This window comes from Streptomyces sp. NPDC058157, assembly GCF_042884105.1.
Taxonomy (GTDB): domain Bacteria; phylum Actinomycetota; class Actinomycetes; order Streptomycetales; family Streptomycetaceae; genus Streptomyces.
Genome location: NZ_JBHVUQ010000004.1, coordinates 1 through 54,451, shown reverse-complemented (window position 1 = coordinate 54,451; position 54,451 = coordinate 1). Strand labels below are relative to the sequence as shown.

Genomic DNA, 54,451 nt, shown 5'->3' with positions numbered 1-54,451 from the left:
GGGAGTTCCCCGCCCATCGGATCCCCGAACAGGCCCGCTGGCACCTCGCGAACGGCATCGCGTGGCCCGGAAACGACACCGCATGGTGCCGACTCGACCACGCCGAAGTCTGTCCAGCCGGACCCGAACCCGAACACCGAGCGCTGCGCGAGCTGCACCGGCGCCTCGCTCTGCGGGCCCGGATTGCTCAGGACCGGAGGAGCCGATGAACCGGCAGTCCTGCCACAACGACGCGTGCGCCGAGGCGGACCCGCTCTCGCCGTGCGTCTGCCGCTGTGGGGGGTGGGGTCACGCGGCGAAGACCCAGCCGGGTCTCTTCCGGGCCGAGGAAATGCCGAGGCCCCCGCCGGAATCTCGACGGGGGCCTAGATGACGCGGTCAGGCAGTGGCCGGCGGTTCGTCGCCGGGCTTTCCGATGGCGGCCACGGCGCGCTCGTACCAGTCGATCGGGACCATCGCGGCCACCGGGGTCTTGTACTTCCGGATGCGCACGCCGCGCGGTCGCCACTTCATCGACTCGATCAGCTCGCCCCAGCCCTTGCGGGCGGCCTCCACGGTCATCTCCTCGTCCATGCCGCGAATCGTACGGACTCACGAGGTCTTCAGGAACCCGAGACCCTATGAATCTCAAGACTCTTGAGACCTCCAGACTTCTTCGCTACGGTCTGAACTCGCACCGACAACCCCGGCTCCAATAGCCGGAGTTGATGAATCCGCTTGATCTGCACAACGAACCAAAACAGGAGCCCGGCGGTGGACCGGGGGAGGCAGCCGGCGCCTTTGCAGTCCGGGAGAAGGCCGCGCGACGGCCTCTAAAGCGCCGGGCAAGGTCTCGGCGCATCGCGGCGGGCGGGCCCCAGCGGGACCTCCTCGGACGCCGGAGCAACACCGGCCCCGCCCACGCAAAACAAAACAGCCCCGGACCAGCGTCGGAAGCGCCAGCCGGGGCCTACCCGATCACCTGCCACACAGGAGAACGAGATGCCCAAGAACGTACCCGACAGCAGTTGGACCCCCGAGCAGCGGGCCGGTCAGCAGCGGCTCCAGGAGCGCCTCGCCGAAGCGCGCCGGGCCCCGATCGAGCCGAAGCGCAGCACCAAGGACGTGGGGGGCCGTCGATGACCGCCGTCGAACACGAGCAGGCCGCCGCCGAGGAGCGCGAGGAGCTGGCCCGGCTGAGCTTCGCCGAGACCGAGCGGACGTTGACCGAGTACGGCGTCGACCCCGCCGAGATCGAGCTGATCATCGGGAGCGCCGAGTGAACGCCTCCGTCTTCGTCCAGCTCCAGCTCGACATCCCCCTCGGCACCGGCCGCCGCACCCTCACCCCCGCCGAGCGCCTGCGAGCCGCTGAACTCCGCGCCCGCCAGGCCAACCGTCGGATGGTGCGCCAGCACGACCGCCACGCGGTCGCCTTCTTCGCCGGGGAGGAGCTGTGAAGCCCCGGCGTCGCCAGGCCGGATGCGGTACCGCGTTGTTGAACCTGGCCGCCGTCCTGTTCGTCGTCTGGCTGGCCCTCCACCTCGGGACCGGCTCATGACCCCCCGCCCGCCGCTGCACCAGCGGTACCGCTCTCTGGGCGCCTTCTTCCTCGGCGCCCGGCACGCACGTGCACAGATCAGAAAGGGGGGCGGCCGATGAAGCCTCCGCTCCAGCTCACCCGCACGCACAAGATCCTCATCGGCACCGTCACCCTCGGCGCCGTGGTGGTCGCGGGGATCGGTTTCGCCGGCTCGTACGCCGCCGTCCAAAAACTCGCGCTCAGGAAGGGCTTCGGCTCCTTCGCGTACGTCTTCCCCGTCGGCATCGACGCGGGGATCGGCGTCCTTCTAGCGCTAGATCTGCTGCTGTGCTGGATCCGGATCCCCTTCCCGATCCTGCGGCACATCGCATGGTTGCTAACGGCCGCCACCATCGCCTTCAACGGGGCCGCAGCCTGGCCGGACCCTCTCGGGGTCGGGATGCACGCGGTGATCCCCGTCCTGTTCGTCATCACCGTCGAAGCCGCCCGGCACGCCGTGGGCCGGATCGCCGACATCACCGCCGACAAGGACATGGACGGCGTCCGCATCACTCGCTGGCTGCTGTCCCCGGCCCCCACCTTCAAGCTTTGGCGCCGGATGAAGCTGTGGGAGCTGCGCAGCTACGAGCAGGCCGTAGGCCAGGAACAGGACCGACTCGTGTACCGCGCCTACCTTCAGGCCGAGTACGGACGCGCGTGGCGCTGGAAGGCACCTGTCGATGCGGTGATACCACTCCGGCTTGCCAAGCTCGGCGTCCCTCTCTCGCAGACCGCCCCCGCTGGCCTGGCCGCCGCCGGAATCGAGTTCGAGTGGCGACCCACCGAGCCGACGGCTCCCGCGTTCGAGGTGCACGCGGAGACCGCGCTGGATCTGGCGGCCACGCCTGCACTGCCCCCGATTCGGACGGTGATCCCCTCCCCGGCCACTGCCTTCGCGGCGGACCAGCCGAAGCGGCCACGCGAGGAGGTCAGCGCCCGCATCCCGCTGGACGAGGCGGACGGACTCGACGACTGCGAGGCGGACACGCAGGAGAGGGACACGCAGGAACCCGAGCCGGAGAACCTGCATGACGACCCAGCGGACACGCAGGACACCCAACCGGGCAACCCTGCCGACGAGTCGACAAACCCGCAGGCCGCTCCCGCTTGTCCGCCGCCCGACAACAGCCTGGCCGCCCGCAACGCCCGCGCGGCCCAGGAAGCGGCCGAGCGCCGCTTGTCCTACGCGCAGGGCTGGCAGCAGGCCCAGCAGGACACCCCGGGCATCACCCAGGCCCAGTTCGCGGAACGGATCGGGATCTCCCCCCGGACGCTCCGCCGCGCCCTCACCGAGAACACCCCTGCACTGACCGGCTGACGCATGGTCGCCCTCGGAGCCACCCGCCCCGAGGACGGCCACGGGTCATCCGTCCCGCACACACGAAAACGGCGCCCTGGCCCACTTCTCACGGCCGGCCAGGGCGCCACCTCCCAGAGAGAGGAAGTTCAAGAATGCCGCACATAGCACCCGACCCGGACCACATCCCGATCCTCGCGCCCAACGCGCACCACGCCGTCGACTGGGATCGCGTTCGTTCCACGATCCGCCGCCTGCGCCCCCTCCGCGCCGTCACCGTCCTCGGCGTCGGCCTCTTCCCTGCGGTCGTCTGGTGCAACCGAGTCGCCGAGCCTCTGTCCGCCGAGCGGTCCGTACACACCGCCTTCGCCGTCGCGTTCGTCACCTCCCTCGGGTGCGGCGTCGGGTTCGCGATGGGCGGCCGGATCCGACGCTGGGTCGCCTCGATCACCCTCTTCGCGGCCATCGGCGGCACGCTCCTCGCCGACCCGACCCGGCACCTGATCGCGACCTGGATCGTGGGGGCCTGACCATGGACCTGATCGAGTTCACGCACGCCGTCACCCGAGCCGGCGCCGGGTTCGGCTTTTTCCTTGTGGTCGTCACCGCCGCGGCCGTCTTCTACTCGCAGGGCCGTACCTTCAAAGCCCTCAAGAAGAAGCGGTTCGTACTGCCCTGGGTCTCGTCCTTCGCCGTGATGGTGCTTGCCTCTGCCGTGTCCGGCGGGTACCTCGGCAAGGTCTCCGCCGGGTTCACCGGCACCAGCAACCGGGTCGGCTCCGAGGTGGGGAACACCGCGATCGGCCAGTCCGGCGAGGGCGCCGTGGAGATCCACGTGACCGAGGTACTCAGCTACTCCGGATCGTGGATCGCCCTGTGCGCCATCGTCGTCTGGCTGCTGTTCCTGTGGTTCGCGAAGGGGTGGGGGGAGCGGGCCCTGGCACTGTCCGGCGCCCTGTCCGGGGCGTCTTGGGGCATCGCGACCTCCCTCGGCGGGGTGGCGGCCATGATCGGCGTCCCGCTCGTCTCGTGGCTCGGTGAGCAGGTCATCGGATGAGCGCCAGACCTGGACCCCTGATCACGCGCACCACCGCCGGAGCGGGTCATATCGCGGTCGCCCTCGCGCACTGGGCCGGTGGCCACACCGTCGGGGAGGAAGAACTACTGCGGCGGATCGTCAAGGCCCGCGCCGAGGCCCACGCCGAAGCGGTCGACGAGCACCAGCGCGAAGCCCGGCGGGCCCACAAGAAGGCCACCAAGCTACGCCGGCTCGCTGCCGAGGACGGGGGCCTGGTCCCCGCCGCCCAGTCCGACCTCACCCAGGCCGAGCACGAAGCCCGGCGCCACGAGGCCGCCTTGGAGGCCCTGGGGGACTTCGAGATCCGCGACGTCGACCCGGGCCAGATCCGGCACCGGCGGAAGAAGATCGCCGCCCTGCGCTGCACCGTGCTGACGCTCCCCGTCGCGGGGGTCGTCGCCGGGTCCTGGCTCCTCGACGGGGTGGTGCTCCTGGTCTCGACGCTCGGCGCGGTGAGCGTCTGCTGGGCGCGGGGGAACACCCCCTTCGAGCTGACCGTGCGCCCCGTCCCCGCCGAACTGCTGGCGGACTCCGCGCTCCTGGTCCTGGAGCCCGCCGAAGAGGAAGAAGAGGAATCCGCGGTGGTCGTGGACACGGGGGAGTGGAAGAAGGAGCTGCTCGTCTACGTGGAACAGGCGGTGGCCATCGCCAAGCACGAGGGAAACAGCGGTGTCCACTGCGTCGAACTCCTCCAGGGCCTCCAGAGGAAGGGCGACTTCCTCGGCCTGACCTCCGCCACGTTCCCCGCGAAACTGCGGGACGCCGGCATCCCCACGAAGGTGATTTCCGTCGGCGGGGACAAGCAGATCGGTGTCCAGTACGCCGAGCTGGAGAAGGCGCTCAAGCACATACCCCGCCTGCCCACACACCTGGTGCCGGACCTGACGGCCACCGCCCCGCTCCCCTCCCCCACTGAACCGGGACGGGCCCAGTAAACGGGTTAACGCGCAGGTCATCCGCTTACCGGTTACCAATTCACCGCACCACCCATCCCGAAGAGAAGGAGTTCGATATGCCCTACAGATACCGCTGCGACAACTGCGACATGGCCTATCCGATACGCGACACCGACGGCGAGGCCGACGACGACCAACACCGCCACTGGGACCGTCACCCGCGCTGCAAGCGGGTCGGCGAGGTGATCGAGGTCGACTCGGACGGCACCCCCGCCGACTCCTGCCTCATCGCGCTCATCCTCCCGTGCGCCCTCCTGCTCGCGTTCCTGCCCCGCGCGGTCAGGGCCTGGCGACGCTGACCCATCCCGGCACCAACACCTCGCCCCCGGCACGAGCACCACGCCGGGGGCTTCGCCGTTCCCACGAAAGGATCCTCATGTCCGAGCCCACCGCACCGGCCCACCACGCCCGTACGGCAGCCGAGTCCCTGCTGGACCTCAACGTCGCCACGCTCAACCCCGACGCCTACACCTACCCCGGGGACGTCCACACCACGGCGCAGGCCCTCAAGGCCATGTCGGAGCGTCTTCCCCAGGGACTCGATCAGCTCGGCGCCGCCCTCGACCGGCACGCCGCCAACGGGAACATCTGGATGACCGACGGTCGGGCCCTCGACCCGGCCCTGTACGCGGCCCGTGAGGCCCTGGTCATCGCCACCGTGACCGCCAGGACTCTGACGGCCGCCCTGGCCTCCCTGAGCGAGCACACCGCGAGCATGGGCGCCCCGTTCCCCTGCGAGGGCGGCGTCTAGTGGGCGGCACCTCCACCGCCAGGGCCCTCTTCGACCTGGTGGCGCAGATCGAGAAGACGCCTGGCTGGCGGGTGATCGAGCAGCGCAGGGGATCCGGCGTGATCATCCACGCCCCCGGCGGCGGCCAGACCTCCTTCAACCGGGAGGGAAACGGAGGCCGCAAGCTCCCCAACGTCCTCGCGCAACTCCGGCGGCTCGGCTGGGACCCGGACGGCGCCGACAAGGCCAAGGAGCGCGAGGCGAAGCGCCGCCTGGCCGCCGCCCAGGAGAAGAACGCCAGCGCTCTGGACAAGGCCCAGGAAGAGGGCCGGCGCCGCGCCCACGCCGAAAACCTCGCCAAGGCCCGTACCGCCCTGGCCGCCGCCGAGGTGCAGCTACGCGCCACCCGCCTCGCCCACGACCGCGCCACGCGGGATCACCGTCGCGCCCTTGATCACCTGACCCGACTCGAAAGGACCGCACCGTGAACGCGAGCGAGAAGCCGCACATCCGCTCCGAGGGCGCCGGAATCGAACCCGACGACCAGATGTGCGAGCGCTGCGGCTGGACGTACTCCATGGTGTGCCCGGAGTGCCCCGGCTGCGGCTGCTACACCGGGCAGTGCTCCGGCTGGCGCCACGGCGAGTACGGCGGCCAGGACGACGACGGCGAGCCGTACGACTGCGGTAACGACGACTGCGATGGGTGCGACGACTGCTCGCCGTACGGCCTGGCCTACGGGCAGACCGGCTGGTGAGCGACCGCGAGAACGGGGCCGCTGATTGCGTACGGGGTGCCCTGACCCCCATGAGAGGGTTCGGCCCATGACGACTGAACAGAACGGCTCGTACGACCTCCCTGCGATAAAGCAGGCGCTCGGCGAGATGGTGTATCAGGCAGCGTCCTTGGAGATGGTGATCCGTTTCGCGGGCGAGCTGACCGCCAAGAACCGCGCGGACGCCAAGGCGCTCAGCGGGATGACCGCAGGCCAACTCCTCCCGGCTGTCGCCAAGCTGGTCAAGGCGCGCACCGACAAGGTCACCTCCGAGGAGGTCGACGAGTTCGAGCAGATCGTCAACGATGCGGGACCCGAGTTGGACAGCCGGAACACTTACATCCACGGCGCGTGGGGTGAGGAGAACGGTGCGCTGCTGGCGATGAACTGGAAGAAGGGTGGGACCATCCGGACCCGACCGCTCGAAGTCGCCGCCCTGGAGAAGCTCTCCGCCGAGCTGCTCGCCCTGGTGAACCGCACCATGGAGTGGAGTTCTGCCGTGATCGACAGGAACCCGGACCTGATCCGCTCCCAGCCGTGACCCATACGCGAAGCCCCCGCCCCGGCACGCAGCCGGCCAGCGGGGGCTTCGTCGTTTCGGTCTCAGCATCCGGGTTCTGGGGCGCCCAAGAAGACGCGAGCGCCGTAGTCTCCGAGGAAGGTCCGGAACTTCCGCACGGAGAGGACGGTTTGACGATGACAGACATGCTCGCCGAACAGCAGGCCATCGGCGCCAGGATCAAAGACCGGCGCCTGGCCCTCGGCCACACGCAAGCCGACCTCGCCCGCGCCCTGGGCAAGACGCAGGGCTGGGTGTCCAAGGTCGAGAAGGGCACTATCAGCCTCGACTCCACCAGCCTGATCAACCGCATCGCCGCCGCTCTGGCCTGCCACCCCAACGAGCTGATCCGCCGCCCTTACGTCCACTCCGTGCCCGAGAACCAGTGGCAGGCGTCCGCTGACCTGATCATGCGCGAGCTGCGCCGCTACGACCTCACGCCCAGTTTCGAGGGAAGGCCCCGGCCGTCGTCGGAGCTGTGGCAGGAGACGGTACGCCTGGCCCGCCTGCGGGACGCCGCACAGAACCGGGCGATCATCACCGAGCTGCCCGACCTCCTTGCGGAGGCCCGCGCCCTGGCCGAACTCGCCGCAGGCCACGAACGCGAAGAGGGGTTCGCCCTCTACACGCTGCTGTGCAAGTTCGCCCACACCTCCGCGCATGCGCTCGGCCATCCCGAACTCGTCGCCCTGTCCTGCGACCGGGCCGCGTGGTCGGCATCCCTCTCCGCCGACGGGTACATGCCAGCGGTGGCCCTCGGGATGCGGGTGTGGGACCTGTGGGGCTCGGCGTCGTGGGAGGACTCCCTCACCCTCGCCGACAAGGCCCTGGCACAGATCCAGGACGACTACGACGCCGGGGATGCCCTCGCCATGAGGGTGTGGGGAGCCGGTCAGCTCCGCGCCGCCGTCTCCGCAGCCCGCGCCGGCCGCGAGCAGGAGACCGAGGACCGCATCGGCCATGCCCGTGAAGCCGCCGCCCGCATTGACGCGCTTCCCGAGCAGCCCTTCGACCGCTACGCGCTGAACTTCTCCGCCGGGAACACCACGATTCACGCCGTCTCGGTACAGCTCGAACTCAACAAGCACACCGAGGCCATCCGCCTGGAACGCCGTGCCGACCCCGCCCACCTCGCAACGCTGCCCAAGTCCCGGCGCGGCCACCACCACATGGACATGGCCTCGGCGTGGCTGCGTGACCACAACCGCGACAAGGCGTTCCACGAGCTGCGGAAGGCAGAGACCCTCGCCCCGCAGCTCGTCCGGAACCACCCCGTCGCCCGCGCCGCGCTCGGCGACCTGATCCGTGGCGAACGGGGCCGTGTCCACGAGCCGCTCCGCGCGATGGAGAACCGGTTCCGAGCCTCCAACTGACCTAAGAACAACCGAATTTCGGGGCGCTGGCCTGCCGATATTCCTCGTCGGAATATTGGGGCCGGTGCCCCGTCCTAGTTTCTGGACCATGAGCGAACGACGCACGGACCAGGACAAGGCGCGGCGGCGGGACCTGGCCGACGCCGCCGCCGGTTGGCCCCCCAAGCGCGGGGATCTGGCGCGCGACACGACGCGTGGTGTCATCGCGCTGGTGATCGGACTACCGGAGGACACCCGCACCGCGTTCCACGAGCTGTGCCCCGAGGGCGGCGGCGAGAGCTGGACCGCGCACCTCGACGACCTCACCCCGCCCGACGGCCACAACGAGGACAGCCGGTGACCGGCCGCGTCTCGGGGGCCCGCGCAGGGGAGGAGCGGCGCATCGTCGAGCACGAGCTGACCGGGAAGCGGGTCCGTGACGTCGCGAACGGGCAGACCGGTCGGCTGGTGGAGGTCGAGGAGTACACCGTCGGCTCCCACACGGTGACCATCGCGCACCTCACGCCCGACGGCGGCGGCATCGGCTGGACCACCGCCATCACCAACATCGGCCCCGTCACCGGCTCCTGAAGACCTCGAAGCCCTTCATCTCCTCGCAGATCCGGAGGCACGAACATGTTCTCCATCGGCATGTGCGTTGACCGGCACTACCTCGTACCGTCCCTGGCCACGCTGACCTCCGTGGCGGACCACCTGTCCTTACCGGACCGCCGGCAGGCCGCCGTACGGATCCTGACCACCGACCTGACCCGCGCGCAGGCGGACACCCTCGCCGCCCTCGCCCGTCGCTGTGGTTTCGGGTCCTTCGACCTCGCCCACCAGGCCCCGCCCGCGGCGTCGGTCATGGCGGATGCGGCCTACATCTCCATCACCACCTACCTGCGGTTCGGGTTCACCCCGGAGTTCACCGGCCGCCCGTACCTGATCTACGTGGACGCCGACGTCCACGTGCGCGGCGACATCTCCGTCCCGCTGGGTGAGCTGCCCCCGGACCGGATCGGCGCGGTGCGCGACGAGTTCAATCCCGCCGTCGGCGAGTGCCCGGCCCTCCCTGGTGTCGCCGAGCGCTGGCCGCACCTGAAGGGGCGCCCGTACGTCAACGCGGGGATGCTGTGGGTGCCCACGCCGATGCTCGCCCCCATGCGCGCCGGTGTGGAGCAGGCGCTGATCCGTGGCCGCCGGTACATCAAGCACAACGACCAGTGCGCCTTGAACCTGTGGCTTCTCGCCTCCCGCGTCAGTCACCTGGTGGAGCCGGTGTTCAACCGGTTCGACGTGGACCGCTTCTTGGAACGCGGGGAATGGGTCCGGCGGGTCCTACGCCGTCCGGTCACCCAGCGGGACGCGAAGGTGGTCCACTTCGTCGGCCGCGAGAAACCGTGGCTGCGTTCCTGTCCCGGCACGGAAGACGTGCGGGCCTACCGCTCCCACCTCCGCCGGACCATGGCGGTTGTGCGATGACCGCCGCGAGGATCCCGATGGTGGAAGCCGCCTGCACTGCCCTGGCCGGCGTCGCCGCCGAGGAAATCCGGCGCCAGAACACCGGAGCGAAGACCGCCGTCCACCGGGTGCGGCTGACCGACGGACGCCGCGTCGTGGTGAAGCTGTTCGCCGAGACCGCCTCCCACACCGCCGAGGCAGAAGGGCGCCTGCTGCGGACCATCGCCGCCACCGGGAAGATCAACGTTCCCGAGGTGATCGCCTCCGGCGCCGTCCCCGGACAGGCTGTCACGGCCCTGATCACCCGCGACGTGGGCACGTCGACCCTGGGCGACGAGATCCGCGAAGGCAGGATGTCGCGCGCGGCGGTTCTGCTGCGTCTGGCTCTGCTGACGGCCGCCTTCCACTCCATCCCCGTCCCGCCGGGTGTTCCCCTCGCACCCCGTATCGGGGAACAGGTCTCCGCCCTGGCCTCGCACTGCCCCGCGGAGGTCTTCGCCCGGCTCGGTCAGGCGCTGGAGACGATCGCTGGCTCCACGCGCCGGGACCGGATGACGTGGTGCCACGGTGACCTGCACTTCGACAACGCCGTCACCAGCCCCCGCACCACTGACGGCACCGCGTTGCCGGAGTACCTGGTGGACTTCGAGGCCGCCACCGTGGACGTGCCCGAGTACGACCTCGCCCAGACCCTCGTCACCTGCGACGCCCTCGACATGCCCTCGCGGACCTTCCTGGCCGCCGCGTACGGCCACCCCGTCGACATGAACTTGTTGGACGCCTACATCACGTTCCAGGCCGTACGCGGATGGACCTACGCCGCATGCCGCGAAGGCCGCCACCGCACCACCTGGGCGACCCGCATGCACCAGGCCCTCACCCCCAGCGAGAGGACGACCCGGCCATGACCGCTCCCGCCCTGTCGGTGATCATCCCCGCCTACAACGAGGCGGACTACCTTCCCCGCTACCTGCCCACCGTCACCGCCTCCCTCGCCCGGTGGGAGGAGACGACCGGCGAGCGCGGGGAGGTGATCGTCGTCGACAACGCCAGCACCGACGCCACCGCGAAGGTCGCCGCCGACCACGGCGCCCAGGTGGTCAGCGAGCCGGTCCGTTCCATCGGGCGCGTCCGCAATACCGGTGCCCGAGCCGCCGCTGGCCGGATGCTGTTCTTCGTCGACGCCGACGTGGCATTGCCGCTGGAAGGCATCACCGCCGCCGCAGCTTCGATGACCGCCGGAGCCGTCGGCGGAGCAATCCCCCCGCTGTACACCCCGCGCCGGCTGGGCGCCCGAATGCTGTGCGCCTACTGGGACCACCACCGCGCCCGCCACGGAGGCGCGCAGGGCGTTACCCAGTTCTGCACCACCGACGCGTTCCACGCCGTGCACGGCTACCGCCCCGACCTCTTCATGAGCGAGGACATGGAGTTCTTCGCCCGCCTCACCGAGCACGGACGGGCCACGGGCGGACCGGTGGCGGTCCTGGAAGACCTGCGTGTGAGGCCCTCCACCCGGCGCTATGACGCCTGGTCGAGCCTGCGCATGTTCTGGTGGCAGAACCCGGTCATCGTCCGCCTCGGGCTCAGCTCCCCGCGCCTGTGGCGCAACTGGTACACCACCACCGTCCGCTGATCGGAGGCCCCTTCATGCCCCGCCTGCCCCTGCCGGACGCCCACGGCATCTACACCTTCCCCACCGACCTGATCGCCGCCCACCAGCAGTGGATGAACGGCCTGACCGCCGCCAAGGAGGTCATGACGCTCACCGCTCCCCTCACCGGCGCTCCCTACTGGATCGAGCCCCGAACCCCCGCCGGTCGGCCGGTCATCGTCATCGAGCCCCACCACGACGACTTCGCCCTCTCCGCCTCCGGTACCTTCCTCGCCGACCCCCGGCCGCTCACCGTGATCACCGTCTTCACCCGGTCCCGCAGCGTCCACCCCACCCTGGAGAACACCTACCCCAGCGTGGGCGCGGTCTCGGCGCTCCGCGACAGGGAGGCGGCGGCGTCCCTCGCCCCGTTCGGCGCCGACCGCATCGGCCTCGGGCACAAGGACGCCGAAGCTCCCTACCGCCCCTACAGCGAGGAGTTGCTGGACCAGGTGACCGGCGAACTCGCCGAGATCATCGACCGCGAACCCCACGCCGAGCTGATCGCGCCCGCCGCGGTCACCCGTCACCCCGACCACCTCTTGGTCCACGAAGCCGCACGCACGCTCGGATGCCGCTGGTTCTGGGAGGACGTCGCGTTCTGGTCCACCTACGCTCTCGCCGGCTGCGACCGGCACCTCTTCCAGCAGCGCACCCGCGGCGAACTCGAACCCGAGATCCACGACATCACCGCCACCGTGCTCGACAAGGTCACCGTCCTGCACATGCACGGCTCCCAGATGCACCCCGCCCGCAAGATGTACCGGCCGATCCGCCACGCCCACACCGTCGCGGCCGACATGCTCACCGCCGGTCCCGACGACATCGCCGGCCCGTACGCGGAGCGCTTCTACAGGCTGGGAGGCACCCGGTGATCATCGCCCTCGAAGGACCCTCCTACGCGGGCAAGACGACCGCCCTGCGGCACCTGCGGACCCTGCCCTCCATGGCGGACGTCCTGATCATGGACTGCTACGTGAAGATGATCCCCCGCATCGAGGACATCCCCCGGCCCTCCACCGAATCCGCCGCCGAACAGCTCGCCGCCTTCGAGGCATTCATGGCCCTGGAGGCCCAGCGCGTACAGGCCGTGGTCGACCACGACGGCCCGGTGATCCTGGACCGCTCGGTGGACACGCTGCTGGCCCACGCCCACGCCATGGACGTCATCTACGGGTTTGGCGTGCACGACCGGGCCCGCGCCCTTCTCGGGGACCTCCCGCACCTGGCCCCTGATCACACCCTCTACCTCGACGTGCCCTTGGAGACCCTGGCGCTTCGCCGCAAGGCCGCCGGGCACACCGAAACGGAGCCCGACTACTTCCTCCACGACCCCGAATTCCTCACCCACGCACGCTCGTACTTCTGCGCCGGGGCCCACCACCCGGTCACGTCCGAGACGGTCACCGTCCCCGGAGACGGCTGCCGCCGGGACACCGCCACCGTCGTCCAGACCCTCATCACTCACTGGATGGGCCGATGAACGCTCCCACCGTCGTCTTCGCCTGGCGCCGTACCCCGCCCCCGCTGCTGATCGGTGGCGCCGAGGTCTCCCAGCAGCTCCTCGCCGAGGAGTTCGCCCGAGCCGGGTGGAACGTCGTCTACCTCGGAAGCCACGAAGCCCCTTGGGACAGCTCCCCGCGCATCGGACACCTGCGCGCCCACCTCCTCGCCCACGGGGTCGGATGGGAGGAGCAGGGGGGAGAGATCCGCTACTCGTGGAACGGAGTCGCCTGCGCCGCGCTCCCCCAGGACCGGATCGAGAAGGAATTCGCCCGGCTGCTGAGCGATCTGGCCCCCGAGCTGGTGATCACCTCCCAGGAAGGGTCATCCGACCTGGCGGCCACGGCCCGCGCCCGTACGACCGTCGCCGGGTGGCTGCACTCTGTCTCGTCCACCGGTCTGGGCGTCCTGGCCGGCTCGCCGCACCACGCTCTTGCGACTTCCAGATTCGTCGCCAGCCGAGCCCGCCCCGCCCCGCGGACGAAGGTCACCGTGTTCTACCCGCCGTACTCACCGGCAACGATGGGCGAAGAACTGCCGCGCCTGGCAAGGGACGGCCTGCTGATGGTCAACCCGATCCCGGCCAAGGGCTCCTGCCTGCTGCATCAGCTCGTCGAGCGTCTGCCCCAGCAGCAGTTCACCCTCGTCGAAGGCTGGTGGGACACCGCCCGCGAATTCACCGGCTACCCCAACGTCACGTACGTGCCCCGCACCTACACCATGGGGCCCCTGTACGCCGCACACCAGCTCCTGCTGGTGCCCTCCCAGGTGGAAGACGCCTTCCCTCGCGTCATCGCAGAGGCGGGACTGCACGGGGTGCCCGCGCTCGGCTCCGACCGGGGCGGTATCCCCGAGGCCATCGGGCCCGGCGGCATCGTGCTCCCGCCGGACGACACGGACGCCTGGGTGGCCGCCATCAACACCGACGGCCACGAACAGCTCGGCGCCGCCGCCAGGACCACGGCGCTCCCGCTGACCCGGCCGTGCCTCCCGGAACTTGCTGCCGCCGGAGTCATCCCGCCCTTGCGCTAGTGGGCCGCGTAGGCCGCCTGGACCTCCCCCAGGCGGTCCGTCCACCACCTCAGCAGCGCCTCGTCCGCCAGGAACATCTCCCCGAACGTGTCGTCGTGCCGGTCCAGGAAGAACTCCAGCTGCCAGAAGTCCGTCAGCCGCTTCCACCACAGCCGGTTCACGCCGTCCGCGAGATCGGCCGCCGACAGGGCCAGCACACTGCGGTAGCCCGACACGAATGCGGAGATCCGTTCCAGGTCGAACGAGCCCCCCACGCCGAACTGCACCTGCGCGGTCCGGGCCACCTCCTCGGCGTACGGCCGCACCCCGAGTCGGTCCCAGTCCACGATCGCGACCACATCCCCGCCGGCATCCCGCAGCAGGTTCCGGTACTGGAAATCACCATGGGTCCAGCCGAAGGGGCCCGCGGGCTCCTCCCCGGCGGGGTGCCGGTCACCGAGCCGCGCGAGCAGCTCCTGGCGCTCACTCAGGGCCTCCCCCGCGGCCCTCCCGAACGGCGTCTCGGGCAGCCGGGCCATCAGCGCCCGGGCCGCTTCGTCCGCACGCTCGGCAGGCCGCACCTTCGAGATCGGAGGGTGCTCCGGGACCGGACCGGGGGCATGATGCCGAAGCCCCTCGTGCAGCCGCCCCAGGAGGACACCAAGCTCCCCGGCCTGAGCAACGGGAAGATCCGTGCCCTCCACGTGGGAGCCGGCCACCCACGGCAGCACGCAATAGCCGTGACCGCCGGTCTCCACCACCGTCTCACCGCTTTCGGACGTCAATGCCACCGGCACAGGGATGCCCTCCGCAGCGAGATCCGGCAGCACCCCCAGGTTCCTTCGTACTCGCTCCAGGGGCACGTCGCCGATCTCCTTGACCGCGTACACACCCGCCGCAGTCTCGATCCGGTAGTTGCGGTTCATCAGGCCCTCGGCGAGGTAGCGGTACGCCCGTACCTCGCCGATGCGGAACTCGTGGGCGAGGACGGGAAGGGCAGCAGCCAAGGCTTCGTCTCGGATCACACCCGGCACGTTACGCCGCTCGCGCACCCCTCACCGCGTCTTCGCCACAGAAGACGCCGAACACACAGAGCGCCCCCTCTCCCGCACGGATGGGAGAAGGGGCGCCGTTCATCGGGCGGTCAGTGGCGCTCCCACCACCAATCCGCGTAATAGCACTCCGCCTCGGGCAGTTCCTTTTCGGAGGACACCGGCTCCGGCCGGTTCCACGGCGCCGTCAGCCCTCGCTCCTGGCGCTGCTGCACGGTCAGCAGGTTCGCCCGGTGGTTGATGGCCCCCTGCATGCGCGAAGCGATCAGCCTCTCCCGCCGGCGCTCCTGCTTCCGCGCCCACTCGTTCCCCGGGGCCTGCTCCGCGTCCGCCTCGGCCCGAAGCTCGTCCCGCAGGTCCTCCAACCGCAGCTCGTAGACGGCCTGGCCCAACTGGTGCTCGTAGTCCCGCAGCGGCCACTCGTCTACCCATTCCACCGGCGCCCCGGTCATGTCGAACACCACCACCGGCGCGTCCATCCACGACGGCGGCTGAGGGGTGTACGGCGCCCTGGGCGTCTCCGGGGGCTCTTGGGCCAGCACCGCCTCGCAGTACTCCCTCCGCGGGCTCCTCCCGGGCTCCGGCGCCCTCGTCGACTCATACCGCCCCGGGAACTCGACGGGGGCCTCACGGCGCTTACGGCGGCGTCCCACGGGTCAGTCCACGATGTCCGGCAGGCCGCCCGACCACGTCGGAGGCGGAGGCGGCGCCTTGCGTACGACGTGGAAGGCCGCGGGCCCCGGCGTCTCGAACCAGCGCGGCGGCGGCCCGGTCGGGATCTGCGGATGGGAGAAGTCGACGACCCTCGGCTGTGCCGTCTTCTCCTCCTCGCGCCGCAGCAGTTCGGCGTACGCCGCCCTCGCCTCGGGGGTCGTCATGTCCACGGAGGGCTCCGCCCTGCGAAGGAATCGGGGCAGTCTCACGATGCATCCTCCTTGAGGGCCCCACCGTTTCCAGTGGGGCCGGGAACGGGTCGCAGTGGGGTGGGTCGCAGTGCAGTGGGGGACGTACGGACACCCGCCACAGCGGGGGCCGAGCGGGTAACTTGCCGGCTCCTCCGCTCCAGGTCACGCGCCCGCTCCAGTGGGGTTCGGGGAACAATCCCAGTGGGGTCCTCATTCGTCCGCATCGTCGTCCTCCAACTCCAGGCATGCGGCCAGAGCGGCGAACGGGCCGTCCTCGATCTCCGCCGCCTGCCAGGGCCTGCGACGACCGACTCGGCCGACCTCCACCGCCGTCCACCCGGTCATGTGCTCCACGTCCTGCGTCAGGCTCACCGAGGGCAGGCCCACCTCCTCCAGCACCTGCTCCTCCTCTCCCAGGCACAGGTCGACGATCGCCGCCCGGATGAAGTGGTGGCCGTTGTGCTCGTGCCCGATCCGGCGAACCCGCAGCACGACCGGACCCGGCCGGACCGTCCACCAGCACACCTCAGACGCCCAGTAACAGCCCGGCGGGGGCGGCGGATAGGTCGCCACACCCGGCAACGCCCGGTAGGCCGCGTTCGAGGGCGGCGGGTCGAAGGTCCGCCTCACGTACGACGCCGCCCACCGCGCCGGCGGGGCCATGCGCTCCTGCATCAGCCGATGTCCGAGTACGCCGACTGCGGAGCCCCCGAGCCGTAGCCCGGAGCCTGGCCACCGCCCATCTGCTGCGCTACGTAGGCCGCAGGGTCGGTGAGACGCGCGTGGTTGCCGTACTGCTGCACCGCCCGCTCGTGGGCCCGCACCCGCATGTCGCTCAGGTTCACGTAGCCCGCAGCGGCAGACGCAGCAGTCGCCGCCTGGTTGCGCTCGAACCTCTTGGCCCGCGCGGCGATCCACGCCTCGGTCCCCGCCTGGTGCTCCGGCATCACCGGCCGCAGGCTCACCTCGTATGCCTCCCGCTGTTCCTGCGCCTGCTGCTCCGCGCGCAGCCGCTGCTCGTACGCCAACTCGCGGTCGACTTCAGCGTTGGTGCGGGCGGCCCGGTCCCAGAAGTTGGTCATTTACGTTTTCTCCAGTTCAGAAAGCACACCACTCGTACCCCACTATCGTGCGACGCCATTAATGAGAAGCGGTAACGGTGCGGGAAAATGGGGAGGAAGAAGTGACCCCTGGAGGCTGTTGTGGAATACCGAGAAAGCCGCGCACGCGTACCGCTGGAAGACGCCAGGCTCCGAGCGCAGAAGTCTGTCCGCCGCGTGGATGACGGAGTCCAGGTCAATCCGGTCTCCGTCGACTACCGCAATCTCACCGAGGAAGAAGGCGCCCGGCCCGGAGTGTTCCGCAGCGACTCCGCGATCGACCCCGATATGCAGCGGCACGAAGGATGGCGCCCTTCGGGTTCTTACTCCACGAGCGTCCACAACGAGGGCGACGGAAAGCGGACGAACGCGTGGAACCGGCGCATGGTCATGGATGACGAAACCGAATACGATCACGCCGTCCGCCATGCAACCGGCGACGCCTCGCGCTACCGCAGCGGTCGACCCCGGCTGATCCTTGCGAAGCTGGTCCCCGCCGAGTTCCGCGACGGCGCGGACGACGGATACGAGACGCACGGGAACTGAACGTGCCGGACATGGAAAGAACCCCCCGGGTGTCTGTGAGCCAGGGGGCTCTTTCGTGAGAGGCGTACGACCCTACAACAACTATAGGGCCGCATTTTTCGGGGGAGAAAATGCTTCACCCGTCTGCCACTCCCCACACGCACACCAGCAGCACCGCGGCCATGCTGAGAGACATGGACCCCCGCATCGTGATCCACCGCCCCGGCGACGACGGCGGCCGGCGCGTGCACGTGGACGGAACGATCCTGGGCATGGCCTACAGCGAGATGGACCTGAGGGAGTTCTTGAGGCGGGTCGCGCTGCCCGACTGGGACGCCGTGGACATCGAGGACCGCATGCTGTTCCGGTGGGAGGGTCCGGGGCCCGAGAGCTGGGCGTCCTAGGCGTTCACCCGTCCGGCCGACTGCCACGCGTCGCCTGAAGCGGTAGGTTGCCCACGCGGACCGGCTCCCCGCTCGACGGGGTGTTCTAGGCGAGGTAGGCGCGGGAGACAACGCGCTGAGCTTCCCGCCGTCTCCCTGGCTACCGGTGTCCCGTACTCGGAGCGGCTCCCCTGGTTCCGTGCGCCCAGAAAGGCGTACGCGAAGTGGAGTCCACCATGAGCAAGAAGAAGAACAGGACCAATCAGCACCGCAAGCCCACGGGCATGAAGAAGCCTTGGCCCCAGCCCGCGGCGGCGAAGAACCCCGGCGTTGTCTTCAAGACGGCCAGCGACGAGGCCGCCTACCTCGCGCTCACCCTGCTGCCGCTCTGGGCCGACGTCGACAGCAACAGGTTCGAGGCCCTGAAAGCCACCTGCGACGTGCACAACAAGCTGTGCATCAACCACGGCATCAACGGCGGCAAGGCCCTCCTCGACGCGTTCGGCCGGCTCGCCGGAGACATGTTCCATCTGCTCGCCCATCACCTGGGCATGACGAAGGAGGCCCTCCTCGATCGGTTCATGCTCGTCGTGCGCGAGGACGAGATCGAGGAGTAGAAGGCAACACCACCGGGCGCTCACCAGCGTCTGCGGCTGCCGCCCTCCCTATCGCGGTGAACAGGGGGGCGGCGCCGGGGTGTCCGGATGCGGGGGTCCTCGTTGATCACGGCATGACGATCAAGAAGACCATCACCCTCGCCCTCGCGGCCGGTGCCGCCGCCCTCGCCTTCGCCGGCACCGCCCACGCGGACATCGCGGACACCCGGTCGGCCTGGGGAGAAACCTCCTACGAGGAGGGCATCAACGAGTTCTCGGACTGGACCGACGAGGAGAGGTCCAGCCTCCTGACCCCCGAGGCACAGTCCCGCGGCCTGCTCGACAAGGTCCTGGGGAACAGGTTCGACTACGCCCTCGACGAGGAACTCAGGTAAGCCGAGGCCGCCCCAGCACGAATTTCGGCGGGGAAACGACAGTCGAAGACTGTCAGCAGTACGAGTAGTAGAAGCACTGCGACCCCTGCGCGCCCCATGCTTCCGCTGGAGCCCAGGCCGGAGCCTTTCCGGAAAGAGCGAACGCCCCAGGCCGGCAAGCCTGAGGCGTTCTATGTTGTCCTCACCGAGAGAGCGCTGCTCGGCGTCTAGGACTTCACCCAAGGAGACTCTAAGCTCTCTCCTCCGCCGGTACCACTTCGAGCATCCGAAATGGCTTCCCCGTTACCGTCGGGCCGTTTTTTCGGGGGGCAATATGCTCCGAGACTGCAAGCCCTATGAGCACTGCTACAGGAAACCGGGTGCTGCGCACGCTCATGCTTTCGCCCGATGCCCGTGAGCCATTCTCTGCCATCCCCAGCGCATGCACCGCACTATCCCCCGCTAGAGCCAGGAAGGGCCGGCGCGGCTCTCGATTTTTCTGGGCGCAGTGTCATTTTTGTCACACCGCAAATAGGTTGACCTGCGGTTTTATTTTCTCCAGCTAAATCGCAGCAGCAGACGGCCGGGCCCCGTCGATTTAAGCTCCAGAAAATCGTCAGCACAGCACGAAGCCCCCGCCGAGAAAATCAGCGGGGGCTTTGCGTATTTTCTCAGTCGGTCTCGGTGCGCGGGGCGGGGATGCTGGGGACGCTGGCCATGGCGTTGCCCTCCCACTCGTCACGCGGGCGGATGTAGCCGTCGGCCACCTTCGAGTTCGGCGACCAGCGGCCCTGCTTGCGGATGGCCGCGCCCGAGGCGCCGTTCTCGTCGGCGATGGTGGCACCGCTGGCCCTCAGGCCGTGCGCGGTGAGCTTGACGCCGTTGTCGTCGTAGAGGACGCCGGCCGCGTCCGCGAGAGCCTGGATGATGTCGTTGACGGACTCGGCGCTCAGCTCGTCGCCGATGTTCCCCCAGCGGTCGATGCGGCGCAGGATCTTGCCGGTGGTGATGCCGGCCGCGGCGAGGGCGTCGCGGTATTCGGTGTAGGCGGTGACGGGGTCAAGAACGTCGTCCCGGCGGGGCATGACGACCCACTCGCCCTCGGCGCCCTGGTCGGTCTTGCTGCTGGCGAAGAACAGGCGCACGCCCTTGCGCGGCACCACCACGGCGTCCGGCAGAACGCGGTCCGAGAACTCGGAGCGGCGGGTCATGGCCCAGATGGACCAGATGACGATCAGGCGGTCCCGAAGGCCTGTCAGGGTGTCGGTGTCGCACTGCTCGACCATGGCGACGAAGCCGGCGGTGTCGATGGTGGCGGACTTCTTCACGCGGCGGCCGGCGTCGGCCTGGCGCTTCTTGTGGGCCTTGATCAGCAGCCGGGCCGGACGGGGGTCGGGGTGCTGCTCGACGGGGGTACGGCTCCAGGTGTGCGCGGCGAGGATCGCGGCGACGGCCTGACCGAGGGCGGACGCTCCGTACGGTTCGCCGGTCTTCTCGCTGGGGGTGTCGATGGTGACGCGGATCCACTCGGTGAGCGTCTCGGTGGTCATCGGGACCACGGATCGGCGCCCCACGCACCAGCCGGCCGCCCGCCGGAGCCAGAAGTCATATTTCCGGTAGGTCTCGGCCGGGATTGCTGCCTTGAGTGCTTCGAGCGTTTCGGTGCTGAGTTCATAATCTGCTGCGGTGTGGACCGTAAGGCCCGGAATCCGAACTTCCCCCCGGAAGTCACTCTGAGCGACGGGAAGTAGCTCCGCGTCGATGATCTCAAGCTCGTTCATTTGTCCCCTCTGTCGATCCCGGTAAGCACGGTTACCGGGACTGAGCCATACCTTAGTGAGCGTCAGTTGATCTCGACACCCCTCGTCCGGATCTTGAACCGAGCCTTGGTCCGAGTTGTTGTACTAAAAGATGGAAAGTCTAAGCCGCACCTTTTGAACTTCGATCCCGACTCCAGCCGGCGAAGGTGAGCTACCTCTTCACCTCCATGCCGTGCTCCGCGTGGTGCCGCCGGAACCAGCGCACCAGGTTGCGCTCGTCCTCGACTGAGAACACCCGGGGGCCCGTGCGGAAGAACTCGCCGGCCGCGACCTCCGACCACGGAACCGGCATCACGGTCACGGACCCGAACCGCATCGGCACCACCAACCACTTCGCGTGTTCGTCGTCCGGCGTCGGTCGGTACAGCAGCATCCCGACCGTGGGTTCGTGCCCTGGCCGTCGCCACTCGACTGGGCGCTGGTGGCTCATCTGCTTGCGAGTCAGGGGGCGACTGGCCGGCGCGGACCGCATCGTCTGGGGTGCAGATTCTTCGACGGTGATCATCTCCATGTTCCGATGATCAAGGCGTCGATTTTCGGAGTGGGAAATCGCCCGATCCGACAACCGACCCTGATACCTGACGCCCAGAACGCGCCCAAGGCAGCGTCAGACTGGGTTGCGTCCGCGGCCGGCCGGGCTACCAGAAAAACGCGCGGCTGTGATGGGGTGGGAGCTGGCCGGGCCCTGACCTGATCGCCAAGGCCCGACCGCCCCCGCTAGCCCCTGGGCGAACCCACCTGCCCCAGCACCGCCCCGACTCCGGCCAGGACTCCCGCGACCGACGCCGCCACCGCCCAACCGCCCCGCCGTCGCACCGGAACCGGCTCCCACCGAACCGGCCCCCACCCGAGGGACTCCCGCAGCTCCCGCGCTTCCTCGCGCAGGGCCAGAACCTCCGCCGCCCGCATGTCGGCAACGACCTCCCGGACGATCCTCTCCGCCTCCTCGACGGCCAGGGCGGCGACCTCCGCGCCCCAGGTGTCGACGTCGGCCCGGATCGCTTCGAGTTCGGCGCGCAGCTCGGCGAGGACGTCCACCGGCTCCGGCTGCTCGTACGCCATCCAGGCCAAGCGCGGGTCCACGGGCGCCGGTCGCTCGTACTGCGCCCACGCAATGCGCGGGTCAACGACTCGCTTCGGAACCACCAGGGCGACCGGCTCACCGCAGATCACCAGCGCGGGCAGCTCGGGTACCACGTACGTCTCCAGCGCCTCGCACACGGGCGCCTGCGGCTCCTCCAGGGCGACGGCCCGGCGAGGTACGGAGAGCTGCACGAGCGTCCCGCACACCAGGTAGTTCTCCGCCACCAGTTCGCGCGGCTCCAGGTGCTCCAGGTGTCCCGGCTCCGCCCCGTCCATGAGGACGATGGTCGTGCCGATCTTCGCGCTGACCACACGCCCGGCTCGGCCCTGGTGAAGGACGCGCGAGCCGACCTCCCAGACACCCCTCCCCGCCGACGGCAGCACTGCCTTTCCCTCCGTGTCGGCACGGTCGGAAACCTCGACCGATTCGCCGGCGTGGGGCTGAGCGATTTCTTCACCGGCCGCGATCCGCCATGCTGCCCGCCGCTCGTCGCGGGTGAGCGGGCCCTGGTGCTGCGGCTGCTCCTCCTCGACCTCGACGAACTCGGGGTCGGCGGTCGCTTCGAGCGGCTTCCAGTCGGGTCCCACGTGCTTCTCCAGCAGGGCCTTCATGAACCCCGGCTCGCCCGCCTTGGGGGCGACAGCCGCCGGGTGCTTCTTGCGTCCGTGGTCGCGCATGGCCAGGACCGCCTCCGAGTCGCAGATCACCGACTTGAAGACCTTGCCCTTGCACGTCTCGTGCAGGCAGCGCACGGAGATCGTCCAACCGTTGTTGCCCTTGGGGCTCTCCCCGTGGTGGCGGTGCTTGTCGCCCAGGTCGTTGGACTTCGTCCGGAACCTGCCCTCCGCGATCTCCCAGTCGTACGCCATGTCCTCGAAGTTGTGCCCGTACCCGTCATCGCTGGCACCCGCGTACGTGACGCTCTCGCCCTCGGTGAGCCGGGCGCCGGGGGTGTTCCTCGCCTGCTCCATCCGCTCCCGGGCCTGCGCCTTGCTCCACGCCACCACGTCCCGCCCGCACGGCCACGCGTGAATGCAGGGCTTGGGGAAGGACCCGCATCCCGCACGCGGGTTCCGCTCGGTCTCGTACGACCACTCAGGCGCGGTTTCCTCCGTGTCGGCAGGCTCGGAAACCTGCTCCTCGACCTCGACGGATTCGCCGGCGTGGGTCTGAGGAATTTCTGCGTCCTCGGCCGCCGCCTCCAGGACCGCGCGATCGAGGATGCTCACGCCCAGCTCGGCGATCACCGCGTCCGTGGTCCCCCGGTCCTTCGTCCACTCCCAGTCATCCCCGAGCACGCCCAGGTGCTCCGGCGCGGTCCAGCACAGCATGTAGCGGTCCGAAGAGGTCCGGTCGTCGCTGCACAGCTTCATTGCGTCCGCGCGGGTCATGCCCCACAGCACCCGGCGCCGGGTGGGGTTGGACTTGGCGGAGACGATGAACACGGCCACGGGCTCCACGTCGGCGGGGTCCTCGGTCTGGCCGTGAACAGCCGGGTACAGCTCGGCCAGGTAGCGGCGCAGCATCTCCCGCCACGGCACCCCGAGGAGCTGTCCCCAGACCGCCAGGGAGACCAGCGGGGAGAAGATGTCTCCGAGCTGCTGCGTCTGCGAGGACCGCGCCCCCGTCACCGGGTAGTCGGCGGGCAGGCCGACCAGGAGGCACACCTCCTCGATCGTGAACCGGCGCCCCGTGGCCGCGTTGTACCAGCCTCGGATCTTGCTGGTGATGCCGTTGATCGGCTTCGGCTCGGGGTGGCGGCTGGTCCGCCCGTCCATGCGGAAGACGTTGCCCCCGCTGGTCTTCCTGTCTCCCCGCGTGTTGATCTCCGCGTCCGGCTCCCATCCGATCGCCTCATGGGCCAGCGTGGTGATCCCCGGCGCCACCGGCAGGCCCGGACGCCGGTACCAGTGCGCCGCCAGGATCGAGCGCTTGCGGTTGCTCGGGGACCCGAAGTCCGCCGCGTCCACGGTGTCCCACTCGGCCATCTCGCACCCGGCCGTCACCAGCTCAAGCCAGATGTCCTCCTTGAGCTGCTCCGGGAGGGCGGCGGCCTGCTCGATGACGATCCGGGTGAGCGGGGCGCCGATGTACCGCAGGCCGAGAACCCAGATCACCGGGGCCAGCATCAGCCCCGCCGTCTTCGCCGTCATGCCCTCGACCAGCGCCCACATGTCCGCCACCGTGTGATCGGTGCGCTCCCCGTACGAGGAGAAGCAACCCTCCTCCCAGGTGCACTCCTCGCCGTCCTCCTCGTGGGTGCAGTACTCCGTCCCGTCCCGCTCATAGTTTCCGAACATGTATCCGACCTGGTTGATCGCCTCGATCAGGATCTCCAGGTTCTCCGCAGCACGACCGGCGCCCGTGCCCGCGATCGTGAAATCCGGGCAGGGCATCGTGAACATGGCGTCCACGGTCCACCGCAGCGCGGGGTGTTCAGGGCTCAGCGTCTTCACGTCCGCCCGCAGCACCGTGCAGCCCGCAGCCTCCGAACTCGCCGCCGCGTTCCCGGCCAGGTCGATGCAGACCATGTCCGTGTCCGACACCAGCCGCTTCCCCTTGCAGCCGCCACCGCAGCCCGAGCACAGGTTCAGCCCCCGAGGCTTCTCCGCCGGGTACAGCCACCGCACCGGCCACGGCGCGGCCAACTCCTCCCGCTGCTCCTCCGGCAGGGACTCCAGGAGCCTCACCAGCTCCTCGCCGTCGACCGCGAACAGGTCGGCATGGGTCACCGCCTTCCGCTCCTCGGCCACCGGATCCGGCTGCTCCTCGGCGACGACCTCGCCCCGGGCCATCGCGTCCGCGAGGATGGCGCGCTTGAGCGCGGGCAGGTTCGGGAACATGTCCCCGCCGGTCCGGCATCGGTTGTTCTTGTCCTCGCCCTCGAAGACCAGCCGCGCGCCGTCCGAGTGCTCGTGCTGCGCCTCGAACAGACCGGCGAGCTTGCGCACCACGTAGCGGTGACCGAGGATCTCCGCGACGCAGGGGAAGCGGCTCTTGTCCCCGAACACGATGTCGCCGACCTTGACCTTGGCCACGACCTTCTTCGGCGCAAGGCTGCTCCGCCCCACCGTCTTCTCCTCCGCCTGATTCGTCGTCGTCTCGGTGCCCATCAGCCGGGCGAACTGCGCGGGGTCGTCCTTCAAGCCAGCCCGCAGGCGCCGGAACGCTTCACCGGCCGTCTTGCCGACCTGGAGCGCGGCGGCGTGCCACCTGATGACGTACTGGCGCGTTTCCCACTTCGCGACGAACTCGGTCCCGTCGATCTCGCGGGTGATCTTCTGGAGCTGCTCGCACGGCCCCTCCGCCATGCGCTCCGCGTCGAAGTGCGGCTGGCGCCGGTGCATGCCCGCGCGCCCCCGGGCGTCTTCCTCGCGCGTGAACACGTCGATGTCGTGCGTCCACCCGCACGAGCACGTGATGACGTGGAACCCGTCCAGCTCGGTCACCGTGGTCACGTGCTGCGGCGCCACCGGCTCCGGCACGTCGTCGAAGCTCATCTGCCCGGGACCCGGCTCGGCCGACTCCTCGACGTCCTCGACGGCGCCCCCGCAGCCGCAGGTGTACCCGCCACGGTCGTACAGGTCGGCGGTCAGCTCACGCCCTGCCCGCGTGCACGGGTACCAGGTCCCGCAGACCGCGCACGCACGGTCAAGCTGACGTTCCGCGCGGCGGACGTCCTCCCCGGCATCCTGAATCGCACCCTCGGCGCGGTCCCGGTATTCCATGGCGGACGCGTGGGCATCGCTGCTGCGCTCCGTCCAGTCATCCATCACCGCGTCCCACGGGCCGTCAGAGAAAAACATGACGCTGGATATCCGGTACGCCGCAGCGTGAGCCCAGCGGGCCCGCCGGTAGAGCCGCTCCGCCGCTTCGAATTCGGGGCGGATAAGGTCCGCGTGCCGCTTCGCTTCGGAAATCTGCTCACGGCATGCCCGCGCGGTCCGAGAGACCTCGGAGATATCCGCGTAGCAGGCCGTTTCGAGTGCGAGTCGCTCCGCCTCTTTCGCGTGCTCCTCCGCCTGCCCCGCGTACTTCTGAGCGTCACGAGACAGCCTAACGACAGACCACGCCTGCCGACCAGCCGGAGTGTTCGGGTCGGAAATGTCGTCCTCGGTCTCGACCATTTCCGGTTCGACCTGCCGACTCGGGTCCTCACCACGGATCGCCGGATTGGCCAGGATCATGTACCGGGCATTGTCGACCTTGGACCGGCCAACGCCCCGGTAGTCGGTACCGCCGAGCGTCACATCACAAAGCTTGGTCACGGCTGCATAGCTCACGTCATAGCGTCGGCCCTTTTGGTCCCACACAAGGTAGACGTAGCCCTTCCCGTTCGCCGTTTCGGCGGTAAGGGTGAGGTACAGCCGCTCCAAGGCGTGCGGCGCGACTTCCGCCGATATGGTCCACCCCTGGGCGCGCGCGGCCGAGACCAGCGGCGCAATGGTGGACGGCAGGACGTATGACGCGTCCTGAAAAAGGACAGAGCTGTCCCCTTGAACATGACCCATCTGAAGAAAACCCCTATCGCGCAGTCGCCTGGATTCGCCCGGTACGAACGGGCGGCCCCTTCGGTGAGGCAGAGCCCCATTCTATAAAGAAAGGGGGAAGGGTAGGGGATTCAGAGGAAAAAAGAAAGGCGGGTAATATCACGCCCAGAATGTGAGATTTCATTTGCGCGAGCGGTGATGTCCTGGATGCCCCAGCGAAATGCATTAAGTAATGCTAAATGGAGACACCCCCCACCATTAACGGCGATTTCCCGATAAATAGGGGCCTGACCTCTCGCACGCGCACCCACCCTGGAGTGAAACGCAGTGTCAGCGCGGGGGCAGTGGCCTGAACCCTAGTCGGGATACCGGTTCCTGAACAGGATCTCGGAACCCGCAACAACATGTGCTAGGTTCCCTTAGCGAGAACTCCAGTCGCCTGGACTCTCATGTGGTGCCGGGTACGACTTCTCCTTCGGGAGTTGCCGGCACCACTTTTGACTTCTCCGGGCATTCCGCCCTGCGGACGCACCTGACGTTCCGTCACAAGATCGGCTAGCTTCTCCTCTGCGCGACGCGCCCGAGGGAGGGGAAGCATATGAAAGCCGACACGCGTCCAAGGAAGTCCCCGGACCACACCCGGATACCCGAGGTGGAAGCCGCCGAGAAGGCCGTGCGCCGGCTGCACGAGCTGATGCACGACGTCGACAGGGGCAACTTCAGCGGCCCGACGACGCTGTTCGGGGTCCCCTTGGACGACTTCGAAGGGATGCTGCCTGGCGGGATTCCGGTCGACGAGGCCCGCCAGTACGCGCAAGCGGGTGAATGGCTCATAGGCCGGTGCAAGGAGCTGCTCACGGCAGGCATGCGGGCCTGCGAGGACGTCGAGAAGCTCTACGCCGCGGATCCCAAGTCCCTGCGGCGTGCTGCGGCCGTGGACAGCATCCACCCGAGGATCCAGGACCTCTGCCAAGAACTGGACAGGGGTCATTGGGTCGCGGGAGAGCAGATGGCGGTGTTCGAGGCGGCCGTCAACCAGCCCACGAACCGCTACTACACCGTCTCCGCGCTGCTCATCCACGACTACGAAGAGGCCGCGGGGAGGCTTGCGGCAGTGGTCGGCAACATCTCGCAGGTGCTGAGCGCCACGTGCGCGAGCATCCACAGAGACATCGAGGCCGTCATCATGCGGCGGGCAGGGCTGTACCTGCGGCAGATCGACAACCTTCACCACTCCGCGTTCGAGCAGCACATCGCCGACCTGCTCGACCGAGACGGCTACCGCATCGTGCGCTCCGGCGGCGGGGCTGGCGATCAGGGCGTGGACGTCCTCGCCGTCGATGAGCTGGGCAACCACCTCGCGGTCCAGGCGAAGCACTTCACGGCGGGCAACGGCAGGGTCGGGCAGCCGGTCCTCCAGCACCTCGTCGGCGGCAACCATCCGCCCCGCACGCTTCCGATCGTCGTCACGAACGGCGCGTTCGTCGGCGGAGCGAAGGCGTGGGCTGCGGAAGGCGACAGGGTGCGCCTGATCGACCGCGAGGGACTGAAGCGGTGGTCGGAGGCGGGAATGCCGCTGGCGGATGTCCTGAGGGGGCCTGGGCCGACGCGGTGACGAACGGGGTCCCGTTGTGAGCGGGGCTTCTCCGTGTTCTCCGGCAACCGCCCCGGCGTCGCCCTCGGCGGAGACGCCGGTTACCTACGTAACCAGCGGCCACGTACCTGTACTGCTGGCCGGAGTTGACGGACCTTCGTCGTCCCCCGATTCCGGCGCCCCGCTCAGACGTTCCGGCCGAGGTCGATCGCGGTGGTGACGTCCTCGACGGTGAGGCGGTAGAGGGACTCCCTGTCTTCCATCTGCACCCACACCTCGAACCCTTCGAGTTCGCCGGCGAGGGTCTCCAGGATCTCGGCCACCGGGGTCGGCTTGCCCTCGACGCGTTCGAGGCGGACGGCGAGCGTGTACGGGATCTGTCGGGCCATGAGGAAGCCTCCTGGGGCGAGGTGACGGGAGGGGGGATACCGAGAGCCTCCCGGCCCCTCATCCCCCCGTCAAACCCCTGCCCAGCGGCTTGAGGGGCCCCTCTGCGACTTCTTGCGCGCTCTTGCAGCCCGGGAGCGCCAGCGGAGTCCGTCAGGAAATCGTGAACCGTCCGTCCTGCTGCCCGACGGAGCCCTCGCCGTCGTCCTTTCGCGCCCCATCTCGGTTCGGCAAAGCCTTCTTCATGGCCCCGGCGCCGGCCTAGGCCCTGTTCTGTTCTGTTCTGTTCTGGTCAGGCGGCCACGGACCCCCACGACGGGACCGGGGACTCCGCCTCGAAAAGGCGGATAGCCAGCTTGCCCAGGTAAGCGGCTTGGTCGTTCTTCGGCAGTCGGCCGAAAGCGTCTCCCTGTCGCAGCTGGCGCAGAACCCAGTCACTGGTACCCAAGATGGGGAGCGAACGCCGGTACGAGCCCGCTGTGACCCACACGTCGCGGTAGTCGTCGCCGCCGTCCAGGTCGAGAAGGTCAAGACGGACGCCCATGTACGTCCTGCCGATGCCCGGCTTGTAGACCCCGCGGCGCTCGTGCACTCGCAGGGCGACGACGTGGCCCTGAAGCTGCCGCAGAACATCGCGGTGGAGGAACGTGGCCTTGCCGACCTGCACGGCATACGCCGCCAGTTGATCGCGGATGTGCTGGGCCTTGGGGTCGTTCTCGATCCAGTGCGTGAGCATCGGTGTGAGGGTGGTGACGGTCAACGTGTTCTCCCTGGGGGTCACTGCGGGTTCCCTTCTCCGCCCTCGTCGTCGCGGTCGATCCGGCGGGTGTGCTGGGTCTCGTCGAAGACCTGCCACCACCGCCACCGTCGCGGCTCGGTATGCGCCGGCCGGATCTCCGTGAAGTCGCCGCGGTCTACGGCCTGGTGCTCGAACACGGTCTCGTCCTCCTGGTCGTCGCCTTCGCCCCTGATCCCGAAGGGCCGTGGCCGACGGGGTGAAGGGATCCTGTCCATCGCGAGTTACGGCGATAACGCCCCAACCGGGTGAATTATCAGAAAATGCGCCCTTTGCTGTATGGGTTGATCACGGACAAGATCACGGCCGGGGCTGATGGTCTCGGCGCGGCAGAAGGAAAACCGCGTGAAGCCACACAGCACTCGGACCGCCGCCCGCCGGGCAGTCACCCCGGAACGCGCCGAGGCCCTCCTGCTGGCCGCAGGAGACCCCGAGGAACCGAAGGTGGAGACCGACGCCGAGGGGCGCGCCCTGATCCCGCACGCGCCGCTGTGGCGCCCCGGGGCGCACTTGCATGAGTTCGCCGCGATCTGGCCTGTCTCCACTACGCCGAGGACCCGCAGCCACCGGCACGGGCGTCTTCTCGCGCACGTCCGGGTCCTCGACGGCGGCGGGAAGGTCCGGGACCTGGGGTACCGGCGCCTAGAACTCGTGCACTGGATCCTCGGGCTGTCGACTTCGCTCGGGGCCGGCTGGGTCGTCGGCAGGGTCACGCCGATGCTCGGGCACGGCGCCCAGCTCACGGCGCTTCCGAGGCGGCGACGGTAACCGCCAGAGGCACTCAGGCTGCGAGGGGCATCGCCACGACCTTCTCGCTCGGCCGGTATCCACCGAGCATGTAGTCAGCGTGGATCTGCCAACGGCCCCCGTCGAGAGGCTTGATGACCCCCGCCTCTCGGAGCTGCTTGAGGCACTTCGAGACCGTCGGCTGGGAGCACCCCAGGACCTCGGCGATGGCCTCTTGCGAGCCCGTGAGGGCGACTCCGGGTGCGCCGGGTGTCTGGGTACTGGTGAGCAGGAACAGAAGGCGGTAGGCGTTGGCCGTCAGGTCGTAACGCACGCGACCCCGGTTCACCGAGCGGAGGTAGTCCACGGAGTATTTGGTGTAGCGACTCATGGTCCCTCTCTCACGCAGCCTTACGGTCAGTTGATTCGGGTTGGCGACGGTAGTGGTTTCCGTCAGGGATTGCCTTGATTGCTGCCCCGTGATCCCTGCCCGACCCACAATAGACAAACTGCGGGTTGAGCATCACCGCCGAGCGGTTGATCGGTCGTAGAATGTGCAGCTCCCGGAGCACCTTCATGGACACGGAGATCTTGGACTGGGCAACACCCAGTGCATCGCCCAGTTCGGATTGCTTCTTGTAGATGATCAGGCCGGGAGAGCTTCTGTTCTGGAGTTCGATCAGCAGGGACAAGAGGTCGTAATCGGCGACGGACTTACGGTTGTGGCGCATCACGCGGAACATCTCGTGAGCGATCATCGAAAATTTTTGGCCAGCGAACCCGTATGCGTAATCCGGTTCACTAGTCGAATGGATCTTGAAGTTCCGCATCTCGCCGGACAGTTCGTCGACGGCTTCGATGGAGTTGATCTTCTCTTGACTGCGGCGCGGCACAAGGTCTCCCGCGAAGGAGGGGGAAGGGGCTACGGCCCATCCGCGCCGTACCGCGGCCTTGCCTACACCACAGTCTATTCGCTGGCTTTGGATACCTATACCGCTACCAGGGGGACTGTCCGGCCCGGTTCTATACCTCACAGAGATAGCGGAATCTCGGTGAGATATATCTTTCGAGGCGTTTCCGCAGGTCAGCGGGCTGTCGTGTCGATTCGCTCTTACACCCGTGGTGGAGCTGGTTCCGGTGCTCCTGCTCTGGCCTCGACGGCCCGGGGCTCCGTCCGACCTGCCCTGACAGTGGCCCTCCGGTGAGCGACCGAAGGGAGCGGGGAGGGCCAGGGGGACCGTAGGGACCCCCATAGCAACGAGCTTGAGCTATGGATCTCCCTACGGTCGATCTGGGCGACCCCGCTCCCTTCGGTCGCTCACCGGCCGCCCACCCTTGGGGGTCATCGACAGCGCCGCATCCTTCAGGAGTGGGGACCATGGCATGAGCAGGCGCTAAATCCAGCCCAGCGCCTCGCAGTGCTTGAAGACGCGGGCGTACTCGGAAACCGTGGGGGGCATCAAGACCCAAGGGGTCTGGACGTGGACAATCCAGCCGGCGCAGATTCCCTGCATCCCCTGAGCCGCCCTCAGGGCTTCGACCAAATAGACGTGCTTGACGGTCACCAGCTTCGCCTCCGGCCTCTCCACGGGCACGGCTTCGCCTGGATCCTCCGATCCCAGCAACTGCTCCAGGACCCGCTCCTTGGGCGACATGTCCGCGCGCCGTTTTTTCGGCCCGGCGTTCAACACCTGCTCCAGCGGTGAGAACTCGGTGACCACCGCCGGCTGCGTTTTGCCGTGGCCGTCGAACCAGTTCTCGATGTACTCGACCGGGCGGAAGGCGACGAGAAGGGCGCGGTACTGCTCGGGCTGGAAGACGTCCTGGGCGATGGTTACGGTCACCTCTCCAGCGTGATCTCCATGCCCCGGAACCGAGAAGACGCCAAACCGGTGAACGGCGACGGCAGGGCCAAAAGGGTGACCAGACGGCGTGTCGGGCCGGATATCCCACCAGCGGATGATCAGCTCGCCACGAGGCCCTGAGACGCGGATAGCCCGGCACCACTGCTGGGAACGCCGCCTGGTGGACGTGGTAGCCACCCTGGGGCCGGAGCGGACAGGGATCCGCAGATGAACCAAAGCATCGCTGTCGCGGGTGAGTTGTATGGTGATGGCTGCTGCCCGGCGCTGACGGGCGGGTGGAAGCGGTGAGTGCTTCCCCGGTGCGGCGTTCTGATCCGCGACGCCCGAAGGCCGCTACCGAAGAGGTGTCCGCCTTCCTCCAGGTCCCTGTGGCCACGCTCTACCAGTGGCGGCACAAAAAGCAGGGGCCGCCGGCCGTACGCATCGGCAAGCACCTCCGCTACGACTGGGATGACGTCGAGGCGTGGTGGGACGCACAGAAGGCCGACCAGAACCCTTAGCCCGCGGCCGGGCCATCTCCCCCTTCACCACGATCATCAGGAGTTCTTGCGTGCCATACGACAACTGGCACTTGAGCCGGCCGCCCCAGGCCGCTCTCGACTGCGCCCACGCCGCCCCGGACGAGTGCCATGAGCGGCACCCCGAGGCGCCCGTGTGCCGCCAGCACAGGGGCAAGTTCCAGTCCAAGGCTCACGGCAAGGGCAAGCGGTGGCAGGCACGCTGGCGAGACCCCGCCGGCGTCCAGCAAACCGAGCTTTGCCGGACCGAGACCGAGGCGAAGAAGTACGAGAACAAGATGCGCTCCGAGGTCGACGACGGTTCGTACATCAATCCCGAGGGCGGCGAGGTGCGCGTCGGGGACTGGGTGACGATCTGGATGTCTGGCCTGAAGTTCGACAACCCCCGGACCATGCAGCGGTACGAGCAGCGCATGCGGCTGCACGTGATCGGAACCCCGTTGGGCAAGCTGAAGCTGAAGGACGTCAGCGCCACCACGATCCGCGACTGGCTCGCCGGGCGGCGTGAGCTGCTGGAGGACTCGACGCTGCGGCTGATCTTCTCGAACCTTCAGTCGGCCTTCGACCTCGCGGTGGACGACGAGCTGATCCGCAAGAACCCGCTCCTGTCGCGCTCGGTCCAGGCCGTCAGGCCGAAACGCGGCAGCACCACCGCGAAGGAGCTGACGGTCACGTGGAACGACTCGGAGAAGATCCGGGCCGAACTGCCGGACCGGTACAAGACGCTCGTGGACAGCGGCAGGGGTCTCGGGATGCGCCAGGGTGAGTGCTTCGGTTTCGGGCCCGCTGACATCGACTGGAGCCACCCGGATGGCGCAATGGTTCACATCCAGCACCAGGTCGCCCACGACGGCCCCGTGCTCGTCTTCGACAACCCCAAGGGCGGGACCGAGGACGATCCCCGCGACCGCTGGGTGGAACTGGGCGACGCCGTCGCCGAGGCCCTGCTGGAGCACATGGAGAAGTACCCGCCGATCGAGGTGACGCTCCCCTGGCGGACGCGGGACGGCGAGCCGATGACGAAGAGGATCTTCTTCTACGGCCGGGAGAAGAAGCCGATCCAGGCGAACTGGTTCAACAGCTACGTATGGAAGCCCGCCCTGGCCGCCGTCGGACTCATCAAACCCCTCGACCCCGAGAAGCCGGGCCGACGGTGGGAGAAGTCCCGCGACAAGATGATGCACGCCCTCCGACACCTCTACGCGTCGATGATGCTGGACGGCGGAGTCGACATTTACACCCTCGCGGACCGCCTCGGACACGCCGATCCGGCATTCACTTTGCGTAACTACGTCCACCGCGTCGCCGGGGCCGGCGAGAAGGTCCGTCAGGCGGTCCGGAGCATGTACGGGAGGGCCGCGTGATGTGCAGGCCGGCCCGTTCGTGCAGGGTTTGTGCAAGATGATCTTGAGTGAAGCCACTTTCCGCAGGTCAGACGGCATGCAGCAGAGTTCCGCGACATCTAGGCGGCGCCGCACAGGGCCGGTCCCGCGACAAGCAGCCGGCCGGCCAAGGCGGGGGCGGTATTCGGCCGTCGGGAGGGCGGGGCTCGCGCTGCGGGCGGGTGGGCGGCACAATCCCCTGGTCGGTACGGACGTACGGAGTCGAGGGGGCCGCCATGGCAGCGGGTACGGGGGTTGGTGCGGGGGCGGGGTTCCCCGTGCTGGAGGGGGTGCCGCTGCTCGGGTCGCTGCCGGCCCTGAAGGCCGATTCGCTCGGCACCTATCTGGAGGCCCGGCGGCGCCACGGTGACGTCGTGCGGATCGACGTCGGCCCGCCCGGGCTGCGCATGGAGATGTACTGCGTGTTCTCCGCCGAGGGGGCCCAGCAGGTGCTCGCCTCGGAGTCGGCGAACTTCCGCAAGGACAACCCGTTCTACGGGGAGATCCGGGAGTCCTTCGGCAACGGCCTGCTGACCGCCCAGGACGCGGACTACCTGCGCCAGCGCCGGCTGGTGCAGCCGCTGTTCACCCGCAAGCGGGTGGACGGCTACGCCGGGGCGGTCGCGGAGGAGACCGCCGGCACCCTGGCCTCCTGGGCGGGGGCGCGGGACGGGCTCGTCGACGTCTCGGACGAGATGATGCACCTGGCGCTGCGCGCGGTCTCCCGGATCCTGTTCGGGGCCGATGTGGACGCCACCGCGGACGTCGTCCACCGGTGCTTCCCGGTCATCACCGAGTACGTCCTGCGCCGCGGCTACTCCCCCCTCAACGTCCCGCGCACCTGGCCGACCCCGGGCAACCGGCGGGCGGCCGCCGCGATGGAGGAGCTGTACGGCGTCTGCGACCGGATCATCGCCGAGCGGCGGCGGGCGGGCGGGGAGGGCGAGGACGGCGCCCAGGACCTGCTGACCCTGCTCGCCGGGGCGCAGAGCTCCGACGACGCGGCCTTCGACGACGCCGAGCTGCGCGACCAGGTGTTGATCTTCCTGCTGGCCGGGCACGAGACGACCGCCACCTCGCTGGCCTTCGCCCTGCACCTGCTGGGCCGCCACCCCGAGGAGCAGGCCCGGGCCCGTGAGGAGGTCCTCCGCGTCCTGGGCGACCGTACGCCCGAGGCCGCCGACCTCGACCGGCTGCCGTACCTCACGCGGGTGCTCAAGGAGGCGATGCGGCTGTACCCGGCCGCGCCGGTGATCGGCCGCAACGCGGTGGCCGCCACCGAGATCGACGGGCACGCCGTCCCCGCGGGCGCCACGGTGATCCTGGCCCCCTGGGTGACGCACCGCCACCCCCGCTACTGGAGCGACCCGGACCGCTTCGACCCAGACCGCTTCACGCCGGAGGCGGAGGCGGGCCGGCCCCGCTACGCCTGGTTCCCGTTCGGGGGCGGGCCGCGGGCCTGCATCGGGCAGCACTTCTCGATGCTGGAGTCGGTGGTCGCGCTGGCGATGCTCCTGCGGGCGTACGAGGTCGAGACCGTGGACACGGAGGTACCGCTGAGCGCCGGCATCACCCTGCAGGCCACGGGCCCGATGCGCTGCCGGATCCGCCCCGTGGAGCGGTAGGCCCTGGCCGGCGGCCGGGGTCAGCGGTAGTCGTCGGGGTGGTCCTGCATCCAGGTGCCGATCTCGTCCCGGGCGCCGAACACCGCGGGCTGGTGCCGCTTGAGGTTCTCGACTCCGTGGTCGGCGCCCAGTTCCTGGTCCAGCCGGGCGATCAGGGCGATCGGCTCGGGGAAGTGGCCGGGGCCCTTGGGGTCGGCCTTCATCGCGCGGTCGACGCGGTGGAGTTCGTCGTGGACCCGGCCGAGGAGGTACGCGCAGTTGGCCGGGGTGCAGGAGTCGCCGAGGGTGGCCTGGAGTGCGGCGAAGGCGTCCCGGACCTTCTCCGGCTGCGGGGACGGCGCGGCCGGGCCCGGGTCGGAGGGGCCCTGGTCGGAGGGGCCGGACGGGTCGGAGGCGGAGGCGGCCAGGGCGGCCGCGGCGGCCTTCGGACGGTGGCCCCCGTCGTCGCCCCCGCCGCCGCAGGAGGCGGTGAGGGCCGCCAGGGTGACGGTCACGGCCGTCACGGCGGCGCCGCGCAGGATGGGTCGGAGCATCGGTTTCCCCCCGGTGTTCGATGACCAGGCGACACTACCCGCCGGATTCCCCCTGGATTCCTGCCGGGGTGTGGTTGCCCTGCAGACGTTGCAGGTCGGACGGCCGGACCTGGATGGCGAACACCGCGATGAGCGCCCCGACGAGGGTGAAGGCCGACGCCGCCACGAAGGCGGCGCCCACGCCCGAGGTGAGCACCAGGTCCGACCAGGGCTTGGGGAACTGGTGGGTGCGGGCGAAGAAGGCCTTCTGCTCCGGGGTGGAGCCGTTCACGAACGACATCACCTGGTCCTTGGCCTCGTTGCGGCTGGCCGTGCCGAAGACGGTGACGAGGATCGACAGGCCGAGCGAACCGCCGACCTGCTGCATGGAGTTCAGGAGCCCCGACGCCGCGCCCGACTCGCGGTCGGGCACGTTGGACAGGGCCATCAGGGTCAGTGAGACGAACTGCATGCCCATGCCGGTGGCGAACACGATGATCGGGCCGAGGACGCTGCCCGGGTAGGTCGAGTGGACGTCGATCCGGGTCAGCCAGGCCAGTCCGGCGGCGCAGCACAGCGCACCCGCGACCATGAAGGGCTTGGGCCCGAACCGGGGCAGCAGCCGCGAGGTGAAAGTGGCCGAGACGGCGACCATGACGCTGACGGGCAGGAAGGCGAGGCCGGCCCGCAGCGGGCTGAAGCCGAGGACGTTCTGCACGAAGAGGGTCAGGAAGAAGAACATGCCGAAGATCGCGCAGGCGAGGAAGAGCATGATCCCGTAGGTGCCGGCCCGGTTGCGGTCCGCGAACATGTGCAGCGGGGTGATCGGCTGCTGGGAGCGCCGCTCGTTGACGACGAACAGGGTCAGCAGGACCACGGCCGCGCCGAAGGAGCCGAGGGTGAAGGGGTCGGACCAGCCGTCCTGGGAGGCCCGGATGAAGCCGTAGACCAGCGCGACCATGCCGCAGGTGCCGAGCAGCGCGCCCGTGAAGTCGAAGTGTCCGGCGTGGCGTTCGGACTCGCGCAGGACGCGGCGGGCCATGACGGCGATGAGCACGGCGATCGGGACGTTGACGAAGAGCACCCAGCGCCAGTTGAGCCATTCGACCAGCAGGCCGCCCGCGAGCAGCCCGATGGCGCCGCCGCCGGCGGAGACGGCGGCGAACACGCCGAAGGCCCGGTTGCGCGCGGGCCCTTCGCGGAAGGTGGTGGTGATCAGGGCGAGGGCGGTGGGGGAGGCGATGGCGCCGCCGACGCCCTGGACGGCCCGCGCCGCCATCAGCTGGCCGGCGTTCTGGGCGAGTCCGCCGAGGAGGGAGGCCAGGCCGAAGAGGAGGACCCCGAAGACGAACACCCGTTTGCGGCCGAGGATGTCGCCGGTGCGGCCGCCGAGCAGGAGCAGGCCGCCGAAGGTGAGCGTGTAGGCGTTGACCACCCAGGAGAGGCTCTCGGTGGAGAAATTCAGTGCCGTCTGGATGTGCGGCAGGGCTATGTTCACGATCGTGATGTCGAGGACGACCATGAGCTGGCAGGAGGCGATGACGAACAGGGCCAGCCCGTTCCCCTTGCCGTTCCCGCCGCCGTTGCCTCGGACCGTGCCGTCGGTCCCGGTGCTGTGCGGCGATGCGTTCGGGTCCACCCGTCGACGCTACGCCCGCGCTCCAAGGGTCACCACTCGAATGGGCTAGGCCATGTGACATTTCACATGTCAGACTGAGATCATGGACGATTTCCTCAGGCAGTCAGCCGCGACGGCGCGGTTCACCCACGGCGCACCCCGCTCCTTCTCCTTCGGCGACTCCGGCCGCCTCCTGTGGTTCCTGCGCTCGACGGGACCCGCCGACGCCTTCGACAGCCTCTGGGTCCTGGACACCTCCACCGGCACGGAAACCCTCCTCGCCGACCCCCGCGCCCTCTCCCCCGAACCCGGCGCACTCCCCGTCGCCGAGCGCCGGCTGCGCGAGCGCACCCGGCTCGTGGCCGCCGGGATCGGCACGTACGCCCTCTCCGGCGACGGACTGCGCGCCGTCTTCCCGCTCTGCGGCCGTCTCTACGAGGTCGGCTGCGACGGCGGCTCCGCGCCCTCACCGGTCCCCACGGCCGGTCCCGTCTTCGACCCGCGTCCCAACGCCGACGGCTCGTCCCTCGCCTATGTGGCGGACGACGTCCTGTACACCGCTCCCGGCGGCCGGGTCAGCCCCGACGACGGGGCCCGCTGGGGCGTCGCCGAGTTCGCCGCCGCCGAGGAACTCGACCGCACCCGCGGCCACTGGTGGTCCCCCGACGGGGTCACCCTGCTCGCCGCCCGCGTGGACGAGAGCGCCCTCCAGCGGCGCCACTTCACCGACCCCGCCCACCCCGAGCTGCCGGCCGAGGACTTCGCCTACCCCGAGGCGGGCGGCCCCAACGCCGACGTCCAGCTGTGGGTCCTGGGCCCCGACGGCGGCCGGGTCCGGCTCGACTGGGACGCCGAGGCCTTCCCCTACGTCTCCGACGCGGGCTGGGAGTCCGAGGACGAGATCCTGCTCACCGTCCAGGACCGGCTCCAGCGCAACGTCCTCCTGCTCACCGCCGACCCCGCCACCGGCCGCACCCGCGAGCTCTCCCGCACCACGCACCCCCTGTGGGTGGACCCCCTGCCCGGCACCCCGGCCCGCCTCCCCGACGGGCGCGTCCTCACCTCCGCCGACGTCGCCGACGGCGCCGCCCGTGGCCTGGCCGTCGACGGCGAGCCGCTGACCGGCGCGGGGGTCCAGGTCCGCTGCGTGGCCGGCACCCACCAGGACCGGCTGCTCGTCGAAGGCACCCTACGCGACCCCGCCGAGCAGCAGGTCCTGCTCCTGGACCCGGCCACCGGCGAGCTCACCGCGCTCGCCGACGGGCCCGGCGTGCACCTGGTCTCCGCCGCCGCGGCCGGGTCCCTGCTGCTGACCTCCGCCGACACCGACGGCGTCCGCCGCACCCTGTACACCGCCGACGGCCGCGAGCTCAGCCCCCGCGACCTGTCCGCCCCGCTGCCCTACCGGGTCCGGCCGGCCCTGGAACGGGTCACCGAACGGGGCATCCCCACCGCCCTCGTCCTGCCCCGCCACCACCTCCCGGGCCGGCGCCTGCCCGTCCTGATGGACAGCTACGGCGGCCCCGGTGCCCAGGACGTCACCGCCGACCCCCGCCGCTGGCAGCACCGCCAGTGGTGGGCCGACCAGGGCTTCGCCGTCGTCACGGTCGACAACCGGGGCACCGCGAACGTCTCCCCGGCCCACACCCACGCCATGTACCGGGGCTTCTCCGAGGTCACCCTGGACGACCAGGTCGCGGCCCTGCGGGCCCTCGGCGCCCGCCACGCCGACCTCGACCTCGACCGGGTCGGCATCCGCGGCTGGTCCTACGGCGGCTACCTCTCCGCCATGGCCGTGCTGCGCCGCCCGGACGTGTTCCACGCGGCGGCCGCCGGGGCCGCGCCCACCGACTTCCGGCACTACGACACGGCGTACACCGAGCGCTACCTGGGCCTGCCCCAGGACCACCCCGAGGTGTACGAACGGGACTCCCTGATCCCCGACGCGCCCCGCCTGACCCGCCCGCTCCTGCTGGTCACGGGCCTGGCCGACGACAACGTCCACCCCTCCCACACCCTGCGCCTGTCCCAGGCCCTCACCGACGCGGGCCGCCCCCACCAGCTCCTCGCCCTGCCCGGCGTCACCCACATGACCCCGGGCGGGGCCCGGGAGAAGATCATGACCCTGGAACTGGACTTCTTCCGCCGCGAACTGGCCTAGCCGTCCCGCTCCACCCCGCCGGCCCACCGCCGGCGGGGCACCCCGTCACCGCGGCGGGCCGAGGGCGCCCGTCCGGCGATCAAGGCTGCGGAGCGAACGCCATACGGATCAGGGCCGTGCCGATCAGGGCCGCGGCCGGCGCGTACCACCAGCGGCGCAGCCCTCCCGTCGTCACGCCCGCCAGCGTCCCGGCGACGGCCATCAGCTCCACCACCAGCCCGAGCCCCGCCATCAGGCGCGCGGTGTCCGTCACCGTGTGGTCCCAGGGCCCTTCGGACTCGGTGAGCAGTGCGCTCAGGACGAAGAATCCCGCCACCGTGTGCAGTGCCAGCAGGAGGGCCGCCCACGCCGCGGTCGCCACCGGATGAGGTCGGGCAGACCCCGGCATCCGCTGCTCAGCCATTCAGCGCCCGCCTCGCGTCGTCGATGTTCCTACCGAAACCACGACCGTAGGCCTGGGCATCGTCCGTACGCCAGCCCGGGCCACCGTTGTACCGGGCTGCGATTCCCGCGGACACTCCGAGTGTGGGAGGGCCCGGGTCGGTTGTGCCGGCCCGGGCCCTCTCCTCTTCCCCGAGATCCCCGTCAGTCACCGGGGAAGTGACAGGCCACCTCGCGGGAGGCGGTGAGTTGCAGCAGTGGGCGGTCCGTGCGGCAGAGGGGCTGGGCCTTCGGGCAGCGGGGGTGGAAGGTGCAGCCCGGGGGTGGGGCGGCCGGGCTCGGGGGGTCGCCGAGGAGGACGATCCGCTCGCGGCGCCGCTCCGCCGCCGGGTCGGGGAGGGGGACGGCGGACAGCAGCGCCCGGGTGTACGGGTGCTGCGGGTTCTCGTAGAGGGACTTCTTGTCCCCGATCTCGACGATCCGGCCGAGGTACATCACCGCGACCCGGTCGCTGACCCGTTTGACGACGGAGAGGTCGTGCGCGATGAAGACGTAGGCCAGGCCGAGTTCCGCGCGCAGCCGCTCCATCAGGTTGACGATCTGCGCCTGCACGGACACGTCGAGGGCGGAGACCGGTTCGTCGGCGATCACCAGCCGGGGGCTGGTGGCCAGCGAGCGGGCGATGCCGATGCGCTGGGCCTGGCCACCGGAGAACTCGTGCGGGTAGCGGTCGATGTGCTCGGGGATCAGCCCGGTCAGCTCCATCAGCTCGGCGGCCCGGCGCCGGGCGTCGGCGGCGCTCCAGCCCTGGACCAGCAGCGGGTCGGAGATGATCCGGGCCACGGTCTGGCGGGGGTTGAGCGAGGAGTGCGGGTCCTGGAAGACCATCTGGATGTTCCTGCGCAGGGGCCGCAGGGCGCTCTGGGAGAGCCGGCTGATGTCGCGGCCCTCGAACTCGACGCTGCCCGAGGTGGGCTCCAGCAGCCGCACCAGCATCCGGCCGGTGGTGGACTTGCCGCAGCCGGACTCGCCGACCAGGCCGAGGGTCTGCCCGGCCTCCAGGTCGAACGAGACCCCGTCGACGGCCCGTACCGGCGCCGAGGCGCGCCCGGTCAGGGTGCGCTTGCCGGGGAAGGTCATGGTCAGGTCGCGGACCCGCAGGAGCGGCGCGGCCGGCGGGCCCTCCCGTTCGGCGGCGGGGTTGGGGCGGGTGGCCGGGGCCGTCATCGGGGCACCTCCGGGGCAGGGGCGGCGGCAGCGGGCACCGCGCCGGCGAAGTGGCAGGCCGCCAGCCGGTCCGGGGAGCCGTGCGGGAGCAGCTCGGGCCGCTCGCCCGTGCAGCGGTCCGCGTCGCCGGCCGGGGCCGCGGCGGCGACCGCGCAGCGCGGGGCGAAGGCACAGCCCGGGGCCGGGTGGAGCAGGGACGGCGGGGAGCCGGGGATGGACGGCAGCGGGACGTCGTCGGCACTGTCGAGGCGGGGCAGCGAGTCGAGCAGGCCCCGGGTGTAGGGGTGGGCGGGGTCGGCGAACAGGGCGTCCACCGGGGCCTGTTCGGCGGCCCGGCCGCCGTACATGACCAGTACCTCGTGGGCGACCCGGGCCACCACCCCCAGGTCGTGGGTGATCATCACGACGCCGAGGCCGCGCTCCTGCTGGATGCGGGCGATCAGCTCCAGGATCTGCGCCTGGACGGTGACGTCGAGGGCGGTGGTGGGCTCGTCCGCGATGAGGAGGTCGGGTTCGCAGGCCAGGGCCATGGCGATCATGGCGCGCTGGCGCATGCCGCCGGAGAACTGGTGCGGGTACTCCCCCGCGCGGCGGGCGGGTTCGGGGATGCCGACCTCGCCGAGCATGTCGACGGCCCGTTTGCGGGCGGCGGCCCGGCCGGCCCGGAAGTGGACGCGGAAGTGCTCGGCGATCTGTTCGCCGACCGTGTAGTAGGGGTGGAGGCTGGACAGCGGGTCCTGGAAGATCATGGCCATCCTGCGGCCGCGGACCTTGGCGAGCTCCTTCTCGGGGAGTCCGGTGAGCTCCTGTCCGGCGAGCCTGACGGAGCCCCTGACCTCGGCGCCGGCCCGGTGCAGGCCCATGACGGCGAGGGAGGTGACGGACTTGCCGGAGCCGGACTCGCCGACGATGCCGAGGGTGCGTCCGGCCTCGACGGTGAAGCCGAGGGAGTCGACGGCCCGTACGGTGCCGCGCGGGGTGGTGAAGGTGACGCCGAGGTCGCGCACTTCGAGGAGGGGGGCAGGGGCGGTGGTCATCAGTACCTCACCCTCGGGTCGATGACGGCGTACAGGAGGTCGACGACGAGGTTGGCGACGACGATGAAGAAGGCGGCGAGCAGGGTGACCCCGAGGACCACGGGCTGGTCGGAGCTGACGAGCGCCCCGTAGAACAGCCTGCCGATGCCGGGGAGTCCGAAGATGGACTCGGTGATGACGGCTCCGGCGAGCAGGCCGCCGAGGTCCATGCCGAAGATGGTCAGGATCGGGGTCATCCCGGAGCGCAGCCCGTGCTTGACGACGACGGTCCGCTCGGGCATGCCCTTGGCGCGGGCGGTGCGGATGTACGGCTCGGCCATCGCCTCGATCATCGAGCCGCGGCTCTGCCGGGCGTACATGGCGGCGTAGAGCAGGGCGAGCGCGGTCCAGGGGAGCAGCAGGTTGCCGGCCCAGCCGAGCGGGTCGGAGGTGAGCTCGTGGTAGCTGGGGTAGGGCAGCAGCCCGGCGATGCGGATCACCCCGTAGATGAGCATCACGGAGGTGAAGTAGACGGGCAGGGAGGCGGCGGCGACCGCGCCGACCATGAGCGCCTTGTCGGTGGCGGTGTCCTTGCGCAGGGCGGCGGTGACCCCGGCGCCCAGGCCGAGCAGCAGCCACAGCACGGCGGCGCCGAAGGCGAGGGAGGCGGAGACCGGGAGCCGGTCCATGAGCAGGTCCCAGACGGGCAGCGAGTTCTCGTAGGAGTAGCCGAGGCAGGGGAAGTCGCACTGGACGGCGAACTGGCCGGTGCCGAGGGTGCGGCCGGTGAAGATGCCGGTGAGGAAGTGGGCGAACTGCTCCCAGAGCGGCTGGTCGAGGCCGAGGTAGGCGCGGACGTCGGCGAGCCGTTCGGGGCTGCAGGTCTTGCCGCAGGCCGCGGCGGCCGGGTCGGTGGGCAGGACGTAGAAGATCAGGAAGGTGACGGCGGCGATGGCCAGGAGCACGCCGGCCAGGGCGAGCAGCCGGCGCAGGAGGTAGAGGATCAACTGCGGCCGCCCCTCGGGTCGAGGATGTCGCGCAGGGCGTCGCCGAGGAGGGTGAAGGCGAGGACCGCGAGGAAGAGGAAGACGCTCGGGATGACGAAGTACATCGGGTCGGTCTCGTAGAAGGCGACGGACTCGGCGATCATCTGGCCCCAGGAGGGGGTGGGCGGGCGCACGCCGACGCCGAGGTAGCTGAGGGCGGCCTCGGTGCTGATCATTCCGGGGATCAGCAGGGTGGTGTAGGCGATGACCGGGCCCGAGACGCCGGGGAGGATGTCGCGGGTCAGGATCCGCCAGGCTCCGGATCCGCCGACGCGGGCGGCGTCGACGTACTCGCGGTGTTTGAGGGAGAGGGTCTGGCCGCGGACGACGCGGGCGACGCCGGGCCAGCCGAAGAGTCCGATGACGGAGGTCATCAGCACGATCCGGTTGACGTCCTTGGCCACCGACAGCATCGCGATCATGAAGATGAGGGAGGGGAAGGACATGGTCAGGTCCATGAGCCGGGACAGGACGGCGTCGGTGCGGCCGCCGAAGTAGCCGGCCGCGATGCCGGCGGCGGTGCCGGCGAGGACGACGATGGCGGTGGCGGCGAAGGCGATGAGGAGGGAGACCTGGGCGCCGTGGACGACGCGGGCGAACAGGTCGCGGCCGGTGACGGGTTCGACGCCGAGCCAGTGCTCGGGGCTGATCCCGCCGAAGGAGCCGAGCGGCTGTCCCGCGAGGTAGGGGTCGACGGCGGCCTTGTCGAACTCCTCGGGGGACCAGCCGCCGAGCGCGCCGAGCCAGGGTGCGGTCAGGGCCATCAGGACGAAGAGGAGGACGACGCCGAGGCTGACGCGGACGGCGGGGCGGCGGCGCAGTTCCCGCCGGGCGAGCTGCCAGGGGCTGCTGCCCGGGGGGAGGCCCTTGGCCTCGGCCCCGGCCGGGGCCGCCTCGGGGGCGGCGCCGGGTGCGGTGGTGGTCATGGTGTCTTCCGGTCCGGCGCCCTCAGCCCTGGCTCTTGGAGGGGTCCTTGAGGCCGACGGTGCCGTAGTCGATGGTGCCGGTCCACACGGGGTGGCCGTAGGCGCCGGCGATGTTGGGGCCGACGAGCAGCGGCTTGCGCTCCAGCAGGACCGGGATGGACGGGGCCTTCTTCATCACCTCGGCGTCGAGGTCGATCCAGGCCTGGTTGGCCTGCTTGGCGTCGGCCATGGCGTTGATCTCGTCGATCCGCTTCATGGTGGCGTCGTCGCGGAACTGGGCGTAGTTGCCCTGGTTGCCCTTGTCCTTGATGGTGCGTCCGTCGAAGACGAAGGGGATCCAGGTGGAGCCGGAGGGGTAGTCGGGGCACCAGCCGGTGTAGGTCATGTCGGGCGTGGTGGAGAGGTCGCCGATGACGTCGTAGTAGGCGCCGGGGTCGACGGTGTCGATGACGACCTCGACACCGGCCCGGGCCAGGCCCTGCTGGAGGGCCTCCGCCTTGGCCTTGTCGCCGGTGGAGACGGAGAGGGAGACCTTCAGGTGCTCCTTGCCGGCGGCCTTGAGCAGCTCCTTGGCCTTGGCGGGGTCGCCGGAGGCGGGGATCTTGAGGGTGTCGGCCTGCTTGCCGCCGGTGAGGGCGGGCGGCAGGTAGGCGGTGGCGACCTCGTTGAGGGCGGGGCCGCCGGCGGCGGTGATGACGGCGTCCTTGTCGACGGCGTACTGCATGGCCTCGCGGACCTTGGGGTCGTTGAAGGGGGGCCGGGAGTTGTTCAGGTGGAGCATGGTCGTACAGCCCTGGGACTCGGCGAGCAGCCGGGCCTTGACGTCGGGCTTGGGCAGGCCTTCGGGGCGCTCTCGGGGCGCATGTTGAAGTACTCGACGGCGGAGGCGTCGGCGCCCTCTCCGGCGATGATGCGGTCGTCGATCTGGCCGCCCTTGAGGCCCATGACGACGACGAACTTGTCCGGGTAGGCCTTGCGGACGGTGTCGGTCTTCTGGTCCCAGTGCTCGTTGCGGACGAGGACCAGCTTCTTGTCGCGCTCGTACGCCTCGACCTTGTACGGGCCGGAGGAGAACGGGCGGGCGTCGTACTGGGTGCCCTTCTCCTGGGACTGCGGCACCGGGGAGAAGGTGGGGAGGGTGGCGGTCTGGGAGAACTCGGCGACGGGGCGCTTGAGTTCGAAGACGATCGTGCGGTCGTCGGGGGTCTTGACCGAGTCGAGGTGCTGCCCCTGGAGGGGCCCCTTGTAGCCCTCGGTGCCGGCCAGGTACTGGGCGGCGTAGTCGGGGCCGCCGGTGAGGTCGGGGGCGAAGGAGCGCTCGACGTTGTACTTGACGTCCTGGGCCTTGATCGGGCTGCCGTCCTCGTACTTCAGGCCCTCCTTGAGGGTGAAGGTCCAGGTGCGGCCGCCGTTGGAGGGGGTGCCGAGGTCGGTGGCGAGGTCGGGGACGAGTTCGCTGCCGCTCTTGCCAGGCTCGGCCTTGAAGGTGACGAGCGTGCGGTAGAGCAGGCGGGTGCCGAAGTCCATGGCCGGCATGACCCAGTTGCGGGCGGGGTCGAGGTGGGAGAAGTCCTGGTTGGACAGGACGGTGAGGGTGCCGCCCTTCACGGGGGTGCCGCCGAGGGTCTTGCCGTCGTTGGCGGCGGCCGGGTTGGCGCCGCCCTTCCCCTCGGAGCCCTTCTTGGGGTCGGAGCAGCCCGAGGCGCCGAGTGCGAGCGTCGCCACCAGGGCGGTGGCGAGGGCGAGTTGCGTGCGCTTGGTCATGGGTCACTCCAGTGAAGGGACGCGCTTTAGGATGTGACCGGTAACATAGTAATGTGAAATTGTACTGACAACCCCCTGCCGCCGCCGTTATCCAGCCGTGTCCAAAACGCGGGCAGTCCCCGGGAGTTGGGTGCGCTCCTTAGGCTCGGCGGTGTGGACCACGACATACGCCTGCCGAAGCTGCTGCACCACCTGCCCCACGCCCTCTACGGCCTCGCCCGCGCCGGAGCGCTGCCCGAGGAGATCGCGGCGCGGCTGGCGGCCGACCGGGACCCCGAGGTGCGCGCCCTCCGCGCCGAGTGCGAGGGGGCGGACGGCGGACGGCACGGGCTGTTCGCCGCCGACCCCGAGGCCGAGGTGCGGATCGCGCTCGCGCAGAACCCGGAACTGTCACCGGAGTTGACGGCCCGGCTGGGCGCCGACGCCGATCCGGCAGTGCGCGAGGCCGTCGCCCGGCGCGCGCAGGCTCCGGCCGAGGACCTGCACCGGGCCCTGCTCGCCGACCCGGAGGCGACGGTGCGGATCGCCGCGTGCCGCCACCGGCCGCCGGCCGACCTGCACGGGGCCCTGCTGGACGATCCCGTGACGCGGCGCCACGTCGTCGGCTTCCTCGACCTGGACCCCGGGACGGCGGCGCGGCTGGCCCGCGACCCCGACGAGCAGGTCCGGGAGCGGCTCGCGGCTCACCCCGGCCTGTCCGCGGAGCTGCGCGCGGCCCTGGGCCGGGACCCCGACCCCGGCGTGCGCGGCAAGGTGTTCGAGCGGGCCGACGCGACACCGCGGGAGCGCGCCCGGATCTTCGCGTGGCTGACCGCCGGGGCGCTCCGTTCCGCGCAGGACCCCGGCGGGGCCCGCGACGAGGACTTCCTCTGCGAGGCGATGCTGGCCTGGCTGGACCTGGCGGCCTACCCCTGGGTGGAGCCCGATCCGCTGCCGCACGCCGACTCGCCGTTCGCGGGGCTGCGCTGCGCGGCGGCGCGCAGCACCGCCCTGCCCGACGAGGCGCGGGCGCGGCTGCTGGACGACGGGAACCCGCGCGTGCGGTTCCTCGCCCTGGCCGGGCGCGCGGAGGTGGACCCCGTCGTCGCCGAGGAGCTCGACCGGCGGCAAGGGGGGATGGTCAAGCACGGCGGCCGGCCCGCGGACTGCGTCACCTTCCCGCCGGAGACCCTGCGCCGCTTCGCCGCCGATCCGGACGCCTGGATGCGGCTGCTCGCCCTGCGCGACCCGGATCTGCCGCCCGAGCTGCTCGAACGCCTCGCGGCGGACCGAGACGAAGGGGTGCGGCAGGCCACCGCCGAGCACCCGCGGGTACCGGTGGAGGCCCTGGTGCGGCTGCTCGGGGACACGGACGAGGCGGTCGTCGAGGCGGCTGCGGCCTCGCCGGTCCTGCCGGTCGGGGTGATGCGGGCGCTCCTCGACCGGGCGGACGCGGCCGGCGGCCCGCCGCCCCGGCTGGCCGCCTGCGAGGGCGACTGCCGCCACGGGGCGTCCGAGCGGTAGCGCGGTCCGCCCGGAGGACGGGCGCCCCGCGGCATCCGGTGCGTACCCCCGGCGTACCGGACGACGCGCGGCAGGCCGGGCCGTGCCGCACCCCGGGTCGCGGCCCGGGGTGCCGGACAGCCCGGGGCGGCGCAGCCCGGGCGGCAGACCGGGGGTGCCGGACAGCCCGGGGCGGCGCAGCCCGGGCGGCAGACCGGGGGTGCCGGACAGCCCGAGGCGGCGCACCCCGGGCGGCAGACCGGGGGTGCCGGACAGCCCGGGGCCGCGCACCCCGGGCGGCAGACCGGGGGTGCCGGACAGCCCGGGGCCGCGCACCCCGGGCGGCAGACCGGGGGTGCCGGACAGCCCGAGGCGGCGCACCCCGGGCGGCAGACCGGGGGTGCCGGACAGCCCGAGGCGGCGCAGCCCGGGCGGCGGACCGGCCCCCCGCCGGAGTCCGAACGGGGCTGCGCCGCCGGGCCGTTGCCCGGCGGCTCCAGCGCGCGGGTGGGGCTTGGCCCCTACAGGCCGGAGCCGAGGCCGCCCTGGGGGCGGCCCACCGGTTCGTCGCGGCCCTGGGCCCACAGGGAGCGGACGTGCCCGAGGTGGCGGACCATGCAGGCCTCCGCCGCCTCCGCGTCGCCGGTCAGCATCAGGTCCAGCAGTTCGATGTGCTCCTCGGCGGAGGTGACCAGCTTGCCCGCCTCGTCCAGGCCGGTCAGCCCGTAGAGGCGGGAGCGCTTGCGCAGGTCGCCGACGGTTTCGACCAGGCGCTCGTTGCCCGCGAGGGAGAGCAGGCTGAGGTGGAAGCGGCGGTCGGCCTCCAGGTAGCCGATGAGGTTGTGCTCACGCGCGCTGGTGACGATCTCCTCGGCGATCGGACGCAGCTCCTCCAGCTGCTCGCGCGTGGCCGTGCGGGTGATCCGGCCGATGGTCGGCACCTCGATCATCGTGCGCAGCTCGGTGTACTGGTCGAGGTCGCGCTCGCTGACCTCGGTGATCCGGAACCCCTTGTTGCGGACCGGCTCGACCAGGCCCTCGCGGGCCAGGTCGAGCATGGCCTCGCGCACGGGCGTGGCCGACACGCCGAGTTCGGCGGCGAGGCCCGGGGCCGAGTAGACGCTGCCGGGGCGCAGCTCGCCCGCTATCAGCGCGGCCCGGAGGGCGTGGCCGACCTGGTCGCGCAGCCGCTCCTGGGCCTTGATGAGACTGTGCTGCTTCAGGTCACCCATTGCTCTTCCTCCGAGACCCCGCACACCACCGACGTGCGGAGGAACAGCGTACAATGTCACGTTTCGCTGTTCGCTCCGGCCGCGTGGTAGATCGCCACCGCGACGGCAAGATCCTCCCAGGCCATGCCCACGCTCTTGAAGAGGTGTGGACAACTCTGCCGCCCTCCGGGGAAATTGCGCCCCGCGACCAGGTCGGCCAGGGTGGCGCTGATATGACCGGGCCCGATCGCCCCCTCGGCCTCCGGGATCAGCAGGTCCCCCGCCTCGCGCAGCGCCGCCGCCCGCGACTCCACGTACACCGCCGCGCGTCGCACGAGGGCGGTGTCCGTCTCCCGGGCGTCCGGCTCGTGCGAGCCCACCGCGACGACCACCGCCCCCGGCGCCACCAGCCTCCCGTCGAACAGCGGCTCGCGGGCGGTGGTGCAGCACAGCACCAGGTCGGCGCCCGCCACGTCCTCGGGCGTCCCGGTGCGGGCCGGGACGCCCAGGGCCCGGGCGTGCGCGGCCAGCGCCCCGGCGCGCCCGGGGTCGCGGGCCACGACCACCGCCCCGGCGAGCTCCCGCAGCTCCAGGACCGCTTCGAGGTGTCCGTACGCCTGCGGGCCCGCGCCGAAGACCACCAGCCGCAGCGGGCGCCCCGGTGCGGTGAGGTACCGCAGGGCCAGGGCGGAGACCGCCGGGGTGCGCAGGGCGGTCAGGGCCGCGCCGTCCAGCAGGGCCAGCGGGCGCAGGGTGGGGCCGTCCAGGAGGAGGTAGCTGCCGGTGATCCGGGGCAGCCCGCGCGCCGGGTTGCCCGGGGCCACCCCGGCGATCTTCACCCCGGCGTACGCGCCTGACGCGGCCGGCATGAGCAGGAGTTCGCCGCCGGGCGCGGTGACGCTGCTGCGCTGCGGGCAGGCCTCCGGGTCCAGCCCGTCACGCAGGGCGCCGGCCAGGGCGTCGGCCGCCTGCGCGGTGGTGAGCAGGCCCGCCGTCCGTGCGGCGTCCAGCTGGAGGAGGCCGGTCACAGCAGGAAGCCCGCGCCGAGGGCGTCGTACGGGTCGGCCGTGAAGACGTGCTCCCCCGTCCGGTAGGCGGTGCCGGTGACCTCGGTGACCCCGCCCTGGAGGATCCGGCCGGTGAAGACCGTGCCCGTCACCGACTCGTGCAGCAGGTCCTCCCCCGCCCCCAACCGGCCGTCCTCCGCCAGCAGGGCGAGCCGGGCGGAGGTGCCGGAGCCGCAGGGCGAGCGGTCGACCTGCCCGTCGGCGAAGACCGTGACGTTGCGCTGGTGCGGCCCGAACGGGGTGTCGGGGAGCTCCTCGTGGAGGACCACCCCGTAGACGCCGGAGAGCAGTGGGCCGTCCGGGTGCCAGGTCGCCGGGTGGGTGGCGAGGGCCGCGCGGATCTCCCGTCCGGCGCGGACCAGTTCGGGCAGGGCGGCGCGGGTCACCTCCAGGCCGAGGTCGCGGGCGCGGACCGAGGCGTAGCAGGCCCCGGCGTGGGCGATGTCCACCTCGGCGATGCCCAGGGTGGTGGCCACGGGGACCTTCCGGGCGCCCACCCGGGCCGGGACGTTGCGGAAGGTGACCCCGCTGGTGCGGCCCTGGGCCCGGTGGACGGTGGCGCAGACCCGGCCCGAGGGCACGTCGATCCGCACCTGGACGTCGCCCTCGTCGGGGGCGGCGACCCGCCCGGAGTCCACGGCCCAGGCGCCCAGCACCATGGTGCCGTGCCCGCAGGCGGTGGAGTAGCCGTCCTTGTGCCAGAACAGCACCCCGAAGTGGGCCCCGTCGTCGTCCGGGGGCACCACGAAGCCCCCGTACATGCCGGCGTGCCCGCGCGGCTCCTGCACCAGCAGGCGCCGTACCTCGTCCAGCGGGCCGCGCCGGGGCGCGGTGCCGGAGCCGCCGGGGCCGATGACGGTGGCGCAGCGCTCGGCGACGGTGTCTCCGGGGACGGGCGGCAGGCCCTCCGCGACGATGCGGAAGGGTTCGCCGGCGGTGTGGTAGTCCACCGTGCGGACGGTGGTCGGGGCGGTCACAGGAGGAACCCTCCGGGGAAGGGGTCGGACGGGTCGAGGAAGTACTGCGCGGTGCCGGTGATCCAGGCCCGGCCGGTGACCGCGGGGACGACGGCCGGGCGGCCGCCGACGGTGGTCTCGGCGGTCAGGCGGCCGGTGAACTCGGTGCCGATGAAGGACTCGTTGACGAAGTCGGTGTCCAGCGGCAGCAGGCCCCGCGCGTGCAGTTGGGCCATCCGCGCGCTGGTCCCCGTACCGCAGGGCGAGCGGTCGAACCAGCCGGGGTGGATCGCCATGGCGTGCCGGGAGCGGCGGGCGTCGGAGCCGGGGGCGGCGAGGTAGACGTGCTTGACGCCGGCGATGGAGGGGTTCTCGGGGTGGACCGGCCGGTCAGGGGAGGCGTTGACCGCGTCCATGACCGCCAGTCCGGCGGCGATCAGGTCGTCCTTGCGGGCCCGGTCGAAGGGCAGGCCCAGGGCGCCCAGTTCGACGAAGGCGTAGAAGTTCCCGCCGTAGGCGAGGTCGTAGGTGACCGTGCCGAGGCCGGGTACCTCGGCCTTCAGATCGAGGCCGACGCAGAAGGAGGGGACGTTGGTGAGGGTGACGGCGGTGGCGGCGCCGTCCTCCACCCGTACGTCCACGCTCACCAGCCCGGCCGGGGTGTCGAGGCGCACCGTGGTGACCGGCTCGGCGACCGGGACCATGCCGGTCTCGACCAGGACCGTGGCCACCCCGATGGTGCCGTGCCCGCACATGGGCAGCAGGCCCGACACCTCGATGTACAGCACGCCGTAGTCGGCGTCGGGCCGGGTGGGCGGCTGGAGGATGGCACCGCTCATCGCCGCGTGGCCGCGCGGCTCGTACATGAGCAGCGTGCGGACGTGGTCCATGTGCTCGATGAAGTGGAGCCGCTTGTCCGCCATGGTGGCGCCGGGGATCACCCCGACTCCCCCGGTGATCACCCGGGTCGGCATGCCCTCGGTGTGGGAGTCCACCGCGTGGTAGACGTGGCGTGTGCGCATCAGGTCGCCCCTCCGGCCGGTCGCTGGTTCGTGCTGGTCGTCCGTACTGGCCTGTTAGTTGAGGCCCTCGGCCAGGGCCTTCTCGGTGGCGGCGCGCACGGCGGCCTCGGTCTCCCCGGTGAGCGGGAAGCGCGGGGGCCGGGTGGCGCCGCCGGGGCGGCCGGCGAGGTCCATGGAGAGCTTGATGGCCTGGACGAACTCGGTCTTGGAGTCCCAGCGCAGCAGGGAGTGCAGGGACTTGTAGAGCGGCAGGGCGGTGGCGGTGTCACCGGCGACGGCGGCCCGGTAGAGGGCGGCGCAGGAGCGCGGCAGGGCGTTGGGGTAGCCGGCGATCCAGCCGACGGCTCCGGCCAGGGCCAGCTCGAGGAGGACGTCGTCGGCGCCGATGAGCAGGTCCAGGCCCGGGGCGAGTTCGGCGATCTCGTAGGCGCGGCGGACGTCCCCGCTGAACTCCTTGACGGCGACGATGCTGCCGTCGGCGTGCAGGCGGGCCAGGAGCGAGGGGACCAGGTCCACCTTGGTGTCGTACGGGTTGTTGTACGCGACCACCGGCAGGCCCGCGCGGGCCACCTCGGCGTAGTGGGCGCGGACGGTCTCCTCGTCGGCGCGGAAGGCGTTGGGCGGCAGGAGCAGGACGGAGCCGGCGCCGGCCTCGGCGGCCTGGTCGGCCCAGCGGCGGGCCTCGGCGCTGCCGTACGCCGCCACGCCGGGCATGACGCGGGCGCCGTCGCCGGCGGCCTCGACAGCGGTGCGGACCACGCGGGCGCGCTCCTCGTCGGTGAGGGTCTGGTACTCGCCGAGGGAGCCGTTGGGGACGACGCCGTCGCAGCCGTTGGCGATGAGCCAGGCCACGTGTTCGGCGTAGGCGTCGTAGTCGACGGAGAGGTCCTCGCGCAGGGGCAGGGCGGTGGCGACCATGATGCCGTGCCACGGGCGGGTACGGGTGTCGGGGCCGGGGGTGGTGGAGGGCGCGGGGGTGGGCGCGTCGGTCATGGAAGGACTCCCTAGTGTGGTGTGTGACATTTTACTAGTGGGTGCGGATCGGCCACAAGGGCCGGTCAGGGGTTGGTGGAGGGAAAGTCGACGGGCCGACAGGCGTTTCAGTGGGTCGGCGGGGCCTGCTGCGGCTGCGGCAGTGCGGCCAGGTGGCCCAGCGGGACGGGGCAGGAGAACGGGCGCCGGTCGGGGGCCGGGCCCTCACCGGCCAGGGCGGCCACCGCCGGGCCGCACATCCGGCCCTGGCACCAGCCCATGCCCGCCCGGGTGAGGAGCTTGACCGTACGGGCGTCCCGCGCGCCGAGCTCCTCGACCGCCTCGCGGATCCGGCCGGCCGGGACCTCCTCGCAGCGGCACACGTCGGTCTCCTCGCGCAGCCAGCCGGTCCAGCCGTCGCCGGGGCGGTGCGCGGCGGCCATCGCCCCGGCGAAGGCGCGCAGCCGGGCGCGGCGGCGGGTCAGGGCGGCGGGGACCGGCCGGCCGGCGATCGCGTGGGCGGCGATCTCCCCCTCGGTCAGCGCCAGTTGGGCCCCCCCGATGCCGCCGGTCTCGCCGGCCGACCAGATGCCGGGGACGGAGGTGCGCTGGGCGGCGTCCAGCTCCAGGGCGACCGTGCCGTCGGGGGCCTGGCGGGTGGCGCAGCCGAGGCCGGTGGCCAGCTCCAGCTGGGGCACGAGGCCGTGGCCCACGGCCAGGGCGTCGCAGGAGATCCGGCGGGCGGTGCCCGGCAGCGGGCGCCAGTCCTTGTCGAGGCGGGCGAGGGTGACGGCCTCCACGCGGGTGGTGCCGTGGGCCTCGGTGACGGCGTGCCGGGTGAGCAGGCGGACGCCGTGGCGCAGCAGTGCGCCGCCGTACGTGGCACCTTCGGCGAGTTTGGCAGGGTTGCGGAGCAGGACGGGGGCCTGGGGGGCGTACGCGGTGTACGAGGCGGCCTCGACGAGGGCCGGGACGGTGGCCCCGGCGGCGGCGAGGGAGCCGGCGACGGCGAGGAGGAGCGGGCCGCTCCCGGCCACCACGACGCGGTGGCCGGGGAGGACGAGGTTGTTCTTCAGCATGGCCTGGGCGCCGCCGGCCCCGACCACGCCGGGGAGGGTCCAGCCGGGGAAGGGGAGCTGGCGTTCGTAGGCGCCGGTGGCGAGCAGGACGCGGCGGGCCCGGAGGGTCGTCTGCGTTTCGTCGGGGGCGTGGCCGGCGAGCGCGTGGATGGTCCAGGTGTCGGGTTCGTCCGCCGGGACCACCGTCCACACGTGGTGGCGGGGGAGGTAGGTGATGCGTCCCGCCCTTTCGTGGGCGCGCAGGGCCGCCTCTCGGGTGGTGAAGGCCCGCCAGTCGTGGTGCAGGGCCTGGGGGCGGGTGGCGCCGAGGGAGGCGGCGGGGTGGCGGTAGTACTGGCCGCCGGGGCGCTCCGCGGTGTCGAGGAGGGTGACGCGCAGGCCGAGGCGCGCGGCGGTGACGGCGGCCGCGAGGCCGGCGGGGCCGGCGCCGACGACCGCCAGGTCAGTGGTGGGGGCGGGGGTGGCGGCGGGGTCAGACGGCGAGGTCGGCATGGCCGGTGCCTTCCTGGGTGGTGACGGTGTCTCCGGGGCGGGCCGGGACGAGGCAGGCGCGCTGGTTGGGGCGGCCGTTGACGGTGACGAGGCAGTCGTAGCAGGAGCCGATGCCGCAGAAGGCGCCGCGGGGGGTGCCGCCCTGGCGGGTGGTGCGCCAGGCCAGGATCCCGGCCGCCCAGAGGACGGCGGCGATGGTCTGGCCCTCCTGGGCGGGGAGTTCGCGGCCGTCGAACGCGATGGGGTACGTGGCCGCCGGGCTGCCGCCGACCAGCTCGCGGGGGCTGCGCATCGTGGGCTCCTCGGGGGGTGCGGGTGTGAGGGGTCGGGGGTGGCCGGGGTCGGGGGTGGCCGGGGTCGG

General features: G+C 70.9%; 62 protein-coding genes and 1 pseudogene (1 of these 63 cut by a window edge). 33 read left to right on the top strand and 30 right to left on the bottom strand.

The genetic code is table 11. The features are described 5' to 3' along the window. Nucleotides 1–209, top strand: the 3' portion of a protein-coding gene (locus tag ACFVXK_RS02080) for a DUF6083 domain-containing protein (RefSeq protein ID WP_389609488.1). It extends 109 nt beyond the left edge of the window; the window shows 209 of its 318 coding nt (coding positions 110–318); the start codon falls outside the window, past its left edge; it ends in the stop codon at nt 207–209. A 169-nt stretch (nt 210–378) separates the two neighbouring features. Here the strand turns inward: ACFVXK_RS02080 and ACFVXK_RS02075 are convergent, their stop codons facing one another. Next, nucleotides 379–573 carry a hypothetical protein gene (locus ACFVXK_RS02075; RefSeq protein WP_389609486.1) on the bottom strand — a complete coding sequence of 65 codons (195 nt, stop codon included), beginning with the start codon at nt 571–573 and terminating at the stop codon, nt 379–381. A gap of 408 nt (nt 574–981) precedes the next feature. On the opposite strand from ACFVXK_RS02075, the gene ACFVXK_RS02070 reads away from it, so the two are divergent. From ACFVXK_RS02070 to ACFVXK_RS01970, 21 genes are all read left to right on the top strand, one after another. Then, entirely contained in the window at nt 982–1,122 is a 141-nt protein-coding gene (locus ACFVXK_RS02070; RefSeq protein ID WP_389609484.1) for a hypothetical protein, read from the top strand. Continuing rightward, a complete protein-coding gene (locus ACFVXK_RS02065; protein WP_389609482.1) occupies nt 1,119–1,262 on the top strand; it encodes a hypothetical protein in 144 nt (47 codons plus the stop codon). The genes ACFVXK_RS02070 and ACFVXK_RS02065 overlap by 4 nt, the downstream gene beginning before the upstream one ends. Further along, the gene (locus tag ACFVXK_RS02060) at nt 1,259–1,438 is read left to right on the top strand and encodes a hypothetical protein (RefSeq protein WP_389609480.1); all 180 of its coding nucleotides are present in this window, start codon (nt 1,259–1,261) and stop codon (nt 1,436–1,438) included. Before ACFVXK_RS02065 ends, ACFVXK_RS02060 begins: the two co-directional genes overlap by 4 nt. A 198-nt stretch (nt 1,439–1,636) precedes the next feature. Beyond that, a complete protein-coding gene (locus ACFVXK_RS02055) occupies nt 1,637–2,878 on the top strand; it encodes a DUF2637 domain-containing protein (RefSeq protein WP_389609478.1) in 1,242 nt (413 codons plus the stop codon). A 134-nt stretch (nt 2,879–3,012) separates the two neighbouring features. Continuing rightward, the gene (locus ACFVXK_RS02050; protein ID WP_389609476.1) at nt 3,013–3,387 is read left to right on the top strand and encodes a hypothetical protein; all 375 of its coding nucleotides are present in this window, start codon (nt 3,013–3,015) and stop codon (nt 3,385–3,387) included. Nucleotides 3,388–3,389: 2 nt separating this feature from the next. Then, nucleotides 3,390–3,914: a hypothetical protein gene (locus tag ACFVXK_RS02045; RefSeq protein ID WP_389609474.1), complete on the top strand. Its 525-nt coding sequence runs from the start codon at nt 3,390–3,392 to the stop codon at nt 3,912–3,914. Beyond that, on the top strand, nt 3,911–4,870 hold the full coding sequence (locus ACFVXK_RS02040; RefSeq protein WP_389609472.1) for a hypothetical protein: 960 nt from the start codon (nt 3,911–3,913) through the stop codon (nt 4,868–4,870). The genes ACFVXK_RS02045 and ACFVXK_RS02040 overlap by 4 nt, the downstream gene beginning before the upstream one ends. Nucleotides 4,871–4,947: 77 nt before the next feature. Continuing rightward, nucleotides 4,948–5,190, top strand: coding sequence for a hypothetical protein (locus tag ACFVXK_RS02035; RefSeq protein ID WP_389609470.1), 243 nt, complete (start codon nt 4,948–4,950; stop codon nt 5,188–5,190). 77 nt (nt 5,191–5,267) lie between these two features. Then, nucleotides 5,268–5,642: a hypothetical protein gene (locus tag ACFVXK_RS02030; protein WP_389609468.1), complete on the top strand. Its 375-nt coding sequence runs from the start codon at nt 5,268–5,270 to the stop codon at nt 5,640–5,642. Continuing rightward, nucleotides 5,642–6,109 (top strand): hypothetical protein, encoded by a 468-nt coding sequence (locus tag ACFVXK_RS02025; protein ID WP_389609466.1) that lies wholly within the window; start codon nt 5,642–5,644, stop codon nt 6,107–6,109. The genes ACFVXK_RS02030 and ACFVXK_RS02025 overlap by 1 nt, the downstream gene beginning before the upstream one ends. Further along, a complete protein-coding gene (locus tag ACFVXK_RS02020) occupies nt 6,106–6,378 on the top strand; it encodes a hypothetical protein (protein ID WP_389609464.1) in 273 nt (90 codons plus the stop codon). Before ACFVXK_RS02025 ends, ACFVXK_RS02020 begins: the two co-directional genes overlap by 4 nt. A gap of 67 nt (nt 6,379–6,445) precedes the next feature. Then, nucleotides 6,446–6,937 (top strand): hypothetical protein, encoded by a 492-nt coding sequence (locus tag ACFVXK_RS02015; RefSeq protein WP_389609462.1) that lies wholly within the window; start codon nt 6,446–6,448, stop codon nt 6,935–6,937. 164 nt (nt 6,938–7,101) lie between these two features. Then, the gene (locus ACFVXK_RS02010; RefSeq protein ID WP_389609553.1) at nt 7,102–8,328 is read left to right on the top strand and encodes a helix-turn-helix domain-containing protein; all 1,227 of its coding nucleotides are present in this window, start codon (nt 7,102–7,104) and stop codon (nt 8,326–8,328) included. 88 nt (nt 8,329–8,416) lie between these two features. Then, entirely contained in the window at nt 8,417–8,668 is a 252-nt protein-coding gene (locus tag ACFVXK_RS02005) for a hypothetical protein (RefSeq protein ID WP_389609460.1), read from the top strand. Next, nucleotides 8,665–8,898 (top strand): hypothetical protein, encoded by a 234-nt coding sequence (locus ACFVXK_RS02000; RefSeq protein WP_389609458.1) that lies wholly within the window; start codon nt 8,665–8,667, stop codon nt 8,896–8,898. The genes ACFVXK_RS02005 and ACFVXK_RS02000 overlap by 4 nt, the downstream gene beginning before the upstream one ends. A gap of 45 nt (nt 8,899–8,943) precedes the next feature. After that, the gene (locus tag ACFVXK_RS01995) at nt 8,944–9,789 is read left to right on the top strand and encodes a glycosyltransferase (protein WP_389609456.1); all 846 of its coding nucleotides are present in this window, start codon (nt 8,944–8,946) and stop codon (nt 9,787–9,789) included. Beyond that, entirely contained in the window at nt 9,786–10,676 is an 891-nt protein-coding gene (locus ACFVXK_RS01990; RefSeq protein ID WP_389609454.1) for a phosphotransferase, read from the top strand. The genes ACFVXK_RS01995 and ACFVXK_RS01990 overlap by 4 nt, the downstream gene beginning before the upstream one ends. After that, nucleotides 10,673–11,404 carry a glycosyltransferase gene (locus ACFVXK_RS01985; RefSeq protein ID WP_389609452.1) on the top strand — a complete coding sequence of 244 codons (732 nt, stop codon included), beginning with the start codon at nt 10,673–10,675 and terminating at the stop codon, nt 11,402–11,404. Before ACFVXK_RS01990 ends, ACFVXK_RS01985 begins: the two co-directional genes overlap by 4 nt. A gap of 14 nt (nt 11,405–11,418) precedes the next feature. Continuing rightward, the gene (locus tag ACFVXK_RS01980) at nt 11,419–12,297 is read left to right on the top strand and encodes a PIG-L deacetylase family protein (RefSeq protein WP_389609450.1); all 879 of its coding nucleotides are present in this window, start codon (nt 11,419–11,421) and stop codon (nt 12,295–12,297) included. Then, complete coding sequence (locus ACFVXK_RS01975) at nt 12,294–12,905, top strand: hypothetical protein (protein ID WP_389609448.1); 612 nt, start codon at nt 12,294–12,296, stop codon at nt 12,903–12,905. Before ACFVXK_RS01980 ends, ACFVXK_RS01975 begins: the two co-directional genes overlap by 4 nt. Next, nucleotides 12,902–13,957, top strand: coding sequence for a glycosyltransferase (locus ACFVXK_RS01970; protein WP_389609446.1), 1,056 nt, complete (start codon nt 12,902–12,904; stop codon nt 13,955–13,957). The genes ACFVXK_RS01975 and ACFVXK_RS01970 overlap by 4 nt, the downstream gene beginning before the upstream one ends. On the opposite strand, the gene ACFVXK_RS01965 is transcribed toward ACFVXK_RS01970, so the two are convergent. The 5 genes from ACFVXK_RS01965 to ACFVXK_RS01945 all read right to left on the bottom strand — a co-directional run bounded on the left by ACFVXK_RS01965 (nt 13,954) and on the right by ACFVXK_RS01945 (nt 16,975). Then, a complete protein-coding gene (locus tag ACFVXK_RS01965; RefSeq protein ID WP_389609444.1) occupies nt 13,954–14,961 on the bottom strand; it encodes a phosphotransferase in 1,008 nt (335 codons plus the stop codon). The genes ACFVXK_RS01970 and ACFVXK_RS01965 overlap by 4 nt on opposite strands. A gap of 119 nt (nt 14,962–15,080) precedes the next feature. Continuing rightward, the gene (locus ACFVXK_RS01960) at nt 15,081–15,530 is read right to left on the bottom strand and encodes a hypothetical protein (RefSeq protein WP_389609443.1); all 450 of its coding nucleotides are present in this window, start codon (nt 15,528–15,530) and stop codon (nt 15,081–15,083) included. A gap of 114 nt (nt 15,531–15,644) precedes the next feature. Then, the gene (locus ACFVXK_RS01955) at nt 15,645–15,911 is read right to left on the bottom strand and encodes a hypothetical protein (protein WP_389609441.1); all 267 of its coding nucleotides are present in this window, start codon (nt 15,909–15,911) and stop codon (nt 15,645–15,647) included. Nucleotides 15,912–16,103: 192 nt separating this feature from the next. Beyond that, a complete protein-coding gene (locus tag ACFVXK_RS01950; RefSeq protein ID WP_389609439.1) occupies nt 16,104–16,568 on the bottom strand; it encodes a hypothetical protein in 465 nt (154 codons plus the stop codon). Continuing rightward, nucleotides 16,568–16,975, bottom strand: a complete 408-nt coding sequence (locus ACFVXK_RS01945; RefSeq protein ID WP_389609438.1) for a hypothetical protein — start codon at nt 16,973–16,975, stop codon at nt 16,568–16,570. Before ACFVXK_RS01945 ends, ACFVXK_RS01950 begins: the two co-directional genes overlap by 1 nt. 120 nt (nt 16,976–17,095) lie before the next feature. Between ACFVXK_RS01945 and ACFVXK_RS01940 the strand changes: the two genes are divergently transcribed. From ACFVXK_RS01940 to ACFVXK_RS01925, 4 genes are all read left to right on the top strand, one after another. Beyond that, nucleotides 17,096–17,539 carry a hypothetical protein gene (locus ACFVXK_RS01940; RefSeq protein WP_389609436.1) on the top strand — a complete coding sequence of 148 codons (444 nt, stop codon included), beginning with the start codon at nt 17,096–17,098 and terminating at the stop codon, nt 17,537–17,539. A 173-nt stretch (nt 17,540–17,712) separates the two neighbouring features. Continuing rightward, nucleotides 17,713–17,922, top strand: coding sequence for a hypothetical protein (locus ACFVXK_RS01935; protein WP_389609435.1), 210 nt, complete (start codon nt 17,713–17,715; stop codon nt 17,920–17,922). Between the two features lie 215 nt (nt 17,923–18,137). Next, the gene (locus ACFVXK_RS01930) at nt 18,138–18,518 is read left to right on the top strand and encodes a hypothetical protein (protein WP_389609433.1); all 381 of its coding nucleotides are present in this window, start codon (nt 18,138–18,140) and stop codon (nt 18,516–18,518) included. A 113-nt stretch (nt 18,519–18,631) separates the two neighbouring features. Next, nucleotides 18,632–18,892 (top strand): hypothetical protein, encoded by a 261-nt coding sequence (locus ACFVXK_RS01925; RefSeq protein WP_389609431.1) that lies wholly within the window; start codon nt 18,632–18,634, stop codon nt 18,890–18,892. 650 nt (nt 18,893–19,542) lie between these two features. Here ACFVXK_RS01925 and ACFVXK_RS01920 read toward each other — a convergent pair. The 3 genes from ACFVXK_RS01920 to ACFVXK_RS01910 form a co-directional block, all read right to left on the bottom strand. Then, complete coding sequence (locus ACFVXK_RS01920) at nt 19,543–20,421, bottom strand: hypothetical protein (protein ID WP_389609429.1); 879 nt, start codon at nt 20,419–20,421, stop codon at nt 19,543–19,545. A 421-nt stretch (nt 20,422–20,842) separates the two neighbouring features. Next, nucleotides 20,843–21,202, bottom strand: a complete 360-nt coding sequence (locus ACFVXK_RS01915) for a hypothetical protein (RefSeq protein ID WP_389609427.1) — start codon at nt 21,200–21,202, stop codon at nt 20,843–20,845. Nucleotides 21,203–21,408: 206 nt separating this feature from the next. Further along, a complete protein-coding gene (locus ACFVXK_RS01910) occupies nt 21,409–26,286 on the bottom strand; it encodes a hypothetical protein (protein WP_389609425.1) in 4,878 nt (1,625 codons plus the stop codon). Between the two features lie 631 nt (nt 26,287–26,917). On the opposite strand from ACFVXK_RS01910, the gene ACFVXK_RS01905 reads away from it, so the two are divergent. Beyond that, complete coding sequence (locus ACFVXK_RS01905) at nt 26,918–27,880, top strand: restriction endonuclease (protein ID WP_389609423.1); 963 nt, start codon at nt 26,918–26,920, stop codon at nt 27,878–27,880. A gap of 164 nt (nt 27,881–28,044) precedes the next feature. Here the strand turns inward: ACFVXK_RS01905 and ACFVXK_RS01900 are convergent, their stop codons facing one another. From ACFVXK_RS01900 to ACFVXK_RS01890, 3 genes are all read right to left on the bottom strand, one after another. Continuing rightward, on the bottom strand, nt 28,045–28,248 hold the full coding sequence (locus tag ACFVXK_RS01900; RefSeq protein ID WP_389609421.1) for a hypothetical protein: 204 nt from the start codon (nt 28,246–28,248) through the stop codon (nt 28,045–28,047). A gap of 290 nt (nt 28,249–28,538) precedes the next feature. Further along, nucleotides 28,539–29,006, bottom strand: a complete 468-nt coding sequence (locus ACFVXK_RS01895) for a hypothetical protein (RefSeq protein ID WP_389609419.1) — start codon at nt 29,004–29,006, stop codon at nt 28,539–28,541. 17 nt (nt 29,007–29,023) lie between these two features. Further along, nucleotides 29,024–29,182: a hypothetical protein gene (locus ACFVXK_RS01890; protein WP_389609417.1), complete on the bottom strand. Its 159-nt coding sequence runs from the start codon at nt 29,180–29,182 to the stop codon at nt 29,024–29,026. 205 nt (nt 29,183–29,387) lie between these two features. Here ACFVXK_RS01890 and ACFVXK_RS01885 point away from each other — a divergent pair, with 205 nt between their 5' ends. After that, the gene (locus ACFVXK_RS01885; RefSeq protein ID WP_389609415.1) at nt 29,388–29,810 is read left to right on the top strand and encodes a hypothetical protein; all 423 of its coding nucleotides are present in this window, start codon (nt 29,388–29,390) and stop codon (nt 29,808–29,810) included. A 13-nt stretch (nt 29,811–29,823) separates the two neighbouring features. On the opposite strand, the gene ACFVXK_RS01880 is transcribed toward ACFVXK_RS01885, so the two are convergent. The 3 genes from ACFVXK_RS01880 to ACFVXK_RS01870 form a co-directional block, all read right to left on the bottom strand. Beyond that, a complete protein-coding gene (locus tag ACFVXK_RS01880) occupies nt 29,824–30,159 on the bottom strand; it encodes a helix-turn-helix domain-containing protein (RefSeq protein ID WP_389609414.1) in 336 nt (111 codons plus the stop codon). 10 nt (nt 30,160–30,169) lie between these two features. Further along, nucleotides 30,170–30,661 (bottom strand): replication/maintenance protein RepL, encoded by a 492-nt coding sequence (locus ACFVXK_RS01875; protein WP_389609412.1) that lies wholly within the window; start codon nt 30,659–30,661, stop codon nt 30,170–30,172. Nucleotides 30,662–31,162: 501 nt separating this feature from the next. After that, a complete protein-coding gene (locus ACFVXK_RS01870) occupies nt 31,163–31,612 on the bottom strand; it encodes a hypothetical protein (RefSeq protein ID WP_389609410.1) in 450 nt (149 codons plus the stop codon). 296 nt (nt 31,613–31,908) lie between these two features. Between ACFVXK_RS01870 and ACFVXK_RS01865 the strand changes: the two genes are divergently transcribed. From ACFVXK_RS01865 to ACFVXK_RS01855, 3 genes are all read left to right on the top strand, one after another. Beyond that, nucleotides 31,909–32,133, top strand: coding sequence for a helix-turn-helix transcriptional regulator (locus ACFVXK_RS01865; RefSeq protein ID WP_389609408.1), 225 nt, complete (start codon nt 31,909–31,911; stop codon nt 32,131–32,133). Nucleotides 32,134–32,183: 50 nt separating this feature from the next. Continuing rightward, complete coding sequence (locus ACFVXK_RS01860) at nt 32,184–33,515, top strand: tyrosine-type recombinase/integrase (protein ID WP_389609406.1); 1,332 nt, start codon at nt 32,184–32,186, stop codon at nt 33,513–33,515. A gap of 254 nt (nt 33,516–33,769) precedes the next feature. After that, complete coding sequence (locus tag ACFVXK_RS01855) at nt 33,770–35,158, top strand: cytochrome P450 (RefSeq protein WP_389609404.1); 1,389 nt, start codon at nt 33,770–33,772, stop codon at nt 35,156–35,158. Nucleotides 35,159–35,178: 20 nt separating this feature from the next. On the opposite strand, the gene ACFVXK_RS01850 is transcribed toward ACFVXK_RS01855, so the two are convergent. Together ACFVXK_RS01850 and ACFVXK_RS01845 are read right to left on the bottom strand one after the other, a co-directional pair. Further along, the gene (locus ACFVXK_RS01850) at nt 35,179–35,691 is read right to left on the bottom strand and encodes a hypothetical protein (RefSeq protein ID WP_389609402.1); all 513 of its coding nucleotides are present in this window, start codon (nt 35,689–35,691) and stop codon (nt 35,179–35,181) included. Nucleotides 35,692–35,725: 34 nt separating this feature from the next. Then, nucleotides 35,726–37,309, bottom strand: a complete 1,584-nt coding sequence (locus ACFVXK_RS01845; RefSeq protein ID WP_389609400.1) for an MFS transporter — start codon at nt 37,307–37,309, stop codon at nt 35,726–35,728. An 82-nt stretch (nt 37,310–37,391) separates the two neighbouring features. Between ACFVXK_RS01845 and ACFVXK_RS01840 the strand changes: the two genes are divergently transcribed. Continuing rightward, nucleotides 37,392–39,449 (top strand): prolyl oligopeptidase family serine peptidase, encoded by a 2,058-nt coding sequence (locus ACFVXK_RS01840; RefSeq protein ID WP_389609398.1) that lies wholly within the window; start codon nt 37,392–37,394, stop codon nt 39,447–39,449. A 79-nt stretch (nt 39,450–39,528) separates the two neighbouring features. Here ACFVXK_RS01840 and ACFVXK_RS01835 read toward each other — a convergent pair whose 3' ends face one another. The 6 genes and pseudogenes from ACFVXK_RS01835 to ACFVXK_RS01810 form a co-directional block, all read right to left on the bottom strand. Then, entirely contained in the window at nt 39,529–39,810 is a 282-nt protein-coding gene (locus tag ACFVXK_RS01835) for a hypothetical protein (RefSeq protein ID WP_389609396.1), read from the bottom strand. Nucleotides 39,811–40,034: 224 nt separating this feature from the next. Continuing rightward, the gene (locus ACFVXK_RS01830; protein ID WP_389609394.1) at nt 40,035–41,057 is read right to left on the bottom strand and encodes an ABC transporter ATP-binding protein; all 1,023 of its coding nucleotides are present in this window, start codon (nt 41,055–41,057) and stop codon (nt 40,035–40,037) included. Beyond that, nucleotides 41,054–42,094, bottom strand: coding sequence for an ABC transporter ATP-binding protein (locus ACFVXK_RS01825; protein ID WP_389609392.1), 1,041 nt, complete (start codon nt 42,092–42,094; stop codon nt 41,054–41,056). The genes ACFVXK_RS01830 and ACFVXK_RS01825 overlap by 4 nt, the downstream gene beginning before the upstream one ends. Beyond that, a complete protein-coding gene (locus tag ACFVXK_RS01820; RefSeq protein WP_389609390.1) occupies nt 42,094–43,080 on the bottom strand; it encodes an ABC transporter permease in 987 nt (328 codons plus the stop codon). Before ACFVXK_RS01820 ends, ACFVXK_RS01825 begins: the two co-directional genes overlap by 1 nt. Continuing rightward, nucleotides 43,077–44,045, bottom strand: a complete 969-nt coding sequence (locus ACFVXK_RS01815) for an ABC transporter permease (protein WP_389609388.1) — start codon at nt 44,043–44,045, stop codon at nt 43,077–43,079. The genes ACFVXK_RS01820 and ACFVXK_RS01815 overlap by 4 nt, the downstream gene beginning before the upstream one ends. Nucleotides 44,046–44,067: 22 nt before the next feature. Then, nucleotides 44,068–45,809, bottom strand: a pseudogene (locus ACFVXK_RS01810) (ABC transporter substrate-binding protein). A 153-nt stretch (nt 45,810–45,962) separates the two neighbouring features. Between ACFVXK_RS01810 and ACFVXK_RS01805 the strand changes: the two are divergent. Next, on the top strand, nt 45,963–47,312 hold the full coding sequence (locus tag ACFVXK_RS01805; protein ID WP_389609386.1) for a hypothetical protein: 1,350 nt from the start codon (nt 45,963–45,965) through the stop codon (nt 47,310–47,312). Nucleotides 47,313–47,812: 500 nt separating this feature from the next. On the opposite strand, the gene ACFVXK_RS01800 is transcribed toward ACFVXK_RS01805, so the two are convergent. From ACFVXK_RS01800 to ACFVXK_RS01770, 7 genes are all read right to left on the bottom strand, one after another. Next, entirely contained in the window at nt 47,813–48,523 is a 711-nt protein-coding gene (locus ACFVXK_RS01800; RefSeq protein WP_389609384.1) for a GntR family transcriptional regulator, read from the bottom strand. 56 nt (nt 48,524–48,579) lie between these two features. After that, nucleotides 48,580–49,530: an ornithine cyclodeaminase family protein gene (locus ACFVXK_RS01795; protein ID WP_389609382.1), complete on the bottom strand. Its 951-nt coding sequence runs from the start codon at nt 49,528–49,530 to the stop codon at nt 48,580–48,582. Then, entirely contained in the window at nt 49,527–50,546 is a 1,020-nt protein-coding gene (locus tag ACFVXK_RS01790; RefSeq protein WP_389609380.1) for a proline racemase family protein, read from the bottom strand. Before ACFVXK_RS01790 ends, ACFVXK_RS01795 begins: the two co-directional genes overlap by 4 nt. Beyond that, on the bottom strand, nt 50,543–51,547 hold the full coding sequence (locus ACFVXK_RS01785; RefSeq protein WP_389609378.1) for a proline racemase family protein: 1,005 nt from the start codon (nt 51,545–51,547) through the stop codon (nt 50,543–50,545). Before ACFVXK_RS01785 ends, ACFVXK_RS01790 begins: the two co-directional genes overlap by 4 nt. A gap of 54 nt (nt 51,548–51,601) precedes the next feature. Beyond that, nucleotides 51,602–52,540, bottom strand: a complete 939-nt coding sequence (locus ACFVXK_RS01780; RefSeq protein WP_389609376.1) for a dihydrodipicolinate synthase family protein — start codon at nt 52,538–52,540, stop codon at nt 51,602–51,604. A 107-nt stretch (nt 52,541–52,647) separates the two neighbouring features. Beyond that, entirely contained in the window at nt 52,648–54,090 is a 1,443-nt protein-coding gene (locus tag ACFVXK_RS01775) for an NAD(P)/FAD-dependent oxidoreductase (RefSeq protein ID WP_389609374.1), read from the bottom strand. Next, complete coding sequence (locus ACFVXK_RS01770; RefSeq protein ID WP_358891725.1) at nt 54,071–54,382, bottom strand: (2Fe-2S)-binding protein; 312 nt, start codon at nt 54,380–54,382, stop codon at nt 54,071–54,073. Before ACFVXK_RS01770 ends, ACFVXK_RS01775 begins: the two co-directional genes overlap by 20 nt. Nucleotides 54,383–54,451 lie beyond the last annotated feature (69 nt).

Coding starts and splice junctions, on each gene's coding strand:
- ACFVXK_RS02075 (WP_389609486.1), bottom strand. CDS start 573: ATGGACGAGGAGATGACCGTGGAGGCCGCCCGCAAGGGCTGGGGCGAG.
- ACFVXK_RS02070 (WP_389609484.1), top strand. CDS start 982: ATGCCCAAGAACGTACCCGACAGCAGTTGGACCCCCGAGCAGCGGGCC.
- ACFVXK_RS02065 (WP_389609482.1), top strand. CDS start 1,119: ATGACCGCCGTCGAACACGAGCAGGCCGCCGCCGAGGAGCGCGAGGAG.
- ACFVXK_RS02055 (WP_389609478.1), top strand. CDS start 1,637: ATGAAGCCTCCGCTCCAGCTCACCCGCACGCACAAGATCCTCATCGGC.
- ACFVXK_RS02050 (WP_389609476.1), top strand. CDS start 3,013: ATGCCGCACATAGCACCCGACCCGGACCACATCCCGATCCTCGCGCCC.
- ACFVXK_RS02045 (WP_389609474.1), top strand. CDS start 3,390: ATGGACCTGATCGAGTTCACGCACGCCGTCACCCGAGCCGGCGCCGGG.
- ACFVXK_RS02040 (WP_389609472.1), top strand. CDS start 3,911: ATGAGCGCCAGACCTGGACCCCTGATCACGCGCACCACCGCCGGAGCG.
- ACFVXK_RS02035 (WP_389609470.1), top strand. CDS start 4,948: ATGCCCTACAGATACCGCTGCGACAACTGCGACATGGCCTATCCGATA.
- ACFVXK_RS02030 (WP_389609468.1), top strand. CDS start 5,268: ATGTCCGAGCCCACCGCACCGGCCCACCACGCCCGTACGGCAGCCGAG.
- ACFVXK_RS02015 (WP_389609462.1), top strand. CDS start 6,446: ATGACGACTGAACAGAACGGCTCGTACGACCTCCCTGCGATAAAGCAG.
- ACFVXK_RS02010 (WP_389609553.1), top strand. CDS start 7,102: ATGCTCGCCGAACAGCAGGCCATCGGCGCCAGGATCAAAGACCGGCGC.
- ACFVXK_RS02005 (WP_389609460.1), top strand. CDS start 8,417: ATGAGCGAACGACGCACGGACCAGGACAAGGCGCGGCGGCGGGACCTG.
- ACFVXK_RS01995 (WP_389609456.1), top strand. CDS start 8,944: ATGTTCTCCATCGGCATGTGCGTTGACCGGCACTACCTCGTACCGTCC.
- ACFVXK_RS01990 (WP_389609454.1), top strand. CDS start 9,786: ATGACCGCCGCGAGGATCCCGATGGTGGAAGCCGCCTGCACTGCCCTG.
- ACFVXK_RS01985 (WP_389609452.1), top strand. CDS start 10,673: ATGACCGCTCCCGCCCTGTCGGTGATCATCCCCGCCTACAACGAGGCG.
- ACFVXK_RS01980 (WP_389609450.1), top strand. CDS start 11,419: ATGCCCCGCCTGCCCCTGCCGGACGCCCACGGCATCTACACCTTCCCC.
- ACFVXK_RS01970 (WP_389609446.1), top strand. CDS start 12,902: ATGAACGCTCCCACCGTCGTCTTCGCCTGGCGCCGTACCCCGCCCCCG.
- ACFVXK_RS01950 (WP_389609439.1), bottom strand. CDS start 16,568: ATGCAGGAGCGCATGGCCCCGCCGGCGCGGTGGGCGGCGTCGTACGTG.
- ACFVXK_RS01945 (WP_389609438.1), bottom strand. CDS start 16,975: ATGACCAACTTCTGGGACCGGGCCGCCCGCACCAACGCTGAAGTCGAC.
- ACFVXK_RS01935 (WP_389609435.1), top strand. CDS start 17,713: ATGGACCCCCGCATCGTGATCCACCGCCCCGGCGACGACGGCGGCCGG.
- ACFVXK_RS01930 (WP_389609433.1), top strand. CDS start 18,138: ATGAGCAAGAAGAAGAACAGGACCAATCAGCACCGCAAGCCCACGGGC.
- ACFVXK_RS01925 (WP_389609431.1), top strand. CDS start 18,632: ATGACGATCAAGAAGACCATCACCCTCGCCCTCGCGGCCGGTGCCGCC.
- ACFVXK_RS01920 (WP_389609429.1), bottom strand. CDS start 20,421: ATGACCACCGAGACGCTCACCGAGTGGATCCGCGTCACCATCGACACC.
- ACFVXK_RS01915 (WP_389609427.1), bottom strand. CDS start 21,202: ATGGAGATGATCACCGTCGAAGAATCTGCACCCCAGACGATGCGGTCC.
- ACFVXK_RS01910 (WP_389609425.1), bottom strand. CDS start 26,286: ATGGGTCATGTTCAAGGGGACAGCTCTGTCCTTTTTCAGGACGCGTCA.
- ACFVXK_RS01900 (WP_389609421.1), bottom strand. CDS start 28,248: ATGGCCCGACAGATCCCGTACACGCTCGCCGTCCGCCTCGAACGCGTC.
- ACFVXK_RS01880 (WP_389609414.1), bottom strand. CDS start 30,159: ATGAGTCGCTACACCAAATACTCCGTGGACTACCTCCGCTCGGTGAAC.
- ACFVXK_RS01855 (WP_389609404.1), top strand. CDS start 33,770: ATGGCAGCGGGTACGGGGGTTGGTGCGGGGGCGGGGTTCCCCGTGCTG.
- ACFVXK_RS01850 (WP_389609402.1), bottom strand. CDS start 35,691: ATGCTCCGACCCATCCTGCGCGGCGCCGCCGTGACGGCCGTGACCGTC.
- ACFVXK_RS01840 (WP_389609398.1), top strand. CDS start 37,392: ATGGACGATTTCCTCAGGCAGTCAGCCGCGACGGCGCGGTTCACCCAC.
- ACFVXK_RS01830 (WP_389609394.1), bottom strand. CDS start 41,057: ATGACGGCCCCGGCCACCCGCCCCAACCCCGCCGCCGAACGGGAGGGC.
- ACFVXK_RS01825 (WP_389609392.1), bottom strand. CDS start 42,094: ATGACCACCGCCCCTGCCCCCCTCCTCGAAGTGCGCGACCTCGGCGTC.
- ACFVXK_RS01815 (WP_389609388.1), bottom strand. CDS start 44,045: ATGACCACCACCGCACCCGGCGCCGCCCCCGAGGCGGCCCCGGCCGGG.
- ACFVXK_RS01800 (WP_389609384.1), bottom strand. CDS start 48,523: ATGGGTGACCTGAAGCAGCACAGTCTCATCAAGGCCCAGGAGCGGCTG.
- ACFVXK_RS01785 (WP_389609378.1), bottom strand. CDS start 51,547: ATGCGCACACGCCACGTCTACCACGCGGTGGACTCCCACACCGAGGGC.
- ACFVXK_RS01780 (WP_389609376.1), bottom strand. CDS start 52,540: ATGACCGACGCGCCCACCCCCGCGCCCTCCACCACCCCCGGCCCCGAC.
- ACFVXK_RS01775 (WP_389609374.1), bottom strand. CDS start 54,090: ATGCCGACCTCGCCGTCTGACCCCGCCGCCACCCCCGCCCCCACCACT.
- ACFVXK_RS01770 (WP_358891725.1), bottom strand. CDS start 54,382: ATGCGCAGCCCCCGCGAGCTGGTCGGCGGCAGCCCGGCGGCCACGTAC.